At 47.2% G+C, this 52,080-nt stretch carries 46 protein-coding genes; 24 read left to right on the forward strand and 22 right to left on the reverse strand.

Translation table 11 applies throughout. From position 1 onward, the window contains the following. Positions 1–550: 550 nt before the first annotated feature. The 9 genes from OXN25_08255 (at position 551) to phoU (ending at position 8,570) form a co-directional block, all read left to right on the forward strand. A complete protein-coding gene (locus OXN25_08255) occupies positions 551–1,471 on the forward strand; it encodes a phosphate ABC transporter substrate-binding protein (GenBank protein MDE0424843.1) in 921 nt (306 codons plus the stop codon). A gap of 6 nt (positions 1,472–1,477) precedes the next feature. Next, positions 1,478–2,383 (forward strand): phosphate ABC transporter permease subunit PstC, encoded by a 906-nt coding sequence (pstC, locus tag OXN25_08260; GenBank protein ID MDE0424844.1) that lies wholly within the window; start codon positions 1,478–1,480, stop codon positions 2,381–2,383. 237 nt (positions 2,384–2,620) lie between these two features. Beyond that, entirely contained in the window at positions 2,621–3,538 is a 918-nt protein-coding gene (pstA, locus tag OXN25_08265; protein MDE0424845.1) for a phosphate ABC transporter permease PstA, read from the forward strand. A 27-nt stretch (positions 3,539–3,565) separates the two neighbouring features. After that, a complete protein-coding gene (locus OXN25_08270; protein ID MDE0424846.1) occupies positions 3,566–4,321 on the forward strand; it encodes an ion transporter in 756 nt (251 codons plus the stop codon). Between the two features lie 5 nt (positions 4,322–4,326). After that, positions 4,327–5,112, forward strand: coding sequence for a phosphate ABC transporter ATP-binding protein (locus OXN25_08275; GenBank protein MDE0424847.1), 786 nt, complete (start codon positions 4,327–4,329; stop codon positions 5,110–5,112). 18 nt (positions 5,113–5,130) lie between these two features. Further along, on the forward strand, positions 5,131–5,898 hold the full coding sequence (locus OXN25_08280; protein MDE0424848.1) for a phosphate ABC transporter ATP-binding protein: 768 nt from the start codon (positions 5,131–5,133) through the stop codon (positions 5,896–5,898). 196 nt (positions 5,899–6,094) lie between these two features. Further along, a complete protein-coding gene (locus tag OXN25_08285) occupies positions 6,095–6,922 on the forward strand; it encodes an ABC transporter permease subunit (GenBank protein MDE0424849.1) in 828 nt (275 codons plus the stop codon). A 104-nt stretch (positions 6,923–7,026) separates the two neighbouring features. Further along, positions 7,027–7,791: a phosphate ABC transporter ATP-binding protein gene (locus OXN25_08290; GenBank protein ID MDE0424850.1), complete on the forward strand. Its 765-nt coding sequence runs from the start codon at positions 7,027–7,029 to the stop codon at positions 7,789–7,791. A gap of 137 nt (positions 7,792–7,928) precedes the next feature. Beyond that, positions 7,929–8,570, forward strand: coding sequence for a phosphate signaling complex protein PhoU (phoU, locus tag OXN25_08295; protein MDE0424851.1), 642 nt, complete (start codon positions 7,929–7,931; stop codon positions 8,568–8,570). A gap of 4 nt (positions 8,571–8,574) precedes the next feature. Here phoU and OXN25_08300 read toward each other — a convergent pair whose 3' ends face one another. The 5 genes from OXN25_08300 to OXN25_08320 all read right to left on the reverse strand — a co-directional run bounded on the left by OXN25_08300 (position 8,575) and on the right by OXN25_08320 (position 15,107). Next, complete coding sequence (locus OXN25_08300) at positions 8,575–9,621, reverse strand: glutathione synthase (protein ID MDE0424852.1); 1,047 nt, start codon at positions 9,619–9,621, stop codon at positions 8,575–8,577. Then, complete coding sequence (locus tag OXN25_08305) at positions 9,618–11,543, reverse strand: flavohemoglobin expression-modulating QEGLA motif protein (protein ID MDE0424853.1); 1,926 nt, start codon at positions 11,541–11,543, stop codon at positions 9,618–9,620. The genes OXN25_08300 and OXN25_08305 overlap by 4 nt, the downstream gene beginning before the upstream one ends. An 80-nt stretch (positions 11,544–11,623) precedes the next feature. Further along, the gene (locus OXN25_08310) at positions 11,624–12,436 is read right to left on the reverse strand and encodes an N-formylglutamate amidohydrolase (protein ID MDE0424854.1); all 813 of its coding nucleotides are present in this window, start codon (positions 12,434–12,436) and stop codon (positions 11,624–11,626) included. Positions 12,437–12,491: 55 nt separating this feature from the next. Next, positions 12,492–14,756 (reverse strand): hypothetical protein, encoded by a 2,265-nt coding sequence (locus tag OXN25_08315; protein MDE0424855.1) that lies wholly within the window; start codon positions 14,754–14,756, stop codon positions 12,492–12,494. 81 nt (positions 14,757–14,837) lie between these two features. Continuing rightward, a complete protein-coding gene (locus OXN25_08320) occupies positions 14,838–15,107 on the reverse strand; it encodes a YtxH domain-containing protein (GenBank protein ID MDE0424856.1) in 270 nt (89 codons plus the stop codon). 608 nt (positions 15,108–15,715) lie between these two features. Here OXN25_08320 and OXN25_08325 point away from each other — a divergent pair. After that, positions 15,716–16,801 (forward strand): transposase, encoded by a 1,086-nt coding sequence (locus OXN25_08325; GenBank protein ID MDE0424857.1) that lies wholly within the window; start codon positions 15,716–15,718, stop codon positions 16,799–16,801. Between the two features lie 90 nt (positions 16,802–16,891). Here the strand turns inward: OXN25_08325 and OXN25_08330 are convergent, their stop codons facing one another. The 11 genes from OXN25_08330 to OXN25_08380 form a co-directional block, all read right to left on the reverse strand. Next, positions 16,892–17,980: a sigma-54 dependent transcriptional regulator gene (locus tag OXN25_08330; protein ID MDE0424858.1), complete on the reverse strand. Its 1,089-nt coding sequence runs from the start codon at positions 17,978–17,980 to the stop codon at positions 16,892–16,894. Positions 17,981–18,065: 85 nt separating this feature from the next. Continuing rightward, on the reverse strand, positions 18,066–19,211 hold the full coding sequence (locus OXN25_08335; GenBank protein MDE0424859.1) for a Gfo/Idh/MocA family oxidoreductase: 1,146 nt from the start codon (positions 19,209–19,211) through the stop codon (positions 18,066–18,068). After that, positions 19,208–19,789, reverse strand: coding sequence for a hypothetical protein (locus OXN25_08340; protein MDE0424860.1), 582 nt, complete (start codon positions 19,787–19,789; stop codon positions 19,208–19,210). Before OXN25_08340 ends, OXN25_08335 begins: the two co-directional genes overlap by 4 nt. A 237-nt stretch (positions 19,790–20,026) precedes the next feature. Beyond that, a complete protein-coding gene (locus OXN25_08345) occupies positions 20,027–21,193 on the reverse strand; it encodes a mechanosensitive ion channel (protein ID MDE0424861.1) in 1,167 nt (388 codons plus the stop codon). A 6-nt stretch (positions 21,194–21,199) separates the two neighbouring features. Then, a complete protein-coding gene (locus OXN25_08350) occupies positions 21,200–22,111 on the reverse strand; it encodes a mechanosensitive ion channel family protein (protein ID MDE0424862.1) in 912 nt (303 codons plus the stop codon). After that, on the reverse strand, positions 22,108–23,007 hold the full coding sequence (locus tag OXN25_08355; protein ID MDE0424863.1) for a mechanosensitive ion channel family protein: 900 nt from the start codon (positions 23,005–23,007) through the stop codon (positions 22,108–22,110). Before OXN25_08355 ends, OXN25_08350 begins: the two co-directional genes overlap by 4 nt. Before the next feature lie 100 nt (positions 23,008–23,107). Continuing rightward, complete coding sequence (locus OXN25_08360; protein ID MDE0424864.1) at positions 23,108–23,860, reverse strand: hypothetical protein; 753 nt, start codon at positions 23,858–23,860, stop codon at positions 23,108–23,110. A 9-nt stretch (positions 23,861–23,869) separates the two neighbouring features. Continuing rightward, on the reverse strand, positions 23,870–24,376 hold the full coding sequence (locus tag OXN25_08365; protein MDE0424865.1) for a hypothetical protein: 507 nt from the start codon (positions 24,374–24,376) through the stop codon (positions 23,870–23,872). A gap of 75 nt (positions 24,377–24,451) precedes the next feature. Further along, on the reverse strand, positions 24,452–25,153 hold the full coding sequence (locus tag OXN25_08370; protein ID MDE0424866.1) for a PKD domain-containing protein: 702 nt from the start codon (positions 25,151–25,153) through the stop codon (positions 24,452–24,454). A 67-nt stretch (positions 25,154–25,220) separates the two neighbouring features. Continuing rightward, positions 25,221–26,312, reverse strand: a complete 1,092-nt coding sequence (gene corA / locus OXN25_08375) for a magnesium/cobalt transporter CorA (GenBank protein ID MDE0424867.1) — start codon at positions 26,310–26,312, stop codon at positions 25,221–25,223. Positions 26,313–26,358: 46 nt separating this feature from the next. Continuing rightward, positions 26,359–27,054 (reverse strand): response regulator, encoded by a 696-nt coding sequence (locus OXN25_08380; protein MDE0424868.1) that lies wholly within the window; start codon positions 27,052–27,054, stop codon positions 26,359–26,361. Positions 27,055–27,325: 271 nt separating this feature from the next. On the opposite strand from OXN25_08380, the gene OXN25_08385 reads away from it, so the two are divergent. Further along, positions 27,326–29,446 carry a M28 family metallopeptidase gene (locus OXN25_08385; GenBank protein ID MDE0424869.1) on the forward strand — a complete coding sequence of 707 codons (2,121 nt, stop codon included), beginning with the start codon at positions 27,326–27,328 and terminating at the stop codon, positions 29,444–29,446. A 17-nt stretch (positions 29,447–29,463) separates the two neighbouring features. Here the strand turns inward: OXN25_08385 and OXN25_08390 are convergent, their stop codons facing one another. The 4 genes from OXN25_08390 to OXN25_08405 all read right to left on the reverse strand — a co-directional run bounded on the left by OXN25_08390 (position 29,464) and on the right by OXN25_08405 (position 35,104). Beyond that, positions 29,464–30,498: an ABC transporter ATP-binding protein gene (locus OXN25_08390; protein MDE0424870.1), complete on the reverse strand. Its 1,035-nt coding sequence runs from the start codon at positions 30,496–30,498 to the stop codon at positions 29,464–29,466. A 53-nt stretch (positions 30,499–30,551) separates the two neighbouring features. Next, positions 30,552–32,483, reverse strand: a complete 1,932-nt coding sequence (locus OXN25_08395) for a hypothetical protein (GenBank protein ID MDE0424871.1) — start codon at positions 32,481–32,483, stop codon at positions 30,552–30,554. A 35-nt stretch (positions 32,484–32,518) separates the two neighbouring features. Next, on the reverse strand, positions 32,519–34,069 hold the full coding sequence (locus OXN25_08400; protein ID MDE0424872.1) for a S41 family peptidase: 1,551 nt from the start codon (positions 34,067–34,069) through the stop codon (positions 32,519–32,521). Positions 34,070–34,174: 105 nt separating this feature from the next. Beyond that, positions 34,175–35,104, reverse strand: a complete 930-nt coding sequence (locus tag OXN25_08405) for a lysophospholipid acyltransferase family protein (protein ID MDE0424873.1) — start codon at positions 35,102–35,104, stop codon at positions 34,175–34,177. Positions 35,105–35,300: 196 nt separating this feature from the next. Here OXN25_08405 and OXN25_08410 point away from each other — a divergent pair, with 196 nt between their 5' ends. The 8 genes from OXN25_08410 (at position 35,301) to OXN25_08445 (ending at position 42,389) form a co-directional block, all read left to right on the forward strand. Continuing rightward, positions 35,301–36,179, forward strand: a complete 879-nt coding sequence (locus OXN25_08410; GenBank protein ID MDE0424874.1) for a hypothetical protein — start codon at positions 35,301–35,303, stop codon at positions 36,177–36,179. Between the two features lie 44 nt (positions 36,180–36,223). Continuing rightward, positions 36,224–37,102, forward strand: a complete 879-nt coding sequence (locus OXN25_08415) for a hypothetical protein (GenBank protein MDE0424875.1) — start codon at positions 36,224–36,226, stop codon at positions 37,100–37,102. Between the two features lie 45 nt (positions 37,103–37,147). After that, a complete protein-coding gene (locus tag OXN25_08420; protein MDE0424876.1) occupies positions 37,148–38,245 on the forward strand; it encodes a hypothetical protein in 1,098 nt (365 codons plus the stop codon). Then, positions 38,242–38,517: a hypothetical protein gene (locus tag OXN25_08425; protein MDE0424877.1), complete on the forward strand. Its 276-nt coding sequence runs from the start codon at positions 38,242–38,244 to the stop codon at positions 38,515–38,517. Before OXN25_08420 ends, OXN25_08425 begins: the two co-directional genes overlap by 4 nt. A 2-nt stretch (positions 38,518–38,519) precedes the next feature. Continuing rightward, on the forward strand, positions 38,520–38,876 hold the full coding sequence (locus OXN25_08430; GenBank protein MDE0424878.1) for a DUF4129 domain-containing protein: 357 nt from the start codon (positions 38,520–38,522) through the stop codon (positions 38,874–38,876). 121 nt (positions 38,877–38,997) lie between these two features. Then, positions 38,998–40,017 (forward strand): hypothetical protein, encoded by a 1,020-nt coding sequence (locus OXN25_08435; protein MDE0424879.1) that lies wholly within the window; start codon positions 38,998–39,000, stop codon positions 40,015–40,017. A gap of 60 nt (positions 40,018–40,077) precedes the next feature. Beyond that, a complete protein-coding gene (locus OXN25_08440; protein ID MDE0424880.1) occupies positions 40,078–41,031 on the forward strand; it encodes a MoxR family ATPase in 954 nt (317 codons plus the stop codon). Positions 41,032–41,036: 5 nt separating this feature from the next. Then, positions 41,037–42,389, forward strand: a complete 1,353-nt coding sequence (locus OXN25_08445; protein MDE0424881.1) for a DUF58 domain-containing protein — start codon at positions 41,037–41,039, stop codon at positions 42,387–42,389. 48 nt (positions 42,390–42,437) lie between these two features. On the opposite strand, the gene OXN25_08450 is transcribed toward OXN25_08445, so the two are convergent. Together OXN25_08450 and OXN25_08455 are read right to left on the reverse strand one after the other, a co-directional pair. Beyond that, the gene (locus tag OXN25_08450) at positions 42,438–43,442 is read right to left on the reverse strand and encodes a Gfo/Idh/MocA family oxidoreductase (GenBank protein ID MDE0424882.1); all 1,005 of its coding nucleotides are present in this window, start codon (positions 43,440–43,442) and stop codon (positions 42,438–42,440) included. A 33-nt stretch (positions 43,443–43,475) separates the two neighbouring features. Next, positions 43,476–44,294: a phytanoyl-CoA dioxygenase family protein gene (locus tag OXN25_08455; GenBank protein ID MDE0424883.1), complete on the reverse strand. Its 819-nt coding sequence runs from the start codon at positions 44,292–44,294 to the stop codon at positions 43,476–43,478. Positions 44,295–44,634: 340 nt separating this feature from the next. Between OXN25_08455 and OXN25_08460 the strand changes: the two genes are divergently transcribed. The 5 genes from OXN25_08460 (at position 44,635) to OXN25_08480 (ending at position 52,022) form a co-directional block, all read left to right on the forward strand. Next, entirely contained in the window at positions 44,635–44,841 is a 207-nt protein-coding gene (locus OXN25_08460; GenBank protein ID MDE0424884.1) for a hypothetical protein, read from the forward strand. A 59-nt stretch (positions 44,842–44,900) separates the two neighbouring features. Beyond that, positions 44,901–47,927: a sigma-70 family RNA polymerase sigma factor gene (locus OXN25_08465; GenBank protein MDE0424885.1), complete on the forward strand. Its 3,027-nt coding sequence runs from the start codon at positions 44,901–44,903 to the stop codon at positions 47,925–47,927. Between the two features lie 40 nt (positions 47,928–47,967). Beyond that, positions 47,968–49,269: a hypothetical protein gene (locus OXN25_08470; protein MDE0424886.1), complete on the forward strand. Its 1,302-nt coding sequence runs from the start codon at positions 47,968–47,970 to the stop codon at positions 49,267–49,269. A gap of 153 nt (positions 49,270–49,422) precedes the next feature. Next, a complete protein-coding gene (locus OXN25_08475) occupies positions 49,423–50,868 on the forward strand; it encodes an ABC transporter permease (GenBank protein MDE0424887.1) in 1,446 nt (481 codons plus the stop codon). A gap of 158 nt (positions 50,869–51,026) precedes the next feature. After that, positions 51,027–52,022 carry a hypothetical protein gene (locus OXN25_08480; GenBank protein ID MDE0424888.1) on the forward strand — a complete coding sequence of 332 codons (996 nt, stop codon included), beginning with the start codon at positions 51,027–51,029 and terminating at the stop codon, positions 52,020–52,022. The last annotated feature ends 58 nt before the right edge of the window (positions 52,023–52,080 follow it).

Raw genomic sequence — 52,080 nt, forward strand, 5'->3', positions numbered from 1 at the left:
CACTCACGTCACACCCGGTAGGTGCGGTTTCTAACCGCACCGAGCAGTGCTGAAAAATAGCCAACCTTTTAAGAGGAATTATCAATTAGAATTGGTATAATATAATATGAGTCCAGTTATCCGAGTTCGATCATTTGTTTGGTGAGTACTTCAGCTATAGACTTTGCCATTGTTTCTACCTCCATTCCTCGTGTATATAATACGTAAGTTGCTGCCCTGTAGCATAATCTTTTAGATTGTGCATCTGCGTGCGCAAACTGAAAGTTTACGCTACAAAATGCCTGGATCATCGACAGTTTTCAGTAAAAAATAAGGTATGCAGGTCTAAAATCGTGTCAGTAGTAACTTGGGTATATAATATAGCACGATCCGGCTGCGAAAGCCAAATAAAAAGCGTTAGATTTGATATAGTGTATTCGCCTTTGTCTCCTGAGACCAACCGTTTTCTTCCCATGATGATAGCAAATTACAAAAATTCCGGCTTTTGTCTTATTTTCGTAACAATTAAATGCTATAATTTACGGCAGAATCAAGCAAGGAAGGCAAATTTATGCAGAAATACAATCGGATACTGTCCTTCATCATAAATATTTTAGTCATCCTAACAGGTGCCGTTGTTGTTAGCAGTTGTTCGCCGAAAGATAGCGAAGGGGGCCTCACTAAAGATGTTGACCACATCACTATCAAGAATAAAGGCTCAGACACGATGGTGAATTTGGCGCAGGCGTGGGCAGAGACGTACACGAGTATCTCCAGCCAAGCATCGGTAGAGGTGTCGGGTGGCGGTTCTGGGACAGGTGTTGCTGCACTCATCAACGGAACTGTTGATATAGCCAACTGCAGTCGCCAGATTAAGCCTAAGGAATTAGAGCAGGCAACGCAAAATACGGGTAAAGTGCCTCAGGAATTTATCGTCGGTTATGATGCCCTTGCGGTTTATGTCCATCATGATACACCTATTGATAAGATTACAATCCCACAGCTCGCAGAGATCTATGGCGAGAACGGCACGATAACGAAGTGGAGCCATCTCGGTCTCACGCATACCGCCTGTCCAAGCGACAAAATTATTCGCATCAGTCGGCAATCTAATTCGGGTACGTATTTCTATTTTCGAGAGGCACTGCTTGGGACAGCGCGCGACTTTCGTATCGGTTCGTTAGATTTACACGGCTCTAAAGATGTAGTGGAAGTTATTGGAAGAACGCCCTGCGCGATTGGCTACAGCGGTATGGGGTATGCTACCTCACATGTCAAAATGTTAGAAGTCGCTACTACCTCCGATGCCCCTTACTACGCACCAACTCTTGAGAATGTTATGGCGAAAACCTATCCTATCGCCCGTCCACTTTACATGTACTCCTTGGGTGAACCGACAGGCGCAATTAAAACATATCTCGATTGGATTTTGTCCGCCGAAGGTCAACAGATTGTTGAGAAACTCGGTTTCGTACCGTTAGACAGCAGCTAAACATATATGAATTTTCTACGCAAAAAAAGCACAGCAAACCTGCCGTTTTCCGAAACAGCAATTGAACTGTTTATTCGCTTATGTGGTATTAGTTCTATTCTCTTTGTATTTGGTATCTTTTTCTTTGTATTTCGCGAGGGGGCGGGTTTTCTTTTCAACGGTTTGGATTTGAAGGAGTTTCTGACGAGCGTAGAGTGGCAACCGACCTCACTCAATAATAAAAGATACGGTGCGTTTGCCTTAATTGTGGGCACTTTTAGTGTTACAGTCTTAGCAATGTGTATTGCCGTCCCTTTTGGGCTCGGCGCAGCAATTTTTGTCTCAGAGTTTTGTAGCCCAAAACTGAGAGAGACTTTCAAGATTATCATCGAGCTGCTCGCTGCGATCCCGTCGGTTGTGTGGGGGTTTATTGGGTTGACCTTGATGAATCAGCTGATTATTGCTGTGTTCAAAGCACCCATCGGTTTAACGATGCTCAACGGAGGCATTATGTTGGCGTTGATGAGTGTCCCGATCATCGTCTCTATAGCGGAGGATGCCTTAAAAGCCGTGCCAGATTCCTATCGCGAGGCAGCGGAAGCACTCGGCGCAACCCGATGGCAGGTGGTCTATCGTGTGCTTTTACCAGCAGCAAAAAATGGGCTATTGGCAGCCGTCTTGCTCGGTGCCGCACGTTCCATCGGTGAAACAATGGCGGTCTTGATGGCAACCGGACACTCTGTTAACATTCCGTCGGGGCCGCTTTCTTGGATCCGCACGCTAACAGCGACAATCGCCGCCGAATTAGGGGAAGTCGCGAGGGGTGATGAACACTATCAGGTCCTCTTTATTATCGGTATTCTCCTTTTTACTATCACATTTATAGTGAACCTCATCGCTGATTTGGTTATCAAAGGCATCCGTCAAGAGTAATTTTGTAGCGCAAACTTTTAGTTTACGTCTGATCCAACACAATCTAAATGAAGATTAATTTATAACTTCGGTAATTTCCTAATAATGCTTGGTGCGGTTGGGAAACCGTGAAGAAACACCCCACGGAATGCCCGGGGAATGCCACACGGCATTCATACCGTTGATTTACGCGCATTCCGTGTTGATTCGCAAAAACTCTACCAAGCCTGGGGAACCTATTAAGGATAATACGGAGATATGAACACTGACGTACAGGTATCGCCGCAAGAGATGTTCACGGAAACACCGATTGCCCGGCAAAAACGGCAGATAGAGAATGTAATGCGGATTTTCCTGCTTGTCATAACAAGTCTGATGATTATCCCGCTGCTTCTCATTATCGGCTATCTCCTCTATAAGGCATTGCCGGTACTCTCTTTGGAGTTTCTGTTTACGAATCCGAAAGACAATATGCGTGCCGGTGGACTCTGGGCACCCTTCCTTGGAACAATCTATTTAGTGGTAGTGTCTCTATTGGTGTCTGCTCCTATTGGTGTATTCGCTGCCGTCTATCTCAACGAGTATGCCCGTGATAACTGGTTTACGCGTATCACGAATTTGGCTGTTGTTAATCTGGCTGGCGTGCCGAGTATCGTCCACGCGCTGTTTGGCGTCGGTGCATTTGTCCTCTTTGCAGGTTTAGGTGAGTCTATACTCGCAGCCTCACTCACGCTCGCAATCATGACGCTTCCGGTTATTATCGCCAGCACAACGGAGGCACTTAAAGCGGTACCTATGTCTTTTAGGGAGGCGTGTTGGAATCTGGGTGCGACGCGATGGCAAACGATTCGCCGTATCGTCCTCCCTAACTCCATCAGTGGTATCCTGACGGGTGTGATTTTACAGGTATCGCGCGCAGCGGGTGAAACGGCACCTATCATGTTCACCGGGGCGGTTTTCTATAAGTCTATTGCGGAAGGAAACCTTTTCGCCTATAATATAACGGAACAGTGTATGGCACTCTCCCTACATCTTTTTACAATTTCAACACAGGTACCAGATGTGACCGAGGGAATTCCGTACGGGACTGCAATAGTGCTTGTCGCCACTGTTTTACTCGTCAACGCCGCATCAATTGCGCTAAGGGTTTATCTCCGAACTCGAAAGAAATGGTAGAGTGGTTGTTTATAACCAGACAAAAACATGAATAAAGAAAAATTACGAAATATTGTTGAGGGGGCCGCATTTACCGCCGTCATCCAGTTTCTGATTCTTGCATCCGCTGTCGTTTTTGTGCTTGAATCCGATAGAGATGTGTGGGGATTAGCCGGATATGCAACGCATTTTCTTATTTTAGACTGGGTGTTTTTTGTTTTATTTTCAGCGGAATATGCACTGCGGGTCTACATTGAACCCAGAAAACGGGATTTCATTTTCAGTTTCTATGGTATAATTGATTTGCTGGCGATTTTACCGTCTCTGTTTCTCGTCCCCGGATTTCGTGTGCTACGCGTCCTCCGATTCTTGCGGGTCTTCAGAATCTTCAAGGCAACCCGTTTTATCCTCGCAGTTGATCGGCTCGCAACAGCACTTCGTGGCATCCAGCAAGAACTCTTGGCACTCGTTATCTTATCGTTGATGCTCGTCTATCTCGCGGCATGCGGGATCCACTACTTTGAGAGAGATGTCCAACCTGAAAAGTTCGGCTCTATCCTTGATTCGATGTGGTGGGCTGTTGTGACATTGACAACTGTCGGGTATGGAGATGTCTATCCAGAAACAGGCGGTGGAAGGGTTTTCACTGCGCTCGTCACCCTTGTGGGTGTAGGGCTTATCGCGATTCCTTCTGGATTGTTGGCATCGGCTTTGACGGAAGCACGCGTGGAACGCGAAGCAGCAGAGGAAGCTGAAGAAAAAGAGAATCAATCTACGGAACACAGCGACACAAAAAGTGGCTAAAAAATATGAACACGAATGGTAATAATGATTCACAAACCACACCTATAATTGAAATCAACGATCTGACGGTCCGTTACGGCGATACACCTGCGCTGAACGGAATCTCTTTTGATGTCCATAAAAATGAGATTCTCGGTATCATTGGACCTGCGCAGTCGGGTAAGACCACACTTTTGCGGGTTATCAACAGAACGCTGGAATTTACGGCAGGAACGACTATAGAAGGTTCTGTAAAACTTGATGGCGTAGACATTAGCACGATTGGCGATGTTTATGGCTTACGTCGGCGTATCGGTATGGTGTTGCCGTTGCCCGTAGGACTCCCCCTTTCAATATACGATAACGTCGCTTTCGCACCGCGGACAGCAAGCGTTCGGGCAAAATCGGAATTAGACGAAATCGTTGAGCGGTGTCTGCAGCAAGCTGCACTCTGGGATGAAGTCAAAGATAGGCTGGATACGCTTGGGACGAAACTCTCTGGTGGACAACAACAACGCCTTACGATCGCCCGCGCCCTCTCGCATCAACCGGAGATTCTCTGTCTTGATGAATTTTCTATTGCTGTCGATCCTGTTACAACGATGCGTATTGAAGACGTCCTGAAAACTTTACGGACGGAAATGACGATTCTTCTTGTCACCAATCTTGTTCAACAGGCGAAACGGTTAGCAAACCGCACCGCTTTTATGCTCAATGGCGATCTCGTTGAGATTGATACAACCGATGTGATTTTTTCTGACAACCCGAGGAATCAGGCCACTTACGATTACGTCAACGGCACTTTTGGCTAAATTTTTTAAACTATGGGAATGATGAATTATAGCATTGAAACTGAAAATCTTAGTCTCTGGTACGGCGATTTTCAAGCACTCATTGATGTCAATGTCAAAATACCCAATGGTCAGATAACCTCTCTTATCGGTCCATCAGGATGCGGGAAATCGACATTACTTCGCTGTTTTAATCGGGTCAACGAGCGTTACGGCAACGTCACGACCAAGGGGAAAATTGAGGTCCTCGGAAAAAATATCTACGACCCAGATGTCTCTTTACCAGAACTCCGCAAAGCCGTCGGTATGGTGTTCCAGCGACCGAATCCATTGCCAATTTCGGTTTACGAAAATGTCTTATTCGGTTTGCGGATTCACTCACCAATGCGCAGCCTAACACGGACGGACTGCGATCAGATCGTTGAAGAAGCTTTAACCTCTGTTTTCCTCTGGGATGACCTAAAGGATAGATTGAAGGTCCGCGCAACAACACTTCAGCTTGAACAGCAACAGAAACTCTGTATCGCGCGGCTATTACCGCTTAAGCCGAAAGTTATTCTCATGGACGAACCGTGCTCCGCCTTGGATGCAAAAGGAACACTCGCTGTTGAAGAACTCATGGAGGTACTCGCAGGAACCTACACATTCTTAATTGTGACGCACAATATGGCGCAAGCGCGACGCGTGAGTAAAGAGTGTATCTTCATGTTCCTCGGTGAACTTATTGAATATAGAGAGACACAGGCACTGTTTCAGACACCAGAACACCCCAAAACTGCAGATTATGTGCAAATGCGGTACGGATAAGGATAGCATTCAGCATTCAGCATCAACGGTATTCAGGTTCTCCGTGTGGCATGAACCGGGATTGCTACGCAACCCTCTCAGCGGTCAGTAAAGATCTGTTCCGTTTAAAGGATCTTCCTCTTGCTGACTGCTGATTGCTGAAAGCGCAGCGTGCTGACTGCTATTCCCGCTGATTGCCAATATTATGAATTCTTTAATGACTCGTCCGAATCCAAGACAAAAATTCGCTTTGCAGAGTATTGCGCTCGTTATACTGGGAGCGGTGTTCATCCCAATATGGTACCTTCTACAAAAATTGCGCGTCTCTGATGTAGAGGTATCATCAGTAATACCTGTCTCGGAGACGCTATCGGGACCACTCAGCGATCTCTATCTTTTTTTAATTATTAGTTTTTTCGCAATTTTGTTTGCGGTGCTATGTGCCTTTTACTTTGAAGAGTGGCTTCGAGAGACAAATTGGGTTCGACGTTTCGTCGAGAGTCAGGTCGGTATTTTAAGCAGTGTCCCCTCGCTTTTATATGGACTTTTAGCAGTCTCAATTTTTCTGCCCTACAGTGGTGTTTTCGGAACGGTTGAGGGGCTTATGGCTGCGGAAAGTTTGGATGCGACTTCATTGAAAACAGGCTCTTTTCAAGGTGATACGACGCTGTTTTATATCGCCGTGTTGACCTTTATTTTGTTAGTGATGCCGAGGACGATTAAGACGACCCAAGAAGCACTTCGGTCGGTACCGATGCCAATTCGTGAAGCCGCGTACGCACTTGGTGCCAATCGCTGGCAAGTGCTGATGGAACATGTCGTGCCGCTTGCACGCCGACGGATACTTGCTGGTGGATGCCGTGCGATGTCTTGCGCACTTGCCGCCGCCGCCTTATTCGTCGGTATCTGTATCTGGAGTCGTCCAGTCCAGTCTGGACAAGCGTCCGGCAGATTTATGCTGTTTTTAGGTGGTGCGTTGCTGTTGAGTATTTTCTCAAGTTTCCTCGCTGAGAGACACGCTGCTGTTTCGATACGACACACCTGACGTTTGCTGGTGCGTTTAAGTTTGTTAACTGCGTTAAATGTTTAAGACGAACACATATCGGAGACACGGAGCGCGAATTTCAATACCTCGCGATACAGACAATAATGACCGCAAAAGAGCGATCTATTCTAAGCATTCGTGATCTGAATATCTGGTATGGTGAAAAGGAGATTCTGAAGCCGCTCTCTTTTGAGGTTCAGGAAAAACGGATAACGGCTTTCATCGGGCCCGCTAACTGCGGTAAAAGCACCCTTGTCCGGTGCTTCAATCGATTAAACGACTTTACACCAAACTTCAAATTCACCGGTGAAATCCTTTTTAAGGGGAGCTCTTTGTATGCCGAGCAGGACGCTACAATTGTGCGGAAACAGATCGGGATGGTGTTCCGAAGACCCGTCTTATTCCAAGGATCTATCCACGAAAATATAGCGTATGCAGCTCGGATTTCAGGCGTAAACCGAACCTCTGAGTTAAATGTCGTTGTTGAGGGAAACCTCCGAAGAACCGGACTCTGGAATGAGGTCAAGGGCATCTTAGACGAAACACCGGCGCAGTTATCCACGGGACAACAGCAGCTGCTCTGTGTCGCACGCGCCTTGGCTGCTGAACCAGAGGTTCTGATATTCGATGAGCCCTGTGGTGAACTTGATCCTATTGAGACTGTTAAGATTGAGACCCTTATGCGGGAGTTGACAAACGATTGCACACTCATTTTCGCCACGAACAAAAGAAGGCAAGCCGCTCGCGTTTCTGATGTTGCAGGATTTCTTTACGGCGGCGAGTTAATCGAATTTGGAGCAACGGAAAGAATCTTTACCAACCCACAGGACAGCAGAACGGAACAGTATGTAACAGGTAGAATGGGGTAAAATAGTTGTCAGTCGCCAATTATCAGGGGTCATTTGAGAATGTTAAGAGACCTGCTTTAGGTTGTCAAAGGTTTGTTGGCGATTGGAAGACTGCAAGGACAACGGACGCAGCAGCCCAGGAGTAAATAGTTAAAAGTATGTTAGCGAATGAAATCAGAGAACTTCAGCATAAACTTTTGGAAATGGCAGGGCTTTCTGAACAGATGCTACGCCAAACCATTGAATCCGTTCTAACGCGAGACGAGGCATTAGCACGGACAGTGATTGCTACAGATGATCAGATTGATCGGTTTGAAAACGAAATCGAATCATCTTGTATCCAACTCATCGCACTCCATCAACCCGTCGCTTTTGAGCTCCGCTTCCTGGCGACGGTAATGAAGATCAGTTTCAACATTGAAAGGATTGCCGATAAAAGCGTCGCTATTGCGAAACGAAGTCTTGAATTATTGGAATATCCACCCCTCAAACCTTTCGTCGATTTACCGTATGTCGCACAAGTGATTCAAACCATGGTAAAGGATGTGTTGGATGCTTTCGTTAACCGAAACGCTGAACTCGCCTTAGAAATCCGAGAACGCGACAATGAGGTCGATGAAATTTATCAAAAGATGCTCCATGAACTTCTCGCGACGCTAACCGAACATCCCGCACTTATTCCACCGGGTATCAGCATCTTACTCCTTTTCCGCCATCTCGAACGCGTGGGCGACCTCGCAGCAAATATCGGTGAAGAGGTCTACTATCTCGTCAAAGGCGACATCATCCGACATTCTTAAACACTTACAGGACTGCCATTTCCACGTTGTCAAAGTTTCGCCGGTAGTATTTCATGTACTGCACCTTTTTCTCAAGTGCCTCGATAACGGCGATGTTGAAATTCACTTTTTCAAACCGTTGTGCGCTTCCCAACCCGCCTGGGCTGAACACATTAATCTCCATAAGTTTGTCACCTACAATGTCCAAACCTACCAAGAACATGCCGTCTTGAACTAATTTAGGACGTACCATTTCAACGAGTTCTAAGGCGGTATCCGTAATTTCCGCCTGCCGCAGTTTCCCACCCGCGTGAATGTTACTTCTCATGTCGCCACCCATGCGAACACGACGGAAAGCAGCATATCTACCACGATAACGCAACGGCTGTCCATTGAGAACGAACAAGCGGGTGTCGCCTTCTGCTGCTGCGGGTAGGTATTCTTGTGCAATGACATATCCATCTCTGGCTACTGCATCAATCATCTGATTGATATTTGGAAGGTCATCAGGTCTCACAAGAAAAACGCTTTGTCCACCGGATCCCTGGAGCGGTTTCAGGACGATTGTCCCGTCTTGTTCTTCAGCAAATGCCTTGATCTCGCTTTGACTTCTCGTAATTAAGGTTCTCGGTCTCACTTCTTCGGGGAAAAGTTGGAAGTACATTTTATTGAGTGCTTTGGCAAGCCCATTTGGATCATTAAGCACAATAACACCATGCCGCATTGCAACTCTTCCGAAAATGAGTCCTGCGTTTTGCGCCCAAGGTTTGGCAATAGCATCATCCGCTGGATTGTTCCGCAGGAGCAAAATATCTAATTCATCGACGGTAATACGCTCGACTTTCGCCCTTCTGCTTTGCAGGTCATTAAAATAGGTTTCGTGAGATTTATAATTTCCGCGTGGTGCCATACGCGCCGTGGCGCGGATATACTCATCTGGGTCGTAAGCGAGGTCGCCTACTGCTATTATCCACGCCTCATGTCCCATATTGATCGCCTGCATTGCCAGCCGAGTCGTTGTGTATCCTGCTTGTTCAGTTTCCAGATCATTGATGAGGAATCCGATTTTCATTTTTTCTCCTTTTTGATGAAGTCAAGGACGGATAGCCCTTTACGTAGTGCGTTGAATTTCTCTTCTATATTTGGATGTTCCATATATCTTGGGCGTAGGGGTGCCGATTTTAAAACCTTACGCCACTGTAATTCTTGAATGATAGGAATGTGTTCAGCTGCGATTTTCCCCACAAAGAGCGGCTCAAGTGCTCCGCCTTTTTTTAGATAGTCTAACAGACCTACGAGACCCCTGAGATAAACCGCATCTTTAATTAAACCGCCGCTGCGGTAGACTCTCATTGTGACAGTAAAGGCTGTGCGTTGTGTGAATGAATAGGTATCTTTGAGAATTTGAAAAGTCTCGATAAAAGAAGCACCATCTATGAGGCAGCGTGCCGCAATTACGCGTGCCGCCAGGAGTCGTAGACGCGGAAGACTCAGCCCGCCGACAAGGTACTCTGAAAGAACCGCGAGGCCTTCCTGCATCTCTTCGTAACCTGCAAGTCCAGTATAGAGCATCTGGAAAGGTTGCGCACGTCCATTGAAATAGGTGAGTATATGCGTGCCGACTTCATGCTGAATTAACGCATCAGCGCGAGAATCTGAAATCCTTGTTTTTTTTCCGATGAGTAGGTTTCCCTTGGACACCATAAGTCCCGTGTAAATATCATCACGTATTTCAGCGTTTGCAGAAAATTCGGGTAATTGCTGTCGATAGTATTGAAGTTCCTCTTCGACGCGTTTCGCAAAAGCCGTGGCATCAAGTCTAATCTTAGATCCCCTCTCGCGACTGTGCGAAGGCACTTGTTCTACTATTTTCTCAGCAAGTTCCAATAGCTCGTCTTCTACACCGCCAAAAAGCTGCAAGCTCCCGTGAAAAAACCGCGGTGTATCGATATGACTCAGCATCGTGAGTTGTATGTCAAGTTCATACCGCTTTTCCCGAAAGAGGTAACCAAGCGTGGGGTCTTCTATACTTTCGAGTCGAGTGTTCCAGAGCTTACGTTTGAGCATTGCAGCGTCAAAGGGTTGTGGACGATAGTAAAAAACGGGTGTGCGTTCAAAATGTGAACGTCTAAATGATGCATACGCCGATTCTGTGTTGATGGGTGTAACCTGTAGCAGAAAATCAAAGGCGTTACTAATTTCGGCAAGTTCTGTGTCTATTTTCCAAACTGCTTTAACGACTGCCCGACGCCCCAGAACATGAAAATGTGTGGGACGATGGGTCGTTTGTGTCCGTGAGAATTGAAAAAAGGTTTTCTGCAGCACCCCAGTGATTTCATGTGCAAGTAGCCTCCGAATTATCGGAAATACTTCATCCGTTTCAGGCGAACGATAGATCGGATGGACCTCAAGCCCAATTAGAGCACATCCGCTTTCCTTGAGAACTGGGTTTGGTAAAAGTGCCGGTAAACCGAGCGGAGCTATTTTTCGGTGCCTCGCAATTTTGACGGTAGTCGTCTGTTTTCGGACGCGAACGAGGCGGAGTGCCTCCGCGAGCGTCTCAACGGTTCTAAAGGGACTCAGATTTGATTGTGCTGTAATCCGGAATTCCGGTGCCGTTGTAAACGTATCAACATCAAGGTCATTTCCCCTTTTTCCGCTGCTCCAAATCTCCAAAATAAGAAATGCTCCAAACTCGCGTGATAATGTCTGGACTATATTCTGAATGAGTTTAGATAGACTTTCCCGAGTTTGCTTGTCGCCTGAAGCAATCAGATAAGATGGTTGTCCTATAACAAGACGTTCTGTACCAGCATCTTTGCGCCTTGGTGGATATCGATAGACACAGAGAAATGGCAATTGCCGATCAATATGCAACCGTCCATGGTCAGGAAGCGTGCGACGTACCTGCTTGTTTTCGGCAAGTCGAGAACAAACCGTCCTGATGAACCGATCACTGATAACTTTATTACTTGCTTTTGATTGATCTTCCATTTTTCTCATGTTTCCTCAACCAACGCAATCAACCTCGCACTCGGTTTTGTGGTACCGAGGTTTCAGATTTGGAGGGTTTCTTAAGCTGAATCGGTTTCGCTCAATTTGGCCAGTTCTTTTCGTATACCTAAAAGTGTGGACTTTAAGGCTTGTTGAATGGTCTTGGTCTTCTCCATGTCCGGTTCGCCTGTCCATTCGTCCATGAAGAATTTTTTGAACTCAATAGCAAGCGAACAACCAGAGTTTGGAAAAGATTCATGAACCCAACGTGAGAACTGTCCACCTCGAAATTTGATGTTTTCCCTAACATCGAGGTGTCTACCCATAAAGTCGAAATTCCGAAGGTTTTCCATGAAACCGTGAATCAAAGGGATCCATTTCTGGTCAATCCCGGTTCCCGTGCCAATATTAACCTCTGGGTTGCCTGCTACATCTGCTGGTGGGGCACTGGGTCCATTGCGACGATGATTATATGAGTGTAGATCGAAAACAACAAAATGTCCGAACTGCTGTTCTACGTCTCTCAACAGGGCGTGGACTTCTGCATAGAACGCATCATAAGCCGCTAAGGATCTGTCAATCAGTTGCGTGTTTGGACGTTCTTTCCAGACGTGTAATCCCCACGCATCTTCGGGTTCAATATAGACGGCTTTCTCACGCGGGCGGTTTAAATCCACCTCAAAGCGAGAGTGTGTCCCTATAATTCGTGTTTCGGATACCTCAGTCCAGAGTGCCGTAAACGGATCCTCTTCTCTGAGCCTTTCTGCATCAGTTAACGCGAGGATTTCAGACACTTCCTTGCGTACCCGATGCCCATCATGAATCGCTGCTGCTACGATTGGACTGTGTCCCTTTGCTATGTTCCATATAGTTTGTGTGTTTTGGTGCGTCATGTTATTGTGTCTCATCTGTAATCGTAAAAAAACGCCAAAAATCAAGATTTTTCTACTAATCAATCGAAATTTGTTCAGCTGAATGAACAAATAGGACATCGTTGGCTGCCGCAAACGACTGTAAGGTCTCGGCGAATTTGTCAACCTCCAAATCTTGCTCCGATAAACCTACCATAACAAGGTCAGCCTGAGAAGATCTGCGATCCACTTCTGCTTCTAAAGCCGTTTTGCTGTCGTAGGAGACGGAGGTCACCCTTTGCCTTGAGATAGGCAGCCGTCCTTCCGCTATAAGCGTCGAGAGTCTGTCCGCCTCACGCTCAGCGTTCTTGGTTTCTGAGCAAACGAAGAGCCGGATGCTGGCGCGCTTCCACTCTGGATGCCCTACAATGATATACGCCAATAGCAGCATCAGTGGTGCATTTTTCAAGTCATCTTCTGTTACCCAGATATGAATGGAGGCGCGATACCCGAAGCGATACTCCGTCGAACGGAGGATAAGAATGTTGAACATTAAATCCGATGCGAGATGGGTGCCTTGTCTAACCTCATCGAGTTCATCAGGGTTTTCCTGTTGGAACTCAAGCAAGATACAATTGTTAGGCAAACCCGAAATACCAGGGGTCTGTAGTACCTGTGCGATCGCGAGCTGGAACGTCGGGCAAACGACCGCATCTACAAAAATGCCTGCGCTACTAACCTCTGTACGTTGGATTAACCGGTTGACGAGGCGGCGGGCTTCTTGTGCCCTTGAAGACGAGTAATCCGCATGGAGGAATTGAAGAAAGTGCCCAAACCCGTGTCTATGGCAAATCCAGCGGAGTAAATCGAAATGTCCAAGACGTCGGGCGCCGAATCGAGTCACAGCGACAATGGAAGGTCTCCATCCATCTTCAGATGTAATGACGCGGCTCTTCTGTAGTGTCGTTTGAATCCATCGAGTCAGTTGGAACATTGTCCCTTGAAAGATAGCTGTCAAATCCCGCTGACCTTGTCTGCTCCGTCGGAGCCCAAAGTAGGTTACGACCATAAGTCCAACCGAGATGAACGCGTAAAGCAGGCTTATTTGAACCATCATCAACCCGCACATCACTGCACCCAACAGCGACAGGTACCAACGGGAATGGAATGTGGGGCGGTAAGACGGATTTCCAGCGAAATACTCAAGGAAGGAAACCATACAGAGTGCACCGTACATGACCATAAAAAACATACTCAGAATCTGTGCAATAAAGTCCACGCCCCCTATGACGACGAATACCATCGCGATCGCCGCTGATACACAGGTCGCATACACGGGCTCCTGATTTTCACCGACACCTTTTTCCATTAGCCGGTTCAACTGCGGAATCGGGAGCACATTATCGCGTCCGAGTGCCTGAAGCGTTCTTGGAGCCACTAAGATGGATCCCAGCGCAGAAGAGAGGGCCGCCGCTGCTAATCCGATATAGATAGCAGGCCCCCACAGAGAAATCCGGGCCATTATAAACTGATCGGCGGCAAGTTCTTCAGGGGTGGCACTCTGACATAACTTGAAAGCCACAAGAACGTATACGATCATCCCTGTGAGGGTTGCACCAATCGATCCAAGTGGAATACTTCGCTGCGGATTTTTCAGGTCCCCAGAGAGCCCTAAGCCTGCAATCATACCTGTGAACGCTGGAAAACAGGTTGCAAAAACCGTACTGAAATTATCACCATTTTCGATGCTTGCCGTGATATTCAACCCCTCGGGTCGTATGGATTCAGGTCCCTGCCCTAAGAAAAAGGTAGCTATGGATGCCCCGAGGATCACGCTAACACCCCATAATACTGACATCCCCATATTTGCGCCTTTCGTCAGCATCAGTACGATCAGCAAGACGGTGCCAGGCACACTCACCCAACGGGCATCAAGTTGTATTTCATACCGACCGGATACCCATTCATAGACGGGGCCAAAAGCTTCAGCAAATGCCACCATGTAGAAAGCAACTGAGATGGCTTGGGAAAGATACAATGCAAGTCCGATTGCCCCGCCAATGCTTGTACCGAAGGAGCGGCTCACGATGTAATACGCCCCGCCGCCTGCGACACGGCGATTGGTCGCAATCTCGGATACTGCTAATACAGTTGGAATCGTTACGAGATGGCCCAGGAGCACAATCATAAGGGTTCCCCAAAGCCCGACGTTCGCCACAGCATAACCGAACCGCAAGAAAAGAATCGCCCCCAGTATTGTCGTAACTGAGGTGAGAAACACTGGGGCGGTCCCGAATCCGAGTCCTTGTTCGGATGTGGATTGCTGCTCTGGTTCTGAAATCATGTTCAACTTCTCTTTCATTTGACGAGGTTTCCTAACCTCGCCAGTGCTAATGTTCAATTAATTCTAAACTTTACTATAAATACTTAAACTTCATACAAGCTATGCGTCCTCAGTCGTTTCATCTTCGTCGGCAGAGCCATTCTTCTGTTCGGTCCTAAGGTTTTGTATACCTTCCTTAAGCGTCCCGACAGCCTGTTGGGTAAACTCTACCGTCTGATTTCTCGCATCAAGGGCGGTGCTCCAAATTTGCTCTCGAGTTTTCTCACCTGAAGTCGGGGCATAGAGAAGACCAATCACCGCACCAGCCATGAAGCCTGTGAAAAAGGCAAGTAGGGTTGGTAATCCGTTGTTCTGTTCGTTATTGCTCATTTTTTTTATTTTTTCCTTTTAAATTCGCGCGCCATAAACAGAATGCTTACTCTTTAACATACAAAAATTTGGGAAAAGAAACATACGGCGCGTATTACAACTTGTTAAGCAAAAACTGTGCCAATTGTCCCACCCCTTGATCTTTTATTAATCACTTTTCTATCTTACATAAGATAAAAGCCGGTAATAGTGAGACTTTATAACATTATATCGATGCTAAATTGAGTGAATTTCCTTTCCTGCTGGCCTGCGCAAAAACGAAAAAAATTTTGTGACAGATGCTAATTTTTTTTGTCTTGAAAAAAAATTGGTCTTGCCAAAGTCCAAGCATTTTAAAAATAAGTTGGGTTTCAGATTGGTATGTCAATCAACGCGGAGGGTAGGGCTATCTATTTTTCGGTTTGACGGATAAACCTTAACAAGCCCAAAGGTTTAGCTTTGGGTCCAACCCGCGTGTTTCGTGAGTTGGTATCAAAAAACATTTGCTTTTAAGTGTCTTTTGTGGTATAATTATACTATCATATTGGCAGACATTTCCAGCGTAACCGCTTGGTTACGTGTCTGCCTACCCACTGGAAAAGGGTTAAAAGTGTGATATGTGATACCCCATGATAAAGACACATAAAATAACCTTACGCCCAAATCGCGATCAAATTGCGTGGTTCTATCAACAGTGCGGTTATGCGAAGTTTGCCTATAATGCTGCCTTGTCTGATTTTAAAGTAGCACTTGCATCGGATACCTTTTTATCAAAAAATAGGCTTGCGAACCAATTTAATGAGAAAAAGAAAGCTATTCATTGGACACACGCACAAGATCAACGTGCTGCCAAATACGCAATTGATCATCTTGGCAAAGCGGTTGAGAACTGGTTAGCAAAACGTACGAAGTTTCCAAAGTTTAAAAAGCGCGGTTGTAAACATTCCTATCAAACAGACGAACAATCTGTTAAGTTTCTTGGCAAACGTATCAAGTTACCCAAAATCGGTTGGATACGCACTTTCCAAGAATTAAGGTTTGTTGGTAAAATCGTATCTGTTACCATCTCAAGGACTGCACACCGTTGGTTTGCGTCTGTATCCGTAGAAGTGGAGAACACCGAAGTCGTTGACATATCAACGCACCCCACAATCGGCATAGACGTAGGTATCCACACTTTAGCAACCCTTGATGATGGCACGAAATACGAGAACCCGAAACCCCTAAAACGCTATGAGCGAAAGTTAGCGCGTGAGCAACGCAAGTTAAGTCGTAAAAAGTTTCTCTCTCAAAACTGGTATAAGCAAAAGCACATTGTAGAACGCCTACATTACCGAATTGCTTGTATCCGACGCGACGCTCACCATAAGGCAACGACAGAGATCGTCTCAAAAGCAAGTCGTATCGGTATTGAGACGCTACAAGTTACCAACCTTCTCAACAACCGAAAACTTGCGAAGGCGTTATCAGACGCAGCGTTAGGTGGCTTTCTTGAGAAACTTAAGACCAAAGCGGAAACGCTTGGCATTCCGATTGTGCAGGCAGATAGGTTTTTCGCCAGTTCTAAAAACTGCAGTAACTGCGGACACAAGAAAATGGACTTAACACTTTCGGAGAGAACCTATCGTTGTAGCCACTGCGGAACGTCTATAGACCGAGATGTTAACGCAGCCATTAACTTAAAACAGGTCGCGGTGGGATACACCGAGACGTAAAACGCTTGTGGAGTCCGTGTAAGTCCTCTATTTGGAGGCTGTGGACGACGAAGCAAGAAGCACACGCCTTTAGGCGTTGTGAGTATCACGCTAACTATCTTTCTCAGCCAAGGCGCAATACTTATCCAAGGTAGGCACAGATATGTGGAGACGCTTGGCAATAGACTGTTTCGTAGAATGTGGAATTTCGGACTCATATCTCATCAAGGCAATATAAGCGGTTATCTCGGACATCGTTCCGTCTTGGACTAATTCCGAGAGTTTATCTCTGGCGTTTCCATCTATTGGGTGGGCGGATCCGTTGGGTTCTGCTAAATTCTCCATCTCAACGGCGGCTAAATCTCTGAGTGCCGCCGAACTTCTATGGAAGTTTTCATCTACTTCATTTAAATTTTCTACTGCCGTCTCAACAGTTTCTTTTTTTAACTCTTCATCATCTGTTAAGATAACCGCGGTTTCTATTACATTCCTAAGCTCGCGAGCATTACCGTACCAGTCAACAGTCTGGAGATAGTTCACCGTTTCTGGCGTTATACAGGTAATTGATTTGTTATATTGTTCGTTTAATTGAGACACAAAATTGAACGCCAGCGGCGCGATATCCGAACGACGATTGCGGAGCGGTGGAATTTGGATACGAAAGAGGTTCAAGCGATAGTAGAGATCTTCTCTAAATCTTTTTTCATTCACTGCAGTTTTAAGGTTAATGTTCGTCGCTGCTATCACACGGACATCCACTTTGATAACGTCCTCTCCACCAACCCGCGTGAATTCCTGCTTTTCCAGCACACGGAGAAGTTTCACTTGTGCTTCAAAAGGCATTTCACCCACCTCATCCAAAAACAATGTTCCCCCATCCGCCTGTTCAAAAACACCGCGATGCTCGTTTATCGCACTCGTAAAAGCGCCCTTTTCGTGTCCGAAGAGTTCGCTATCAATGAGTTCTGTAGGAATTGCACCACAGTTCACTATTTTAAAGGGGCGGTTTCTACGCCGGCTACTCTCATGAATCGCTTGTGCAACGATTTCTTTACCCACCCCGGTTTCACCTGTGATGAGGACAGTCGCTTTTGTAGGAGCAACGCGTTTAACATATCGGAAGACTGCTTGCATCTGAGCAGATTCGGAGATGATATTCCGAGCAACGTTGTGTGGCTGCGTTGCAGTTTTCTGATTCATTTTATCGTTACTTTCTTGATGCATAACGCTTCAATAAGCATTAAGGGTTGCAGAAATCACTTCTTTGATAGGATGGGAGGCGAAGTTACAAAGTTTCGCGATACGCTATGAGCGCCTGTGAAAAATTGCCTCTTTTACCTAAAAGGAGTGCCTTCTCAAGTTGGTGCTTCTTGTCTGGTGAGTTAACATCGCGTTTGGATTCCAGACGTTGAATCTCCTCATCTAAATCCGCATACATCTCACGCATTTTCAAACTTGGTTGCCCTTTTTCAATACAGGCTTGGAACATCTCTCGAAGCCATAATGTTGGCAAAAGGCTCCGGAGCGTGCCTGCATAAGGTTCACGATTCCCTTGGATAGCTGAGCAAAACTCCTGAAGTTGACCAGACGCTCCGTGTACATTCGCCGAGATCTCCTCATCCCCGCCACCTATCCTGAAAGTATTCTCACTTGAGAAACGCCTCCATGTCTGCAGATCGCTCCATATATAAGAGGCTTCTCCAGTAATCTCGATTTTGTGGTACGCATCATTTCCCCATTGGCGGTTGGAGGTTTGACAAAATGTACAAAGGGCCCCATGCGGGAATCTCACGGCGCAGGTCACATTGGGTGCCCCATTTCCCGCAGCCATTCCTATGATCTCCTCAGGTAGTATCTCATGTTCCGCAAAAAGCCGTCGGACAATCGCAAAGGCAATTTGGAAATGTGAGTCCCCAAATTTCAATAAGTCGTTTAGATACGGGACGCGTCCGGTACCCAGTAAAAATCGCATGTCTTGTATTTCGCCAAACGTTGGTTCACTGATTATACGTAAAATTTCCTGAACGCATCTGCCAAATATGAACCGCGTACCTGTCATAACGAGTCTCTTGTATTTTTCAGCTACCGCAGCAACACGGATACCGTCTTCCAAAGAATTCAGAGGGGATGGGGACAAGACATGGATACCCGCAGCAAGTGCTGATTCAATGAGTTGAAGGCGCGGCACCCTTGCTGTTTCCTCTGAGACGATGATCACACCGTCCAGTTTCGGAGCTGTGGTGTTAAACATCTCTTCAGGCGCCGTGAAGAAATCACATTCAAAAAATGACGCAAATGCCTCAACACGGGCACGGTTCTCAGGGGCAACACTGGAATCGGCAACGCAGCTCACACGCAATTGAATAGGGTATAAACCTTGAAAAATCCATGGTTGTATCTGTTCGCCAGAGTAAACAACACCAATTCTCATAGCCCGCCCCCGTAAGCGTAGTGTTCCGTCAGCTCCGCGACTTCTGCCAGATGTGCATTTGCTGCTGCTGTCTCTGTTTGAACCCAACGGTTGATGGCATCATTTATTTCACTGATCGTTGCCTGGTACAACAGTTCAATTTCCGATTCCGCCTTGGAGAGCCGATTCGCTATCTCCTGGATAGGTGTTTTTATAACAGCAAGACACCCCACCTGAAGTTCAAGCAAACCGCTAAGGCGCAAGGTAAGTGCCAGCATTCCCCACCATTTACAGTTTATTTTGTCAATTAACTGCATGCCGCCAATCACAGGACGCGAGAGTGGGTTGTTTGCTTCAGGGAGACACAGAACATCAAGCGTGACAGCTATCGTCAAGTTTTGAAGCCCTTCCCAACGTGCGTTCCCCTCCCAAACATCGGCTACAGAGAAATTATAAGTCTGTGTGATAGCCCGACAAAATACCTCATGTCTCACCAAACTCGCAGCACGCCTATCAACTAAGAGATCCAGGGCGATCGCATAAACGTTCTGTCCATACGGAACAGCGTCATTAATACGGGCAGTATTTATAACTGCCAAATTAGGACCCGACCTTGGATCCCGTAATTTAGCTGAATAAGTTGCTGAATCGTAGTATTTTAAAAATTCTTCTTTTGTAATGCTCACCACATCCCTTGAAAAAGATTTAGGGCACTGATAACACATCAGCAATGAAACGAGAAGGTTTCTTGACCCAAGAAGGTTGTATCCACTGCCCCCCGATAATATCCATTATACCACATTTTAGGCAAACAGACAACGCATAACCGCCTACCTCTATTCATCTTCTTGGGGATCAAAATGGACATCGAGTTGTGGGAATGCGATGGTAATGTCGTTTTCTTTAAATTTATGCCAGATTAAGAAATGGAGATCACTGGCAATATCGAAACGCTGAAAGGAATCTGGAATCCACGCCAACAACTCAAAATCTAAGGATGAATTTCCAAAAGCCGTAAAGCGAACGAAAGGAGGCGTAACGTTGCTCATGTTCGGAATAGATTCTTTGATCAAGCCGAGATGTTCATCTGCAGCATCGAGTAGTACTTTCTTGACAAGATCCACGTCTGAACTGTATGACACCCCTACCATAATCTTGAGCCGAAACAGATTGTTGGCATGTGTCAAGTTATGAACGGATTCTGTAATCAATTGAGAATTCGGGACAATAATCTCCTTTTCATCAAGTGAAATGATGACTGTTGATCGAAGGTTAATGCTACTCACTCTACCAAATACGTTAACGTCCATAATCTCCACGAGATCCCCGATTTTGATGGGACGTTCAAAAATTAAGATAAACCCGGAAATCAGGTTGGAGGCGATATTTTGTAAACCGAAACCGATACCGATACTCAATCCACCAAAAATCAACGCCAGACTCGTGAAACTCACACCAATCGCACTCAGACTGATGAGAATGCCCAGGATGATAAGTGTAAAGTGGAGGAACCGAAGCAAAATAAACTGCGTATGCTGCGCGATTTGGAAGGCGCGTAACACTTGCTCCCGCAGCACCCATTGGACGTACTTCGACAGAATGAACATCCCTAAGACAATCAGGAATGCATAGAAAAGACGCGCTAATGTTAAGTTGTTTTCACCTGTACCCTCTGTCTCGGATGGCTGAAATAGTTTGGTCAGCGGATAATGAAAAAATATATTAAGAATTTCCGGCTCAATTCCAGCCAACTGTAATCCCAAAATAGTGCCGGCAATCATAACAACGAGGAATAGGAACGCAAGTAATCTGCCCTCAAGATCCTCTGAGATATCCAGTCGAGAAAACAGACGACGGAACCATCTTCGTAAAAGTCCAGCAAGCACGAGCGAAACCCCCAAAGTAACCACCAGTAAGACAATCTGACCGACTTTTATCGGATCGTCCAGTGGGATTATAGGGATTTCAAGTAAATTTTCTAACCGTTGAATCCATTCATCCATCTTATACTATCCTGTCTGTCCCAGACGTTCATGAAGTTGTTGGGTATACAGATATTGTGGGGGCAGTGATGTTTCATCTTTCGGTTTTAATAGGGATTCGCGTTTCACATAAGCGAACTCAATTCCACCTTCATGCATAAATGCCTTGGATATCCGTTCCACGATTAATGTTGAAGTGCTTTGGCGTTTCACGGCGACGACGCGATACCTTAACTTGCCAACAACCCCAGACGGAATAAACTCGAACAACACATAAGGTGTTTCACCCGTCTCAGCAACTATGTCCGATATCACTTCCGCCGCCTGTTCAGACATAATTTTCTCGGCACGTGTGATATTCGACCGATATGTTAACCGAATGATAACCTCATCGAGGATGTATTTCTCATCTCGTGTATAGTTAATCACGTTCCACCTGAAAAGGTGTTGGTTCGGAATCAGGACACTCCTTCCAGACTTTTCTTCCCCACCAATCGTGCCGCCCACCTGCTCCATTTGCGTATACATGACCGAGATGTCCTCCACATCACCAATTATTCCGCCTAAGATAATTCGATCCCCGATGCGGTAAGGCTTCTTAAGGATAATCAATAACCATGCGGCTAAATTCGTAACCGGGTTTCGGATACCCCACCCCATTAGTGTAACGATGAAAGTTAGAGACAACCCGATCAATCCGAAGACATCCGAAAACAGAAAAACAATCACTCCGCCTATCGAAAACATAAACACATAACGCCAGATGAAAAAGAATCGATCAGCATTCTCAGGTTTATAGGCGCGGGCCTTCGTAAACTTCTGCAGCTGTGATGTCAATCGGAAGTAGACGATAATCGCACCGATAACCGCCAATCCCATCCAGACGATAGAAATATATTTGAAATTCAGAATTGCGTTCCAGACTTCCCAAGACATCATTGGACCTCACGAAGATTTTCCGGCAGTGCGGGTTGGTCTTTCCACGAATAGATAACTTCTGAATGTGCGTAGCAGAACTCAACATTCTTATTGTTTGAGAACCCATGGAAGATAATCTTGACAATATCACTCAGGCTTTTCGCTCGGTCTACCGGACGGGTTTTGTAGCGTAACCGCATCATTACACCTGCGTCAAACAATTCGGCACGGATAAAAGGTTCTTCTCCGGTCGCTTTGATAACATCGGCTGTAACCTCTTGTGCCGCGCGCACCAGAATCCGCTCTGCTTCCGCCCAATCTGATTTGAAGGTAATCCGTACAGGCACTTCGACCAAGATATACTCCTCTTCTAAGGTGTAGTTGGTGATCGTCTGTCCAAAGAGGATCGCATTCGGAATGAGGATACCGCGACCGGAACGCTCCTCGCTGGAGACTGTCCCACCGACTTGGTTCAAGATGACGTGCGTTAAGGTAATGTCCATAACATCACCTGTGATGCCAGCGATGATGACGCGATCCCCAATCTTAAAGGGTCGCTTGAGAATAAGCATCAACCATGCGGCAATCCCTGTAACGGGTGCCTGCAAAGACCAACCCAAGACCATTCCCAGAAATCCTGCCGAGATGCCGAGCGTTTTCAGAGAACCGCTGAGACTGATAATGCCAAAAATCGCAATAATAGCCGTCCAGATATAGCCCCAAACCGCCATGAAATTTTGCGCATTCGTCTCCACCTGGGCGTGTTGGTAGACGTATCTTTTGACAAAATATCCTGAGATTGCCTTTACAATGAGTAAAGTCACGATTGTGACAACGCTTAAAAGGATGCCTCTAAAGGGTGAGTTAATAATCGCGTTTATGAGGTTTTCCAAACCTGCTATGAATTCTAAAAGCATTTTATTTTCCTTTGCTGGTAATTATCTTAGAAACCAAGGTTTCCTACTTCCTATATTACCTATAGTTTGACCCCTATGGTCTCAAGGTGTTGTTTGACCGCTATAACGTGACCCGCAAAATCGTCAGATACTTATAGTGCCACTTTTCTGTCAGCGGTTCACTGTTGTACGTTGCGGAACCGCTCAGACGCAAACCTAACCGATTGGTGAGACTAAACGTAATGGCAGGTTCTGCTGAGAACTTATAGTTTTTAAACCCGACTTCTGGTGTAAACTTCAACACGGTGTTAAGTTTCCGCCAGCCAACCGATGAAAATGCCAACCATCGGAACGTTGTCGGATCGAATTTCTTTAGGACCAAGTCTTGGTGCGGCTGAATATTCTCAAGGAAAACGCCGATACCGCCAGATATGCGAAGCGTCCCTTTTTCGTAAATCGCCGGACGGACATAAGTGCCGATTTGTGAAGTCAAGGCACTGCCTTTGGTAATGTTCCGTTCTAAATCCGTAAATCCCTCAATCCCAAATGTCCCGATGCGAAAGCCGCCTTGTGTGCGTGCCTTGAAGATTTCAGAAAGGACTTCACCTTCACCGGATGCCCGCGATCCAAAGACCCCTGCCCAACCATTAAGCCTTGGAAGCGGCACGACAGCGGTTAAACTGAGTGTCTGGGAAGCTCCGTCACCATTCACACCGAGGTCTACGGTTTTCGCATCTTGTGGGAGATCCGCAAACTGGCTATACGCCGGCATTGCATACAGAATCGAAAGAAGCCCTATAACTACGAAGGTACCCAATTTATTGATTCGGGTGCGTTCGGAATGCAGTGCCAATATCTCTGTCAGGCTTTCCATTTTTCTCCTTTATCTTCTACGGTTATAGAGAATTGTTAGAAGCCATGCGCCTATCGGCAGCCCGACAAGACATCCGCCCAATGCCCAATTGTATTGCAACTTTTTTGTTTTGATTTTATACGCGTCATAGTAGAAACCTATATATTCGGGGGGTTTACCGAGGATCCGCGCGGTGGGCATAAAAGGTTGATACCACTGCGAAACAAGGGGACCCGCCAACGGGAAGAAACATCCAGCAGTGAACCACAAAGTCTTATTCAGATGCGCCGCTGCGTCTTTTTCCGCATCGTGAATGGCTTGTGCTTCAATAGACATGGGAGCATCTGCAAGATGCGTTGGGTCTTGAACCTCAATAATCTTATACTGTTTTGTTTCTATCACATCGTACTGCTTCGGAACACCATTGACCTCTACCGTACGGCGTTCAGTACCGACGCTAAAACTTTGGGCAGGCGGACCGAAGATTAGTGCGGCTATCAACAGTATGCCCGGATGATAACGAAATTTTATGTTCACGCATCGCTCCTTTTTGGATGTATATTTGGCATAAATTTTGCCAATATTTAGACGTTCGTAAGAAACCGTTTGGCGTTAATTCCATTTCTGGTAGACATGACCTGTAGCGGTCCCTGCACTGAAAATGACTAACAGTTCGCCATCCCATGTATAGGTCGTTACGGTAGGTTCAGAACTCTCATCAGAAAACCAGTAGATCGTCCCCTTTTTTCCGTCAAACGGTTCAATCAACTTATACGAACCGAAGAGAAAATCGCCGCTATTCTGGAATTCTCTGGTAAATGTTGTTGTTGTCAGTCGCATTAATCCCGTTTCTACCACGGTTTCGCCAGCAACTTGTGTGCGGACGAGTTCGTATGTTCCGCTGAACGCGTTTGCAACTCTGTAGGATTTTGAAAAGATAACGATAGATGCCGATTCGGTCGCGGCTTCCTCGCCATCCCCCCGGACCGATAGATACACAGTAACCGTTCGGTCCGGCGCAAGCTCCGAATTGGAGAGTTTGGGGGCTGTCCATTGGATTTCCGGACCCATCTCTCCCGTTAAAGTTCCGTCTGACACATTCCATAAGTAGGTGAGCGGATCGTCCTCGGGATCGGAAACCCCGACTCTAAATGTGGTCGTCTCACCGTAGTTGACTTCTTTGGGAACGCTGAATGTGTTGATTTCTGGCGGTCCGTTCCGCCATCTCTCATATTCTGCGCAACCCGTGAAGATCACCAACTGACCGATTGCGAAAAGAAGTATGGCAACCGGTCGTAGATTTAAAATTTTCATAAGATATCTCCTATCTACGAGTTAATACTAAACTTCGTAAAAGCATTTTACTGGATGTCCAGAAGACTCAAAGCCATTTTTTGAATTTAAAATAGATAAACATGATGAGACCAATACCCGCCATGACTAACAAAACGGCAGGATACCCCCATGGTGCTTCAAGTTCCGGCATAAACTTGAAATTCATGCCATAGATACCGGCGATGAAAGTCAGCGGAATAAAGAATGTAGCGACAATCGTCAGGACCTTCATAACTTCGTTCATCCGATGGCTAACTGCCGAAGTATAGGTATCAAACAGTCCTGAGACTGTGCTACGAAACGTCTCTAATGTTTGGATGACCTGAATTAAGTGATCGTAAACGTCGCGAAAGTACGGATGCGTCTCTTTCCCAAGCAGCGAAATCTCACCCTCTAAGACCTCGTCAATGACATCGCGGAACGGGAGCAGCGGTCTGCGCAAAAGGAGGCACTCCTTTCTCAAGATATTGATTTTTCCCAAGACTTCGGATGTAGGGTCCGCGATAGATTCTTCCTCCACGGCTTGGATTGCGTCGCTGAGTTCTTCTAACGCTATGAAATAATGATCAACGATAACATCTATGAGGGCATGCGCCAAGTAGTCAGCGCGCATCTGCCGAATTCTGCCTTGTGCGTTTCGGATCCTGTTTTGAACGGGTGTGAAGAGTTCTCCAGAATTTTCTTGGAGAGAAACGACAAAATCCGCCCCGATAATCAGCCCAATTTGCTCTCTGTAAACGCTTAACGTTTCCGCATCATAATTGAGATGCTTGAGAATAATAAAGACATAATCTTCGTACACCTCTATTTTAGGGAGTTGGGTGGGACTCATCAGGTCTTCAAGGACGAGGGGGTTAACACCAAAGTGCTCCCCAATCTCTTCGATAATTTCTGTTTCGTGAATTCCCGCAATGTGAATCCATGTGACGGTCTCCGGGGACCGAAAGTGTAAGCACTCTTGGATCGTTTGGACCTCTACTTCGCGGAAGTGTGTTTCATTGTAATCCGTAACGGTAATTTGAACAGGTTCTGTGCGTTCTTCGCCAATATAAACAAGGGTCCCTGGCGGCAATCCGACCTTTTGGGAGTAGCTTTTGAACAGTCTTGTTTTAAGTAATTTCGCCCCGGGAATTCTCAAGACATCACCTTTCTAATAGACCTGAGTAACGAAACAGGAATCGCCGTCAGGTTCCCTCTTTGAATCGATATCCAACCCCGTGCACCGTCTCGATATGTTCTCCAAACGCACCGAGCTTGCGGCGAAGTCGACTGACATGTGTATCTACAGTCCTATCTATACCGTAATACTCCTCACCCCATATCACATCCATCAGAATGTCTCGGGTAAAGACACGCCCAGGTGAACGTGCGAATAGTGTGATGAGTTTAAATTCGGTAGCAGTGAGGTCGATTGGACCGCTTTCGGTGAGGACTTGATGTTTATCAAGGTCAATTGTTAACCCGTGCCTTTGGATCTGCTGTGTATCCTCTGCCTGTTGGTTTCCGACTTGGATGCGGCGCAACACGGCTGAAACCCGTAAAACTACCTCTTTTGGACTAAACGGTTTGGTGATGTAATCATCTACACCCAGTTCTAATCCCGCGATACGGTCTCGCGCTTCAGTTTTGGCGGTTACCATAACAATCGGGATATTTTTCGTCCTCGGATCGTTTTTCAATAGACGACAGACAATAAGTCCATCGACTTCTGGAAGCATTAAATCTAATAAGATAAGATCCGGAGATTTTTCAACGGCACGGTGCAGCGCATCGGCACCGTTCCGGACGTAATCCGTCTCAAAGCCCGCTTCCTGTAGGTTATACTGCAGCAAATCTACAATATCACGTTCATCTTCAACAATTAAAATTTTGGCGTTCATTTAAGAAATTTCCTTATTATGTCATTTTTAGTACCGCTTCTATTTTAGCAGATACTACGATACAATGTCAATTTTGCAATTAACTCTTTACGAAAATTCAATTATTTTTTTCCAAAAATTTTGCTTTTGCATAGGATTGGCGGGTGGCGAACAGCCAACAGTCAATAGCGAACACGAACTGCTAACAGCCAGCCACGAAAAAATATGATGAACGCATCGACAAAATATGTTATGATGAAGAAAAAACCGGTGGAGGTAACAACCAATTACAATGCTAATAGATATTTTTCGTTTTCAAGGACAGACGGGGAGACTAATTTTGGGTTTCGCCTGTTGCCTTGTTGCATTTACGCTTTCTTCCTATGACGTTTTCGGTATGCGCGGCTTCACAACCGAAAACGCCATTATCCAAGAACAATATGAAGCCGCCTTCCAAGAGCAGATCTCAGCAGAAAGGGCGCGGTATAAGTTACGACATCTCAGTGAAGAGCCACACCTCGCAGGTACCGAGAATAGCCGAAAGGTCGCAGAATATCTTCACGATGCCTTTGAGGGCTACGGCTTGAAGGTTCAGATGTATGAATATAAAGTCTACCTTCCGTATCCACTTGAGGTACGTGTTGAGCTCATCTCGCCTACCGAATACGTTATCTTTGGCAAAGAGGCGAGTTGGGAATGGGACAAAGACTCTTACGAAACCGAGATTGTAGCGGGCTATAACGCCTACTCACCCGATGGCGACGTAACCGCGGAGCTCGTCTATGTCAACAAGGGATTGCCCGAAGATTACCAAATTCTCAGCGATCAAGGCATCTCAGTGAGTGGTAAGATATGTATTGCCCGATACGGCGGTAGCTACCGCGGTGTGAAAGCCAAAGTCGCTGGTGATAACGGCGCAGTTGGGTTGATTCTTTACTCTGATCCTGCCGATGATGGCTACATGCGTGGGGATGTCTATCCTCGAGGGCCATGGCGTTCTGCCGATGCGATCCAACGCGGAACGGTGAAGTACATTTTCCAGCACGCCAGTGACCCGCTCACACCCGGGTGGGCAGCGACCGCAGATGCCGAAAGAATCTCGATCGCAGAAGCCACGGATCTTCCTGAGATTCCTGTTGTTCCACTCGCTTATAGGGACGCTGAACCCCTTCTGAAAGCACTCGCGGGTCCCAACGTGCCAGCGGATTGGCAAGGCGGTTTACCCTTCGCGTATCATATCGGACCCGGACCAGCGAAAGTACGGGTCAAAGTTCGTTGCGACCACAGCACTCGTCCAATCTATAACGTTATCGCTACTCTGGAAGGCACGGAGTATCCAGACCAGTGGGTCATATTAGGCAACCATCACGATGCTTGGGTTTATGGTGCTGCAGATCCCGGAAGCGGTACAGCTGCACTATTAGAAGTCGCAGAGTCCTTGGGAGAACTCGCTAAAACGGGGATGCGTCCGAAGCGAACGATCGTTTTTGCCGCATGGGATGCTGAAGAATTCGGCATCTTGGGTTCAACCGAATGGGTTGAGGAGTTGAAAACGACACTCCAGGAGAAAGCCATCGCGTATTTGAATGTGGACATTGCGGCAACAGGTAGACGATTCTACGTCAGTGCAATTCCGTCACTGCGAGGGCTAATTCGCGAGGTAACGCAGAAAGTCGTTGACCCGTGGACGCTGAAGCCGGTTTATGAAAGTTGGAAAATGAGACAGGGGAAAGAGATCCCACAGGTCGGAAACCTCGGCAGCGGTTCGGATCATTCACCGTTTATTGGGCATGCCGGTATCCCTGCAGTCAGCATGGGGTTCGGTGGACCTTACGGTGTCTACCACGCTATGCAGGACAACTTTTATTGGATGGAGCACTTTGGAGATCCGACGTTTCAGTATCAGGCAGCGATGGCAAAAATCTGGGGAACACTGGCACTGCAACTTGCTAACGCCGATATTTTACCCTTGGACTATGAGACCTATGCAACGGACCTAATGACACCTTTGAAACTGTTGCAGAACTCCGGTTCAAAAAACAAAATATCCAAAGATATTGGAGCGTTAGACAGATTACTGACCGAATGGCAGCAAGCAGCCGGTTCGTTAAACCAAGAACTCTCCAGTTACATCGCTTCAGGCGATCTATCCAACATCACGGAGATAAACCAGCGATTGTATCAGTTGGAACGGAACTTGACGACTGAGGCGGGATTGCCGTTACGTCCGTGGTTTAAACATCTCATCTACGCGCCGGGACTCAATACAGGTTATGCTGCAGTCGTTTTTCCGGGTGTCTTGGATGCCTTTGAAAATGGGGATGACGCAGCGGTACATGCGGAACTCGATAAATTGGTTACGGCATTAACACAGATGATTCGAGGGATTAACGAAATCCGGAGCCTATTATAACTGTTGACTGCTGATAACTATTCCGCAACTGCTACCGCCGAGGCTGCTGTCAACCGGACGGTATCGCTGATTTGAAACCGACAACGGGAATCTGTCTGAACGAAGTAGAATTTTCCTTCCACTTCAACCCTGTACGTGAAATAGTGTCCTTTAAACGCTTGTCCAACAATGCGTCCGTCTTTTAATTCACTGTTTCCTGAATTAGGTGCTGCCATTGTTAAGCATTCAGGACGGATGGATAGGAGCATCTCCCCCGTAGCAGCGCCGTCCACTTCTACACGTCCAAATGGGGTTTCAGCGATTCCGTCTTTCACGTAAGCCTTGATGAAATTCGTCTGTCCAAGGAAGTCGGCGACGTAAGCGGTTTCTGGGTGCTGGTATACTGCTTCAGGTGTGCCGATTTGTTCAACAGTGCCGGCACTCATCACCGCCAATCGTTCAGCGAAACTTAATGCCTCCTCCTGATCGTGTGTAACCAGTACCGCGCTAATACCCTCACCTTTCAGGAGGGCACGCACTTCATCTCTCGTTGTTTGGCGTAACCCGGGATCGAGGCTCGAAAAGGGCTCATCTAAAAGCAGGAGCTGCGGACGTGCGATGATGGAGCGCGCCAACGCAACTCGCTGCTGCTCGCCGCCGGAGAGGTGATGTGGTAAACGCTCGTGAAAACCCTTCATGCCAACCATATCTAACACTTCAAACGCCCGCTCACGCCTTGTTTTTTTTTCTGCTTTTCGGAGTCCAAAGGCGACGTTATCGAGAACATTCTTATGCGGGAAAAGGGCATAGTCTTGAAATACTAAACCGATACCTCTCGACTCAGGTGAAACGTGAACGTCATCGTTTGCGAGCAGACGCTCTGCCATAGAGATTGTGCCAGTGTCTGCCCTTTCAAAGCCTGCTATGATGCGTAACGTCGTCGTTTTGCCACAACCGCTGGGCCCTAACAGCGCGAAGATTTCCCCCAGATAAACCGTAAAACTAACATCCTTCACAACGGCGGTATCAGCAAAGTGCTTTGTAATGGATTCAACCTTAAGCAGTGGGGTCATCCTCTAATCTCCTAATCGCGAACCGCTAATCGCTATTTGCGAACCGCGAACCGCTAAAGTGTATGCCCAGCACCCGATGAGGGCATCCACAGATTCAGCGCAAAGCTAATCAGGCTCAAAATGCTCCGCGGAACATAGTCCCCTAAAACCAATCCGAGGAAAAACGGGATCGCTTTCCGATACATCTGCCATCCCCAGAAGCGGAGAATCAGGAACTTAAGAAGCCAACTCACCATCACCGGAAACCAGAAATAGATGAGGCCACCCCACGATGCTCCTGAAAGCACGTAGCCTGATGGGTGGAGCGTCCACCACAGCAGACGTGTCCTTAGGAACTGGAGGAGGAATACGAATGCAAATCCACCGAACATAAACGTAACCGCACTAATGTCCGGTTCTTTTGGATGCTGTAGCCAACTCTGAAGCGGATTGAAACTCTCCCATCCAAAGCGACCTACAACTCCTTGGCATCGGGCAAGCACACCATAGTGATACGCCACTTGTAGATATGTCCAAAATGTCGCTAATGCCCCGACCCCAATAGCGAGTGCCATCCCCAGAATTAAAGTTTTTCCCGGCATGCCTGCGCGATCACCAATACGGAGCGATTCAATCTGATTCGGCATCGGATGCGAACGGTTGCACCGATTGAAGGCATAGAGGAACGTCATTATCGTCAGGTTCGCAGCACCCAATTGCCGTGTCCCAAACATACTAACCATCATTTGCCGCGGATTAATACCGATAACTTCGTGATAAGGGGGACCCAGTTCGGCACGGACACGACCTATTGCTACAGCAAATGCGACAAATAGCGCGTAAAACACACCAATTACCCATAACGACATACCCGCGAGATAGCAAAACGCAAAGACAGCACCGACACTCAGCACTGTTAGGATTACCACTGTTCGATAAGAGAACGGTTCAGTGCTATCGTCACCGCGTTCGCGTCCGAGAACGTGTCGGAAGAAACTGGCAAAGTGCCGACGGCTCATCCAGAGCGTCAATACCGCAATACCTACCCAAGCCCCTGAAGCCCGATCATTGAGATGCAGGACGCTGATGTTTGTGACCCCGACCATACTCGCAATCACGCGCTCTGCTCGCGTAAGCCAAAAGAAAAACCACGTCGAAAACGCCAAGTCTAAAGGCATGAAGTAGGTTAATCCGACGATAGCAAGGTTAAACGACATGGAGGCATAGCCGATCGCGCTCCAAGGACGTTCCGTGAAATGCTGATCGAGTCGATAGTTCGGTGGCAGTGCTGGGATTACAGGAAAAATATCGTGCAGTCCTGCCATCACACGGAGCAGCGCAGCGATACCGAAGCCGAACCAGAGCGCGCGCGACCGAAAGAAACCACGGTTCGTCGTCATTTGCAATGGCAACTGTGTTAGCGGGAAACTCAATTTTTCGCGTTCCATCCACTGTTTACGGAGTAGCAATCCTAAACAGAGGAGTGAACCGTAGAGTAGAAAAATAAAGCCTGACCATAAGAGTGCTGGGCGCACCCAGATGCGGAGGTGTTCTGCCCAATAGATACTCGATTCACCTTCGTAATACCCCGCTAACCACTGAAAGTCGTGTACAGTCAGCCATGATGGAATGTGGTGTAGGAAAAGCTGTGACCATTCGTTTTCAGGTGTTGCGAACCAGAATGGATGTGCAAGCGTCCCCATTAGAATCGCCATCATCGCATGACCAGAGATGGTGGACACCATCGTCACCATAATATAGATGAGTAGCAATTCTGCGGTAGTAAAGGCGATGCGGGGTGAGAACTTGCGCAGTAAGACGTTAAGCCCAAGGAGTACGACTAACGTGAAGACGGCGTTGGAGAACGGTGAAACGAGCGTATAAACCGCGTACCACAGTTCGCTGGCTATGCCTACCCAATAGGCGTTAACAACAACTAAAATGAGTCCGACGATGAGTGCTTTTGGGGTGATAACATCGGGTCGGTTCGCGGATCTGGCGTTCATTTTTTGCTATTCGCGGTTCGCGGTTCGCGGTTTCGCTATTCGCTACCTGCTGTCGGTTCGTGTTCTACTGGCATCTCAGCTTGTGTTGTTGAGGGGAGTTCTGTCTCTTCGGGTATGGGATTGAGATATTTTTCGACCTCATCGGCTTCGATGATCCGAATTGCCTCTTGCAGCTGCCGGTCATAAGTTAAATTAACGATCTGTTCAATGCCAACGTGAAGGTTGAAAAGCTGCTCGGCGCGTTGTTTCAACCACTTTAGGCTGACCAAAATCCGCTCTTCTTCAAGCTGTTGTTGCAACTTCGGAAGTTCGGCTTCAAGGGGCGAGAAATCCTTGGGCATTTCCCCCGGACTTTTGTACTGATCATCAATCCATTTGGCAATAAAATTGCTGAGGGTGTCGTTTGCATCCACTTTTCTCAGCATTAACTGTTCTATCTCATCAGGTTCCTCAAGTTCAATAGCGACTTGTGGACTAATGCCGACTTCGTTAATTTTTGTGCCGTTTGGTGTATAATAGGTTGAGATCGTGAGAGAGAGTGAGCCACCATCCGGTAAGGGATAACGTTTTTGAACGACGCCTTTGCCGTATGTTTTCTGTCCAACGAGGATGCCGCGGCGTGTATCCTTAATCGCACCCGCCACAATTTCAGAAGCACTTGCACTGTATTCGTTGACAAGCACAATGAGCGGAATATCTGGTGAACACAAGCGTTCAGATGTTGCGGGGTATTCCTCGTTAAACTCGCTTCTTCTTCCTTTTGTTGAAACGATAAGTCCTTCATCAATAAAAGCATCAGCGATGTGGTATGCAGCGTTTAGCAACCCACCTTGATTGTCGCGTAAATCCAGAATAAGGGCTTTCATACCCGCGGCTTTATGCGCTTCAAGTGCTTCATTAAATTCGCCTTCGGTACCGTCTTCGCGCCTGCTTCCGATAAACCCAGTAATCCGAATGTAGCCGATGTCGTTCTCCAGCATTGTTGACTTGACGCTCCTGACGGGAATTTTGCCACGCGTCAGTGTCACATCAAAAGGATCAAGGAACTTGCGTTGCACCGTAATGGTCACATCCGTTCCACGTTCACCTCTCAGTAAATCAAGGACATCGTCGATGCGCATGCCCGTTTTTTCACTTAGATGGATGCGCTTGCCGTTGACTTTGGTAATGTAATCTCCTGCTTGGAGGTTCGCAAGCGCAGCAGGGGTGTTTGGGATCGGCTTAGAAATCTTGATAAATCCCCGATGGTCCTCGTAGATATGAATACCGAGTCCTCCAAATTCTGCGTTATATAAATTTTCGACAGCCCGCTGATGTTCACGTCGCGACACATAATACGTGTAGGGGTCATTCAGGGATGCGAGTGCCCCTTTGATTGAACCACGGAACATCTCATTGCTATCCTCGATCGGTTTATAATAGTTTCTTTCGGTAATGCGGATAGCATCTATGAGTGCCTCGTTTAGCATCTGTCGGGTAACACGGCCATCTCCGCTCATCGCACTTTTTTCTCTCGGATTAATGAGCAGGAACGGAACACCGATGGCGATGACTAAAACAATGAAGGACAAGGTGTATCTTTTCATGAGAATTTTCCCCTGAGATTTAAAGGCGCGTAGTTATTGAGATTTTCTAACTTTACTCTATTTTAACACGGATTCAACATCAATGCAATACATTTTTTCTCGCGATTAGCGGTTCGCAGTTCGCGGTTCGCTATCTGCTGGTTGTGTTTTCCATCGATTGTGTAGCCATAACCACTGCTCTGGGTATTTATGGATGTATGTTTCCAGCTGTTTCAGCATTTGGCTCGTGTACACTTCAATGTCCTGTTCAAAATCATCAGTAGGTTTGACGTGAATAGGTGTAGAAATATAAACGGAATGTTGATCGTCAGGTTGACGGATGCTTAATGAAAAGAGAAGGGGGGCTCCGGTCTTACGTGCCAATACAACCGGGGCGCGGGCCGCTGAGGCGGGTTTTCCCAAGAAATCGACGAATACACCTTCTGGACCAGCGTTCTGGTCAGCGAAGAACCCAACGGCTTCGTTATTTCTCAAGGCGCGGAGTGTTTCTCGAATCGCTTGGTTCCGAGGGATCAGCTTTAAGCTCATCAGTTCGCGGTGCCCCCAAATATAGGCGTTGAGCAGCGCGTTTTTCAACGGAAAAGCAATGGCTTTTGCACGATCAGGGATTAATGCACCGTATACCAGTGAAAGGAGTTCCCAATTCCCAAAATGCGGTAGGAACACGATTGCCCCTTTCCCTTTCGCCAGCGCAGTGTGGAGGTTTGCTGCACCTTCCACAGTAACCTCTTGCCAGATGTTTTCGGTGTTGAGTTTGGGAAACCGGAGGAACTCGATACAGGTTTTTCCGACATTGATAAAACTTGCCTTGCAAATTTCTATGCATTCTGATGTTGTGAAGCGTTCCCTGAACGCTGTCTGTAGGTTGCTCAATGCAATCTCTCGCCGTTTTTTGACGAAATGATAGTATAGCATCCCAATGCCCCATCCAAGTAGCATTGCCCATCTCTTCGGAATGCGGCGACACCACCACCCGAAGGTAGATACTATCCAATATACCCATCTATCTCGCCATGTACTGTGCGCGTCCTGCATCCTTAGCTCCATTGGCTAAATCTTGTATAGATAGAGTATACCACACCCGTCTCTACAACGCAATGCCTTCGGATATTCATCGGAGTGTGATGGTTTTGGTATAGATATTGTCTCTTTTTAGGACATTGACACGAAACTTACCTCTGTTGTATAATAGCTTCAATGATTTTCAATATTTTGGGTCGAACGGACGTATATGTTACCACCAACTGAAACATCAAAATCCGAAAATAGCGAAATACAAACGCTTCAGCCGATAAGATTCACAGACATTCTCGACGGGATGTTTAGCCTCTATCGGAGACATTTCCGACTCTTTGCACAGATTGCTGCTATTGCTATCTTTGCTGACCTTATTGGACATGTATTCTTAGATTTTATTTCAGAAAATTTTCTTTCCTTCGCAACCATCATTATTATTACTTTCCCTCTTTCCATAGTAAGTATAGGCGGAGTAGTCGTCGCGACTGCTGCATGCTACTCAGAAGAACCGATTACAGCACGAGCTGCTTTACAGCAAGTCGGGCAACGGTTTTTCCCGCTACTTGTGTCTGCTGTGCTGTGGTGCCTCGTAGTTGTTGTTTTAGGTATTACAGTTATCGGTATCCCGTTTGCAATCTATTTTGCGGTGCGTTGGGGTTTCTTTGTTGAGACCCTGCTGCTTGAGGGAATCTCGGTGCGCAATGCCTTGAAGCGGAGCAGTGAACTCGTTAGCGGCGTATGGTGGCGAGTATGTGGGATGTTGCTTGCTGTTATTTTAATTAGTGTTGCGATCCATGCTGTCTTTGAAATTTCTTTTGGCGTTATTCTCATTTTAAGTGGAGCCGCTGATGGAGTAGACTTGATGGACATCATTGAATGGGGAACAATCGGTTCTTCTGTGTTCGGGCCAGATAATTTAATGCTATATCTGCTTACGACGGGTGTCCACCTGGCAATTTCTGTTATTACCTTTCCCATTTGGGTTATTGGTGTCACGCTCTTATACTTCAACCAGCGTATTCAGAAAGAGGGATTTGATATTCAGATGAGAGCAAACGTCTTACGGAACCTTTATACCAAAGGTGAGGTATGATAAAATAAGCATGTACAAACAAATATTCCAAAGGTGGGGTAGCCATGCAAGAACAGAATGAATTAACACAGCCAAATAGCAATGTGCCTGATACTATGTCTCTGAGACCGATGGATTTCACGGATATTCTTGACGGAATATTCAGTCTCTATCGAAATCACCTCCGACTGTTTTTAGCGATTGTAGCCGTTTATGTCATCTTGCAATTTGGGATAGAGCAAATTTCTGTGTCCCTTGCTCAGAGCGGTTCCGTATTAGGTATAAACACAATAATATTGATATTCACGAGTCTTGGCACTTCGGTGCTGTCTATTTTGGTTGTTGCCGGATTGGTTTACGCCAGTGCACAGGTCTATTTGGGTAGAGAGATTACCGCGAAAACGGCCTGGCAACAAGCATGGCGACGTTTTTGGCCCTACCTCTGGGGTGGTATCCTCTGGGCATTAGCTGGCGGTTGTTTGATGGTTACGATTATCGGTATCCCATTCGCAATCTATTTTTGGATTCGATGGAGTCTCTACGGTCTCCCTGTGATGTTTGAAGAGACCACGGGCAGGAACGCATTGCGCCGCAGTACCGAATTGGTGAAGGGAAGTTGGTGGCGAGTCTTTGGAATTATGCTGGCGATTTCTCTGATTGCTGGCATGATAGGGTTCATACTTCAAGCCTCTTCTGAATTTATCCTCTCTTTGATAGGGCTTGCTGCACCTGAGGAGCCTGCGAATCTGTTAGAATGGCTCCAACGTCTATATATACCGGTTCCCAGCGAGATGGGTTGGTTTTCTTATTCGGTGCGACGTTTGGTTACCCTAAGCATTGCTTTTATCACGATGCCAATCGGTCCTATCGGTTCTACGCTCCTCTATTTTGATCTACGCATTCGCAAAGAGGCGTATGACATTGAAATGCAAGTAACCGACTAAGAACGCCCTACCAGGTTTTTCAAGCGTAATATCAAGGAAATCAGAATGCCCGATAGTCAACACCCTCTTCTTTTGCGAACAATAGTCGAGTTGTATCGCACCCATTGGCGATTGTTCTGGTGTATCATGCTACCGGTTGCGGTTGTCGCAATCTCATTGAATATTGCACCATTTTTCTTTGTCACGCAAGTTGTAGAGTCGTGGTCTCGGAGTCATATTGGATCGAGCCAACCTGCTACCGCGATTAGCAGTAATATCGACGCGGTTATAACGCCAAGTGCAGGGCATGAAAACACGTCGTCGCGTGTGGACTGGGTGCTCTTGCCTGTCCCGTATTTCAGAGCGACTGACGATGAAGGAGTTACGTGGGAATGGGAAATCAGGTTCCAATTCTTTGTTTTCACCTCATTGTTCCTTTTAATACTTACATACTGCCCACTTTCTCTTGCCATTGCCCGCATATCACGCGACTTACAGGATTCTGATATTGTCGGGGATGCAGTACCGCTAACTGCTCGTGAAATGTGGCTGCAAACTGGACGCAAAGCACTGACGGTTTTCAATGCTACGCTGCTTTTCCTTCTGATTGTAGATGTTGGTAGTTATTTTTTTCTCTTAATTGAGTGGTTGATCCCTTCGATTTCTTGGCGTTTTGATTTTGCATTTGAATTGCGATATATCCTGAGTGTTGTTCCCTATATCTATTTTATGGTGACGTTAAGTCTCTATAACCCGTGTCTCATTCTTGAGGACAACTCCTTCATCGGCATTTTTCGTCGAAGCCACGCGCTCGTTAGCCGAGCAAGGTTCCGCTTCCTTGGCATCTATCTGCTGACGGGTTGGATAGTCGCAGTTATTACCTCTGTCCTACTCGGTATTGCGTTGTTGGTACTTTCTATGTTTATCCCAGAGCTTGCCCCAGTTCGTGAGGCACTCGCTTCTCTAAAATTCTTGACACTCTTCATCGGTGCTGATGTTGAGGTTGTGTTGCCGCAAGTCCTGAGTACCTCTGCTACGGTTGCGATTCTTATTGTTAAAGGTCTAATTGCTACCTTTTTAGTGCCGATATGGGCGATTTTAACCACACGACTTTACTTGGAACGGGTAAATGTGAAACCGAATGCTGTAAAAGAGGCGATATGACTGTAAAAAGAAAAGTTTGCCTTGGTATTGTTGTCTGTTTTGTTCTGTTTTCTCAGCTTTTGGCAATCGCCGTAGAAGAACAAGCCTTCCGCGAAGAATTAGAGACACAAGGCACAGAGATGGAGGCCTCTTACGAAAAATACCGAGAGATTTTGCTAAAACGCCTGGAACCGAGACGGACATGGGATGCCGATCTCAGGTATGTATTGTTTCCGCTTGCAGCGATCGCACTCGGGGTTGCTATCGCCTTTTTTGTGCGTCAATCCGGGTGAATTTGATTGCCGAAACGTCCGACGATGTATCAGACACTGCATTGGAACGTGTAGAGACAGAGAAAGCAGCGATTGCCCGTGCCGAAGTCGCCGAAGCAGCGAGTGACTTTCGCAATGCCCTTCGTTTTCTCTATCTTTCCGCAATTTTGCACCTCCAAGAGCGCGGTAGGCTTCCCTATGATAAGAGTCTGACGAATCGGGAGTATCTACGTCAAGCACAAGAGGATACCAACTTGCAAGCGACACTTGAACCCGCAATCGCTGTTTTTGATGCAGTATGGTACGGACACAAACCCTGTGATGCAGAGACTGTCGCCAGTTACCGCGAATTATTACAAAAAATCTATACGATGACCTAAACAAGAAATGCGAACTTTCCGAACATCTGCTCTTAATCTCATATTAGTTACACTCGTCTGTTCCATACTTTCGTGCGATTCATTTGAGTATGGCAGTTTACTTTTCCGGGTCTTACGCAAAATGGAGTTCCGCGTCACTGAAATATCGGCAGTCTATCCGGCACACCTGAATAGATACGATGTGTTGGTCTTGATAGACCTTAAAAAGTCGCCTACTGAAACAGAGATTCAAGAGATTCAAAGTTTCGTCAATACTGGTGGCACTTTAATCGTGGCGGGTGATAATCAGGTGTTAGATGGACTTTTCTCAGCGTACGGTTTGGAGCTGCGAAGATTACCGAGGCGATTGGAATTCTCACAGCGGATTCCAGATGAACCGTTCTTTCCGCAGTATCCTGTTAATGAGATTCGCACCTCCACGGATTTTGCGATTGAACCTTTCGCGCGCGAAGTGGCAAAACTTTACGGAACAGAGAACGGTGCTGTGGTTGTCACACTACAGGACGGAGGGGGACGCGCCTTCTTTATCGCTTCTGCGTATCTATTTCGTAAAGATGGACTGCGGTATGATGGGAACAGTACACTCCTCTATAATCTCATGTCCACGCTGCCACGTAAAGCACGGATTGGACTCGCTGAGAAGAGATACTATACGGTCGATTCAAAACCGCTGGACCCATTTACGGCACTTGTATTTAATACGACAGTTGGTTTAGGAGCAGTCTACATTTTTCTCGTGCTCTTCGTTTTCTTGGTGCTGCGCGGACGACGGTTTGGAAGGCCCTTGGATGTCCACGATCGCAGTAGACGTTTGAGTGCCGAGTACGTCCACGCTATGACGGCGCTCTATCAAAAAGGAAACACGCGCAAAGAAATTTTAAGGCACATTCGCGACAAATTTAGGGCAAATCTTGGGAACCGTTGGCGGGTCAATCCGACTTTGGATACGCCGACTTTTTTGGAGGAATTGGCGCAGCGTGGTTTTGTTGATGCCGACGAGCAACTCACCAATCTGATAACCGACTTGGAACCCTCTGGCGATATATCAGAGACAGAACTGCTTGACATCGCCCAGCGAGTTGAAGCATACTGTGAGACCGCGAACATCGGCAAGACGAAATGGGCTGCCCGTATTGGCTAAATTACATTTCTTTTTCGTGAGGCATCCAGTCTCACTGCAGTGAAAAAGGTACGCAAATATATGACGAATCTCGTTCAAACCGTTTTTGAAGAAATGAAGCAGGAGGCGCGAAAAGTTATTGTTGGACAAACGGAACTCTTTGAGTTGATTGTTGTCAGCCTATTTTCAGGTGGACATGTCCTGTTAGAGGGTGTCCCGGGGACAGCGAAAACGCTTGTGGCAAAAACTTTGGCGATGATAGTCTCTGGGGAATTCAGCCGCGTCCAGTTTACGCCTGACCTAATGCCTTCTGATATTGTCGGGACCAGCGTCTACGACTTGACAACGAACCAATTTAACCTCAAGCGCGGTCCCGTCTTCACGAACATACTCCTCGCCGATGAAATCAATCGCGCACCTGCGAAAACGCAATCCGCACTCTTAGAATGTATGGAGGAACGACAGGTCAGCATTGATGGTGTCCGTCATGAACTCCCACCGCCGTTTATGGTCTTGGCAACGCAAAACCCTGTTGAGTATGAGGGAACCTACCCGCTTCCCGAAGCACAACTCGACCGGTTTCTGTTCAAATTACGCGTGGATTATCCTGTTCGAGAAGTGGAAACGCAAATTTTGATGAATTATCATCATGGATTTGATGCCACGCGTTTGGAGACGGTAGGGATCGAGAGTGTGATTGACAACACCTTGCTACAAGCTTGTCAAACGGCGATTCAGGCGGTCACGGTGGAGGATTCAATTTTCAAGTATATCGTCGATTTAGCAGATGCATCGCGTACGTCGAGTGAGTTGATTTTAGGTGGAAGTCCCCGCGCCTCAATTGCGCTTTTACTGGCAAGTAAAACCTACGCTGCACTTCACGGACGGGATTATATTCTGCCTGACGATGTTAAGTTCTTAGCACCGCATGTCTATCGGCACCGGATACTTCTGAAGCCGGACGCTGAAATTGAGGGATTGACTGCAGATGACGTTATCGATCGGCTCCTCGCCGAGGCAGAAATTCCACGCTAAAAAAGATGCATTTAAGCAAACGTCTCCTCATCTTCCTACTCCCACTCACTGTTCCGATTGCACTTAGCAGCCTTGCCCCGAGCCTGTTATTCGTCGGTGGCGCGTATGTGGTGCTGATCCTCGCTGTCGGTACTATAGATTACGTAACCAATCCAGTGTGGACGAGAGTTGAGGCGCGTCGCGAGATGAATTCCAAATTTTCACTGGGTGTGGAAAACGTCGTGACGCTGAAGATTGCCAATCGTTCACGTTACCGGCTAAATATCCGTCTCAAAGACGATTTCCCTGACGAGTTTCTATTCGAGGAAACGGTTCACGATTGTCAGATTTTACCGGGGCAGGATGTGGATATATCGTATCGCCTCACACCGTTGCGACGTGGAATTTATCGGTTTGCGGATATCCATCTGCGGTGTACTGGGGTCTTGGGACTGGTCGTCCGCCAACGACGTGTAGCAGCATCAGCGGAAGTGAAGGTTTATCCGAACCTACAAGCCGTCCGGCAATATGAACTCTTAGTGAAGCGTGGAATGCTTCATCAGATTGGGCTTAAAAATTCACGGCGGTTCGGAGAAGGCACAGAGATGGAACGGCTCCGCGAGTATTCACCAGATGATGACTTTCGCCGTATGGATTGGAAAGCCACTGCCCGGCATCGAAAACCGATTGTTCGGGAATTTGAAACCGAACGAAGTCAAGAGATCGTCGTTATGTTAGATACTGGGAGACTGATGGCATCACCTATCCTTTTGGAAACATTGCCACAGTCCACTGCAGAATCGACACAAAAGGCGATGCTGAAACTGGATTACGCCATTAATACAACGCTGATGACCACTTATGTCGCAACACTCAAAGGGGATAAGGTTGGGTTAATCGCTTTTGCGGATACCGTTCATCAGTACCTTGCCCCGAAGCCGGGTAAACGACAGTTTCTCACGATGTTGGAGACGGTCTATGCCCTTCCTGTTCACCCGGTTGAACCGGATTTTGGGACAGCATTCAAGTATCTCGCTTCAAAACAGCGGAAACGTGCTCTCGTCATCCTTTTTACGGACATCTTAGATAAAGATTCTGCCGAGGGAGTCGCTACCTATATAACACAACTCTCTAAGCATCATCTCGTTGCGTGCGTAACCTTGACGGATTCGGGTATTGTTGAATTGGCTGAACAGAAATTTACGGATTCCAAGTCGGTTTATCAGAAAGCAATTGCTGAGCGATTGTTGCAAGAGAAACAGGCAACATTGGAAATTTTGAGGCGACAAGGGGTCATCACAATTGATGTTCCAGCACATCAATTGACAATGGCGGTCGTGAATAAGTATTTGGAACTTAAGGCGCAGTCCAAGATTTGAACGTTAGTGTCAGGAACTAACGCTTTTTCATGAACTGCGCTCAGAATCTTAGCGTTCTGGACGTGCCGGAACTCCAGTTTCTGCGGATTCGTAGATGAGATCCATCAACTCGGATTGGATAATCCCGTTCATCGGACTCGTACGGGGTTCTGCTCTACCTAAAACTGCGTCAATGAAGTTATCGTCAGGCGAACCTGCGGACATATCGTCCGTAATTGGCGGTGGGTCTAATGCTTCGTTGCCTTCCCAGACGCGGATCCAACCGCCACCCCAACCGTCAACCTCAATTCTACCGTTCTCAAACACAAACGCAGTATGTGTCCCACCTGGACTTGGGCAATTGCCACTCACTGCCATCGCAGCGAGAACACCGCTCTCAAACTTGACGTTAATGGAGGAATTGATGTCCACCTCACGGTCTTGGTTATCTGTGTAAGCGTAGACTTCAGCGACTTTCGATTCGACTGCCCAGCAGAGGCTATTCAGAAGGTGTGCGCCGCTATCATAAGCCTGTCCACCGCCAGAGAGTTTCGGGTTCTGCCGCCACGTCCCTGTCGTGCCACCCTTCCAGCCTTGTGTAATGTAGCCGATGACCAATTCCAGTTTGCCAAACGCTCCGCTACGGATAATCTCACGCGTATAATAAAAATTCGGCGTGCATGGCGTATTGTAACCGATCGTGAGGGTTAACCCCGTCTCTTCCACCTTCTCTGCGAGGGTGTACGCATCTTTAGATGAGGTGACCATCGGTTTTTCCATCAAGACGTGGCAACCGGCTTCAAGTGCCTGCATGCCTTGTTCAAAATGGAGTGTGTGCGGCGTAGAGATAACCACAGCGTCCGGTGAAGTCTCTTTCAGCATACCACCGATGTCGTCATAAGCACCGGGGCGTGGACTGAGGTCGGACAGGTTCCGATCAATATAACCGTTCGCGATGTCTGTATTCACATCGCAGGTGCCGACGATTTGCACGTCGGGGTTCGCATTCATTCTTCTGGCGTGGCCCGAAGAGTTTCCACCACATCCAATCATGGCAAGTCGAATTTTCGCCACTATGTTTCTCCTTTATTTTTTCTGCTCCCAACCTTAAACGATTGGGCTTTCAAACTTAAACTTCGATAAATCGGCAACGCGAATCGCACCGTCACCGAACACACGCGTAAACGCGTGGCCGCGATTCGACTGCGTTTCACCATGCATGTAACAGACGCTGAACGCCCGCCGCGGAATATCTGTATCGTTCGTCCCGGAACTGTGGAGCATCCAATTGTGGAGTAAAACCACCTCACCGGCTTTCAATTCCATCGGCTCCGGTGTTGCCTTCGCGACGATGTCGTCAATGTGTTCCTGCGTCAAAAAACCGGATCCATTTTCAGGATTGATAAGCCTCTTGTGGGACTGTGGAATGATATGGACACAGCCGTTCTCAATCGTTGCGGGATCCAAAGCGGTATAGATAGTAATCTGCGGGTCGCGGTCGAGGTCTGTCCATCTATCTTGATGCCATGTGAGCTGCGTGCCTTCGTGTGCCGGTTTATTCATAAACATTGCCCGGAAACAGGCAACAGGCGTGTCATCTCCATAAATCTTCGCGCAGACCTCTTGGAAAATCGGTTTCTGGAGATATTCCAAAAAAATCGGATCTAATTCGAGATTCTGGATTTTCCGATACAGCAACGTCGGTCCCTTATGCCCTTTAGACTGCGGTCCCGGTGAGTTTTTTCCGGGTTCTCGGTCGAGTTGCATCATGATCTGGTCATAGTCGAGGGGTGCCTTACCGAGCATGATGTCATCCATCTGCTGCTGGAGTTGTGCGAGTTCAGCATCCGTTGCGACTTGTCCGATGTGCACGTAGCCGTATTCCCAGAAATGTTCCCACTGTTCGTCTGATATATGGTGTGCCATGCTGTGCCTCCGAGTTGTGAGCATGTCGCGCTTTTAACTGATTGTTGACGGCTGACTGCCAATTGCTATAGTATAACATATATTTTAAGAAGTATAAAAGGAAATTGCAAACAGTTTTCAGTTCACCCATTTCGTCACTTTCAGTCTTCAGTTAAAGATAGGTTTGTCGTATTCAAAATGCCCGTTCCTATCACAAGCGATTAACTAACAACCAACAACTATTAAAAAATAATGCAACCTTTTGAAACCTAAGTTACGTCACTACTATCAATGGATGTTAAATTTCAACCAAATTGCTACTTGCGAACCAAACCGAGCTTTCCTTCTAAAGGAGAAAACCATGCGCTTTCTAATGATTAACCTAATTCTCGTTTGTTTGTTACTGTTCGGCATCGGTTACCTTGCTTTCAGCGATATTGAAATCGAAGCCGGACTTGAATCGGACCCGTCCCTACACGTTCACCATCTGGAGAACACGCCTTGGAAAGCGTCTTTTGAAACATTGGAAAGTCGCGAGCACAGCTCGCTCCTACAAGAAGAGGTTTAAACAAAATAACGAAATTATTGGAAAACTAAATGCCTCTATGACTCTGGAGGAGGATTGCAATGGAACAGAACGATGCTGAACTGATTCAACGGATATTACAAGGAGACCAAGACGCGCTCGATCCCTTAGTTAGGAAATATCAGAAAGGGGTTCACGCGTTGGTGTGGCGGAAGATTGGCGATTTTCACATCGCACAAGAGATAACGCAAGACGCTTTTCTCAATGCCTATCGGAAACTCAGGACCTTGAAAAACCCGAACCAATTCGCAGGGTGGCTTTACGTCATCGCAGCGAACTTATGTCGTGATTGGCTCCGAAGGAAACGTTTACCGATGGAATCCTTAGATACCGAAGATGCCAATAATACGAGTGAGGTGGACAAAGTGTCATATTCCAAATATCTGGCAGAAAAACAAGAAACCGATGCCGATGAAACGCGTCGTGAGATTGTCAAGGAGCTCCTCCAAAAACTACCCGAAAGTGAACGTACGGTGATGACCCTCCACTACCTCGGCGAGATGACAATTAAAGCCATTAGCGAGTTCTTGGGGGTTTCCCAGAATACCGTTAAAAGCAGACTCAGTCGCGCACGGAACCGTTTGCGGAAAGAGGAAGATGTCATCCAGCAGCACCTCGGCAGCTTCCAACTCCCGGAGCAATTGACAGAGAACATCTTACGCGAAGCCGCGCGGATCACACCTATTGCCCCGCCCTCAAGTAAACCGATGCTCCCGTGGGTGATTTCCGCTGCCTCAGCCGTTTTGATCTTCATATTCGCGGGCGTTGGTACGCAATATCTCTCCCGTTTCCAGAAACCCTATAATCTCAACGCGACCTCGGAACCGACGGTTCAGATTATTGATGCTGTTTTTATCTATGACTCTCCGGCGAAACCCGCGATACGGAATCAACCGGGAAGTTCGGTTGCACCGGGAAAAGGTCTGGGCGCAGGGCAGAAACCCGAAGAATCCCTTGTTGCTACGTTACCCATCGATACAACAGATGTTTCGATGCCGAAACCGCAATGGACCCAAGCCAAGGGGCCTGAAGGTGCCGCAATCAACCGCCTCTTCGCAGCCGCCAATGGCGATCTTTACGCCAGAACGGACACTGATCTCTATAGATTGGCAGACGACGGGAGCCAATGGCAACTCGTCAATGCTGACCTGTCCACTAATAGATCCTGGCATATAACAGAGCATAATAACCGCCTTTATGCTGTCTCTGATACAGAAATTCTCACTTCAATAGATAGGGGTGAGACGTGGGATGTGCTGGCGACACGTCCGGAAGGCGCGTTGGTTGACCTCGTAATGACAGATGAAGTGTTTTACTTAGGACTCGCTGATGGCATATACCGTTCTGCCGATGCCGGTGAATCGTGGGTCGCTGTGAACAACGAGAATCTGATAGGGAAGCAGATTCAAGCAATCACTGCTATTGAAAATAGTGTGTTTATCGGGACTGATGATGGCCTCTATCGCCATAATTCGGGGGGCTGGGAACAATTACTGGTAGGCGAGGTTTCTAAGAATATCCGAGCATTGGCGAGTGCTGAACACCGGATCTACGCTGCCGTAGGTGCTGCGGTTAAGAATCAGAGCGTTTCGAGCACCATGTCAATGTCAGTCCGGGGAGCAGATGACCACTCTCTGTTCCTTTATCGCTCAACGGATTTAGGGGATTCGTGGCAGGCATTAGAAGATTTTATGGAAACAATGACTGCGGACAGTGTGGAAGCAGCCACTTCAGACACTTCGGGGCCAGTTAAAGTCACAATTAGGATGCCGTCTAACAGCCCAGAAACGGAAGGAACCACGGAGCTTAAAATGGTAGCCCTACAAGAAAGCCTTTGGGTCGTAGACAGCGCGGATAGTTATTACTCAAATGACTCAGGTGAAACTTGGGTTACCTGGAAGCCAGATACCTCAGATGTAGGCGTTGTTTCCACGGTTGTGCCTTTAGATGCAAGGACACTCTATAAGAGCGGATCGTCTGGGATTTATCGCACGACCGACGCAGGTAAAACATGGCATCAATTTAACACTGGATTGGTAAAAACGACCGTGCTGAATTTAGTTTTCACGCATAAGGGGCTCTATGCCAACACGGGACGCGTGCTTGTTACCTCTTATGATGGTGGGGAATCGTGGGCACCGGTTCCGGGGGCCTCCACGACCCTCACGAGTCTTGCGAAATTCAACGACGCTATCTACGCCAGAGGCCGCAGCGGAATGTCGCCGCAACTTTTCCTGCTATCTGCTGAAGACAACGAAGTAATCCCTGTGCCCGGAATGCCGATTTTGACACCACAAAGGGATGAGGAAATTAAGAACGCGCTTTTGGAAGCGGTTCCAGATGACGAGAAGAAAAACGCTGAAGAACAGACGAAGTTAAACCTCAAAGATTTGGATATAGAGGACTACAATGAAGTCATAGCGGATAGCATAGAGAAGTTTTTGCGATCCCTCTTCGGGAGTTTCGCCGTCAGCGGCTCTACTTACTATATGGAATGTGAAGGCAAACTCTTCAGATGGAAACTCGGCGCGACGGAATGGGTTGATACCGGACTCGTAGATACAGGTCCGTCAATTGACTCTTTTAACAGTCTCGCTGGTTACGCTGTTATCCACGCCAACCTCGCTGTTTCAGGGAAAACCGTCTACGTCGGTAAACGAGATGGGCACCTCTTCCAGTCCTTTGATGAAGGAGAGACGTGGAACGATGTTACTGCGGACCTGCCATTCCCCCTTGCGTCTTTTAAGGCACTCGCTTTTGCTGGATCCACTATCTATGTGGCAACTGACAAAGGGGTTGCATTTTCAAGCGATGGTACCCACTGGCACTCGGCAACCGATCTGGGAGGCACACCCATCGTTATAGAAAGATTTGCGGTGGATGGGACAAGGCTATATGGAACCAGTGAGCAACGGGTGTATCAATTGAATGAGAGTTCTGGGATATGGCAACAGGTTGCGCCAGAAATTCCAATGCCTATTACCTCGCTTACTGTTGATGGTAACATGCTTTATGTCGGTACCGATGGCAGCGGTGTACTACGTTTCACGCTTGATAAATCCGAATAAAAAACCTGAAGTATACCAACAATCTAAGGAGATTTAAAAAATGAAAAAAATAATTGAACGATCCAAACCGATTGTAGCGCAAACTGTTAGTTTGCGTCGCAGCTTGCACAAACTCATGGAACGGACGTTGCTGTTAGCAGTTTTATCCACAGCAGTCGGCTTGGCACTACCACTCCACGCCGACACACGCCAGCTCCTCTTTGATGAAAATGCGATTAAAGACCCTGGCAGTTTGGTTGTGAAACTCCAAGACACGCGTGCAACAGTATCCGAATTTATTGCCTCCCAATTGTCCGAAGATATGCAGTGGATATTACTCGGATACGATGGGGCAAGTGAACCAACGCCTCAACAGCAGAAGGTACTGCTTGCCGATTTGAACCGGCTGCTTGAGGCGGGACCTCTCTACGATGCACAATTGTTCGCGAATATTGAGCTTAGTGAACAGACACAAACACTCGTCGCGCAAAACCCGCAAAGTGGGGAGGCATTGGTGCGTCTAAACCGTTTGCTCCTATCAGATGCCTATCCTTATGAATTAGCCTCGCCTTCAGAGCCGCAACCGTATCCGCATTCTGCAGGAATTCAGACATGCCGAGAAAATTTGAGGCAGATAAAAATGGCACTGGATAACTATCGAGCTTCCAACGCCGATGCAGATCCACAGTGGCTTTCCGAACTTGCGCCACAGTATCTGGAGAAGGCATGTCTCCTTTGCCCGGCAGATCCGACAGCGGGAACTCCCGGCGTTCTCACTGAAGATGCGTCGGACCCGATCCTTCCGTGCAGTTACCTCTACGAGGTTCGACCTTCTGAAAAAGACGGGCAACACATGCTACAGACACAGGAAGGTGATATGACTCCGATCGTTCGGTGTGAACACCACCGTCTCAACCTAAGTGTCGGTGGAAAACTCTATCGCAACGGTCCGCAAAGAGACATCTATAATAGCAATAAGATGGGGTTCTCCGTGCTCGCTGACGCGCTGCGGGACCTACGCAAACAACACGGTGAGGCACTTTTCAAGACCCAAAAAGGTAGAGAGAGCCTCAAACAAGCGATTGAAGAATTGGTCCTCAAACAATTCGTACCCCAACTGCTGAGTGCTTTGGATGGTGAGATTTACACGCAACTTGAAGCACAACTCGGAAAAGGCATCCTCGAGACGCCAACGGGGATGGATATACTCAGACAGGCAATGCCACAAGTCAGACATCAGATTAAGGAACAAGTCCAGTCGGAACTTGAAACACGACTTGGAGTTGAGTTCTTTAAGACAGAAGAAGGGAAAGATATACTTCAACAGCTATCGGTGTTGATGTTGCCTGAAGGCACAAACTAAACGAAGCTTAAGAATTTAATTCGGTAATATTCCAACGTCTGGACGCCTGAACTTGTTCGGGACAGTACACACAATCCCAAACAAGTTTGGGCATCCGCCAAGAGTGATGAAAAATTATCTTAGTAAAATTAAAAAAACAGAGGAGAAATTGCCATGTTAATGACATTGATTCAAAAAGAGATAATGCATCATATTTTGAGCGTCCGGTTCGTCGCGCTCCTGCTGATGTGTGTTTTGCTCATCCCACTGACCCTCTCTATCAACTATCGTAGGTATAACCAGAACCTCGTCGACTATCAGGAATCTGTGAAGCGGACACAGACAGAAGCGAAAGAAAATCCACCGAATGCACAGGATCCAAACACAGAAGTTTCTAAGTTTTTCCTCAAACCCACGCCTCTGAGCGTCTTCGCAAGCGGTTTAGAGGAAGCACTCCCGACCTACCTTGGAATGACGCGTAACGGCGTGCGGCAAGGTTCAGCAGGCGTTTCGCAGGCATCCGTGGCGTATGCACTCGGAAACCTCGATTTTCTATTCATTGTCGGGACTGTTTTCAGTCTACTCGCGCTGCTGTTTACGTGTGATGCGGTTGCCGGAGAGAGAGAGGCAGGAACGCTTCGGGTAAACCTGTCAAATCCGCTTCCGCGAGATGTGTTTTTGTGGAGCAAACTCATCGGTGGATACATTGTGTTTGTCGTTCCGTTCTTGGTATCTTTCCTCTTAGGGTTACTCCTGATCGTCGGGCAAGGGTTTCCGCTGGGTGCGCCCAAAGTTGCGCTGTCAGTGTTGGGTCTGACGCTTATTTCGTTACTCTATATCGCTGTGTTTTTTGCGATAGGCGTAGCGATTTCGACCTATCTGGATAACGCCAAGACGGCGTTGATTATCGCTTTTACGTTTTGGGTGTTTGCCGTACTGATTGCACCCCGCGGCGCGTTTGTCGTCGCGAAGCTCGTCTCACCGACTCGGACCCAGCAGGCTGTTTATATGGAAAAAAACGCGCTTCGCAACAATCTGAATAAAGATAAGGAAGAGCAGCTCAGTGAAAAAATGGCACTGGCTTTCAGCAGCGGTGGGGATAGCATCAGTATTAACACGGGTGACCCAGAGACGCAAAAAAAGTTGGATAAGCTCAGAGGCCCAATTGATGAACAGTTTCGACTGGAGTTCCAGGATCGATCGGGTAAGATTGATAGGGACTATCAACGCGAGAAAGAACGGCAAGAGCAGGTTGGTGAGATGCTTTCTCGGATTGCACCAACTGCCTCACTCACCTATTTTGCAATGAATCTGACACAGACAGGGAAATTAAAAAGGGACACCTACTTTCAAACGGGTGAGCGATATTACGACCGACTTGAGGGTTCGTATTTCAGCGAAATTTCAGATGACGCACTTGCGCAGATTATGCAAATTGCGAATCGGATGAATACTCCTTCTGAATCCGAGACAGATAAAATCCTGCCGCTCCCAACCTTGACAGAGCCTTCTTTATCGGATACACTGCGTCGTTCTGCGATAGATGTCCTCTTGCTCGGTTTCTTCGCGTTGGCGTTCACGACAGTGGCGTTTCTGAAGTTCTTTCGATCTGATATTTAAGGCATTACTGTTCTATCCAATTTCAAATTGGATAGAACACCGTTTGTAGTAGGGCAATTCATTGCCCGTTTGGGACGTGCGATAAATCGCCCTACTACGAACTAACCCTTAAATTCAAAACGGATAAACACTGTATTGTCCCTGATGGAGGTATCACTATGAAACTCATTTGTTCTACACTTAGCGCGCTACTAATTTTTGGTAGCCTTCCTGCCGCGCTGGCAGTGACCCCAGCGACTGCCAAAATCGTGTTTGCATCAAATCGCGACGGCAACTCCGAAATTTACATCATGAATCCAGATGGATCGGAGCAGGTAAATTTAACGCAGCATGGTGCCCCTGATTATGACCCCGTCTGGTCGCCTACGGGTGAGGAAATCCTTTTTGTCTCCGAGCGAGATGGCGTACGGGACCTCTATCTGATGAAGGCTGATGGCACGCAGGTGCGTAAGGTATTCCGAAAGTCAGTAGGTAGAGAGCACCCAACTTGGTCACCTGATGGCGAACAGATTGCCTATCACCGATTCAACAAATTGACTATTTACGTTAGCTCCATAGACGGGAAAAACGAGGAGGAACTTACAAGTGGTTTGTGGCCCACATGGTCCCCCGATGGTTCTGAGATAGCTTTCGTTGGGGATGAAGCGTTTGCCGTTGGTGTGAATGGTATCCTTAATGCCGCAAACCCCAGGATTCAGATTATCAATCTGCGAACCAACGTGGAAGACGATCCTTTTTTAGCGAAAAACCTAATGTTTAATCCCGCTTGGGCACCCAATAGCACTCAGATAGCCTTTTCTTGGATAGACTTGGATGCTATTCCTGTAGAGGATCTCATAGCAGGTGAAGATGCGGCGGATACCGAGGCTGTCTACCTTGCGAATCGGGATGGTAGTGGACTCAAGCGGATTGTTGATGCGAAAACGTCCGATCCTGTCTGGGCACCGCATGCGGATGAGTTCGTTTATGTGAGGTGGGACCGTGGTAAAAGACAACTCTTCAAAATCGCCTTAGGCGAGGATCTTCCGATACAACTCACACGCCGGGGTGATAACTATAGTGCCGATTGGTTTGATCCGGCATTTGCCTTACCGGTCTCACCGCAGCCACATCTCTTGACGACGGTATGGGGTAAACTCAAAATACGAAACTAATGTTTAATAGGACTTACGCAGCGTTAAATTTGAGTGAGGGTGATTTGAGTTGCTGGCA

The sequence above is a fragment of the Candidatus Poribacteria bacterium genome (assembly GCA_028820845.1).
Lineage (GTDB): Bacteria > Poribacteria > WGA-4E > WGA-4E > WGA-3G > WGA-3G.

Coding starts and splice junctions, on each gene's coding strand:
- OXN25_08255 (MDE0424843.1), top strand. CDS start 551: ATGCAGAAATACAATCGGATACTGTCCTTCATCATAAATATTTTAGTC.
- OXN25_08345 (MDE0424861.1), bottom strand. CDS start 21,193: ATGGATGAATGGATTCAACGGTTAGAAAATTTACTTGAAATCCCTATA.
- OXN25_08410 (MDE0424874.1), top strand. CDS start 35,301: ATGTTACCACCAACTGAAACATCAAAATCCGAAAATAGCGAAATACAA.
- OXN25_08400 (MDE0424872.1), bottom strand. CDS start 34,069: ATGAAAAGATACACCTTGTCCTTCATTGTTTTAGTCATCGCCATCGGT.
- OXN25_08355 (MDE0424863.1), bottom strand. CDS start 23,007: ATGCTTTTAGAATTCATAGCAGGTTTGGAAAACCTCATAAACGCGATT.
- OXN25_08395 (MDE0424871.1), bottom strand. CDS start 32,483: ATGAACGCCAGATCCGCGAACCGACCCGATGTTATCACCCCAAAAGCA.
- OXN25_08480 (MDE0424888.1), top strand. CDS start 51,027: ATGAAACTCATTTGTTCTACACTTAGCGCGCTACTAATTTTTGGTAGC.
- OXN25_08330 (MDE0424858.1), bottom strand. CDS start 17,980: ATGAATCAGAAAACTGCAACGCAGCCACACAACGTTGCTCGGAATATC.
- OXN25_08310 (MDE0424854.1), bottom strand. CDS start 12,436: ATGACGCACCAAAACACACAAACTATATGGAACATAGCAAAGGGACAC.
- OXN25_08275 (MDE0424847.1), top strand. CDS start 4,327: ATGAACACGAATGGTAATAATGATTCACAAACCACACCTATAATTGAA.
- OXN25_08465 (MDE0424885.1), top strand. CDS start 44,901: ATGGAACAGAACGATGCTGAACTGATTCAACGGATATTACAAGGAGAC.
- OXN25_08420 (MDE0424876.1), top strand. CDS start 37,148: ATGCCCGATAGTCAACACCCTCTTCTTTTGCGAACAATAGTCGAGTTG.
- OXN25_08350 (MDE0424862.1), bottom strand. CDS start 22,111: ATGATGTCTTGGGAAGTCTGGAACGCAATTCTGAATTTCAAATATATT.
- OXN25_08280 (MDE0424848.1), top strand. CDS start 5,131: ATGATGAATTATAGCATTGAAACTGAAAATCTTAGTCTCTGGTACGGC.
- OXN25_08475 (MDE0424887.1), top strand. CDS start 49,423: ATGTTAATGACATTGATTCAAAAAGAGATAATGCATCATATTTTGAGC.
- phoU (MDE0424851.1), top strand. CDS start 7,929: ATGTTAGCGAATGAAATCAGAGAACTTCAGCATAAACTTTTGGAAATG.
- OXN25_08285 (MDE0424849.1), top strand. CDS start 6,095: ATGACTCGTCCGAATCCAAGACAAAAATTCGCTTTGCAGAGTATTGCG.
- OXN25_08455 (MDE0424883.1), bottom strand. CDS start 44,294: ATGGCACACCATATATCAGACGAACAGTGGGAACATTTCTGGGAATAC.
- OXN25_08425 (MDE0424877.1), top strand. CDS start 38,242: ATGACTGTAAAAAGAAAAGTTTGCCTTGGTATTGTTGTCTGTTTTGTT.
- OXN25_08335 (MDE0424859.1), bottom strand. CDS start 19,211: ATGAGAATTGGTGTTGTTTACTCTGGCGAACAGATACAACCATGGATT.
- OXN25_08320 (MDE0424856.1), bottom strand. CDS start 15,107: ATGAGCAATAACGAACAGAACAACGGATTACCAACCCTACTTGCCTTT.
- OXN25_08305 (MDE0424853.1), bottom strand. CDS start 11,543: ATGGAAGATCAATCAAAAGCAAGTAATAAAGTTATCAGTGATCGGTTC.
- OXN25_08300 (MDE0424852.1), bottom strand. CDS start 9,621: ATGAAAATCGGATTCCTCATCAATGATCTGGAAACTGAACAAGCAGGA.
- OXN25_08360 (MDE0424864.1), bottom strand. CDS start 23,860: ATGGAAAGCCTGACAGAGATATTGGCACTGCATTCCGAACGCACCCGA.
- OXN25_08290 (MDE0424850.1), top strand. CDS start 7,027: ATGACCGCAAAAGAGCGATCTATTCTAAGCATTCGTGATCTGAATATC.
- OXN25_08440 (MDE0424880.1), top strand. CDS start 40,078: ATGACGAATCTCGTTCAAACCGTTTTTGAAGAAATGAAGCAGGAGGCG.
- OXN25_08385 (MDE0424869.1), top strand. CDS start 27,326: ATGCTAATAGATATTTTTCGTTTTCAAGGACAGACGGGGAGACTAATT.
- OXN25_08405 (MDE0424873.1), bottom strand. CDS start 35,104: ATGCAGGACGCGCACAGTACATGGCGAGATAGATGGGTATATTGGATA.
- OXN25_08390 (MDE0424870.1), bottom strand. CDS start 30,498: ATGACCCCACTGCTTAAGGTTGAATCCATTACAAAGCACTTTGCTGAT.
- OXN25_08435 (MDE0424879.1), top strand. CDS start 38,998: ATGGAGTTCCGCGTCACTGAAATATCGGCAGTCTATCCGGCACACCTG.
- OXN25_08460 (MDE0424884.1), top strand. CDS start 44,635: ATGCGCTTTCTAATGATTAACCTAATTCTCGTTTGTTTGTTACTGTTC.
- OXN25_08415 (MDE0424875.1), top strand. CDS start 36,224: ATGCAAGAACAGAATGAATTAACACAGCCAAATAGCAATGTGCCTGAT.
- pstA (MDE0424845.1), top strand. CDS start 2,621: ATGAACACTGACGTACAGGTATCGCCGCAAGAGATGTTCACGGAAACA.
- OXN25_08325 (MDE0424857.1), top strand. CDS start 15,716: ATGATAAAGACACATAAAATAACCTTACGCCCAAATCGCGATCAAATT.
- OXN25_08380 (MDE0424868.1), bottom strand. CDS start 27,054: ATGAACGCCAAAATTTTAATTGTTGAAGATGAACGTGATATTGTAGAT.
- OXN25_08270 (MDE0424846.1), top strand. CDS start 3,566: ATGAATAAAGAAAAATTACGAAATATTGTTGAGGGGGCCGCATTTACC.
- OXN25_08470 (MDE0424886.1), top strand. CDS start 47,968: ATGAAAAAAATAATTGAACGATCCAAACCGATTGTAGCGCAAACTGTT.
- OXN25_08445 (MDE0424881.1), top strand. CDS start 41,037: ATGCATTTAAGCAAACGTCTCCTCATCTTCCTACTCCCACTCACTGTT.
- OXN25_08370 (MDE0424866.1), bottom strand. CDS start 25,153: ATGAAAATTTTAAATCTACGACCGGTTGCCATACTTCTTTTCGCAATC.
- pstC (MDE0424844.1), top strand. CDS start 1,478: ATGAATTTTCTACGCAAAAAAAGCACAGCAAACCTGCCGTTTTCCGAA.
- OXN25_08315 (MDE0424855.1), bottom strand. CDS start 14,756: ATGAAAGAGAAGTTGAACATGATTTCAGAACCAGAGCAGCAATCCACA.